The organism is Streptomyces sp. NPDC090021, from assembly GCF_044748225.1.
Taxonomy (GTDB): domain Bacteria; phylum Actinomycetota; class Actinomycetes; order Streptomycetales; family Streptomycetaceae; genus Streptomyces.
Genome location: NZ_JBIVFO010000035.1, coordinates 1 through 55,477 on the forward strand (window position 1 = coordinate 1; position 55,477 = coordinate 55,477).

A 55,477-nucleotide genomic window follows, 5' to 3' on the forward strand; every position below is an offset into this window, starting at 1 on the left:
TCCGCTTTTGTGTGCGGGTTTCCCTGTTGTTTTCTCTCCTTGTGGGGGCCGCCCGGCACCAATTATCGGGGGGGGGGGGGGGGCCCCCGGGGGGGGGGCCCCCCCCCCCCCCCGCGCCGTCGTGTTGGGGCGGCCGGGGGTTACGCGGAGCGGTCGCTGCCGGGGCCCTCGTAGTCCTCGCCGTAGGCGCCCTTGGCGGGGCGGCGGCGGCGCATGGGGGGCTCGACCCCGTCCGCGAGGCGGCGGGCGGTGACGAGGAAGCCGGTGTGGCCGATCATGCGGTGGTCCGGCCGGACGGCGAGGCCTTCGACGTGCCAGTTGCGGATCATCGATTCCCAGGGCTGCGGCTCGGCGAAGCAGCCGATCTCGCGGATGGACTCGACGGTCTTGGACAGCTGGGTGGTGGTGGCCACGTAGCAGCAGAGGATGCCGCCGGGGACGAGGGCCTTGGAGACGGCTTCGAGGCATTCCCAGGGGGCGAGCATGTCCAGGATGACGCGGTCGACGTCGGTGTCGGACAGGTTGTCCTGGAGGTCGCCCACGGTGAGCTGCCAGGCCGGGTGGGGGCCGCCGAAGTAGCGTTCCACGTTGGCGGTGGCGATCTCGGCGAAGTCCGCGCGGCGCTCGTAGCTGTGGAGCATGCCCTGGTCGCCGATGGCGCGCAGCAGGAAGCTGCTCAGGGAGCCGGAGCCCACGCCCGCTTCCACGACGCGGGCGCCGGGGAAGATGTCGGCGAAGGCCAGGATCTGGCCCGCGTCCTTGGGGTAGACCACGGCGGCGCCGCGGGGCATGGACAGGACGTAGTCGGGGAGCAGGGGGCGCAGCGCGAGGTACGCGACGTTCCCCGTGGTACGGACAACACTGCCTTCGGGAGCACCGATCAGCTCGTCGTGGGGGAAGGAACCCTTGTGGGTGTGGAAGTTCTTCCCGGCTTCGAGCGTGAACGTGTAGTGGCGGCCCTTGGGGTCGGTGAGCTGAACCTGGTCCCCGACCTTGAAGGGCCCGCGTCGGCGGGCGGCACCGGTCGGTTCGGACATGTGACCAGTGTATTGGCTTCAGGACCGGGGCCGTGCCATGGCCTAGGGCTGGGGCCGTGCCATGGCTTTCACGAAGGCCTTCTCGACGTCGAGGGTGGACAGGACGCCGTAGATGGCGCCGCCTGGTTCGAGGACGAGGTATTCGGTGGCGGGGGTGGCGCGGAGGTGGTCGAGGAGTTCTTCGCCGGTGAGTTCCGCGGAAACCTTCATGCCGTCGGTGAGGTCCTGGGCGAGGGTGCTGACGGCGACCCAGGGGCGGCGGTGTTCGGGGACGGAGGCGATGGCGCTCTCGCGGACGATGGCGGTGGGGTCGCCGTGGCCGTCGACGACGACGAGGGCGCGGGCTCCGGCTTCGTTGGCGCGGCGGAGGGCTTCGGAGAGGGGGGTGGCGTTCTCGACGGGGATGGCGCGGCGGGTGAGGCTGCGGGCGCGCAGTTCGGGGAGGTGTTCGCGCAGGCGGGCCATGCGGAGGCTGTTGCCGGCTCCGGTCCAGATGATGGCGGCCAGGATGGCAGCGAGGAGGGCGTCCATGACGGTGTCCATGCCGCCGATGTCCTCGGTGCGGTTGCCGATGAGTCCGGTGTGGGTGAGCAGGGGCAGGCCGAGGAGGACGGTGACGGCGAGGGCGCGGCCGACCCAGGCGGCGGCGACGGTGCCGGCCATGGGTTTGCCGGTGATGCCCCAGATGACGGCGCGGAGCATGCGGCCGCCGTCGAGGGGGAGGCCGGGGAGCAGGTTGAAGGCGGCGACGAGCAGGTTGGAGATCATGAGGCCGGCGAGGAGGACGCCGGGGACGGTCGCGGGGTCGACGGCCTTCATGCCGAGGTAGAAGCCGCCGGCGAGGAGGAGGGAGAGCAGGGGGCCGACGAAGGCGAGGACGAATTCGCGGCCGGGGGTCTCGGACTCCTTCTCGATTTCGGAGACGCCGCCGAAGAACTGGAGCTGGATGCGGCGGACGGGGAGTTTGAAGCGGAGGGCGGCGACGGTGTGGGCGAGTTCGTGGACGAGGACCGAGGCGTAGAAGGCGACGGCGAAGAAGAGGGAGACCAGGTAGCGGACGGGTCCGAGGTCGGGCAGGACGCGGTCGAGCTGGTCCCCGAAGACCCAGGTGATGAGGGCGGCGACGAGGAACCAGCTGGGCGAGACGTAGACGGGCACGCCGAAGGGGCGGCCCATGAGGAGTCCGCCGCCCGGTCCTGAGCGCCGTTTGTCGCGCTCGCCGGTCTGGTCGGTGTCTGCCACGTCTGTCCTTCGTTCGGTGCTGGGGGTTCTCGTGTGGTTCTGGGGGTGTCGTCGTGGGGTGGGGCGTGGTGTGCGGAGCGCCCGGTGATGCTCCGATCATGCAGTGCGAGGGGGCTCGGCGTCGATGGTATGCGCGTGCTGTCGGTCGCGGGTCGTAGGGTTTTGTCCATGACGACGAGCCCCGGTGCCGTGCCCGGTGCGGCCGAAGCCGCAAGCCCGGGCGCTGTGGCGCCCTCTTCGCTCTCTCCTTCCCGGGCGAGCGATTTCATGCAGTGCCCGCTGCTGTACCGGTTCCGGGTGATCGACAAGCTGCCGGAGAAGCCGAGTGCGGCGGCCACGCGGGGGACGCTGGTGCACGCGGTGCTGGAGCGGCTCTTCGACCATCCTGCGCAGGAGCGGACGGCGCTGCGGGCGAAGGAGCTGGTTCCGGGGCAGTGGGACAGGTTGCTGCGGTCGCGGCCGGAGCTGGCGGAGCTGTTTCCGGAGGGTGACGAGGGGGCGGGGCTGGCGCGCTGGCTGACGGAGGCCGAGGCGCTGGTCGAGCGGTGGTTCACGCTGGAGGACCCGACGCGGCTGGAGCCGGTGGAGCGGGAGTTCTTCGTGGAGACGGAGCTGGAGTCGGGGCTGCGGCTGCGCGGGATCATCGACCGGGTGGACGTGGCGCCGACGGGTGAGGTGCGGATCGTCGACTACAAGACGGGCAAGGCGCCGCGGGCGGAGTACGCCGAGGGTGCGCTGTTCCAGATGAAGTTCTACGCGCTGGTGGTGTGGCGGCTGAAGCGGGTCGTGCCGCGGCGGCTGCAGCTGGTGTACCTGGGCAGTGGGGACGTGCTGACGTACGACCCGGTGGTGGCGGACCTGGAGCGGGTGGAGCGCAAGCTCCTCGCGCTGTGGGAGGCGATCCGGGAGGCGACGCTGACGGGTGAGTGGCGGCCGCGGCCGACGAAGCTGTGCGGGTGGTGCGATCACCAGGCGTCGTGTCCGGAGTTCGGCGGTACTCCCCCGGTGTATCCGCTGCCGGTGGTGCCGCGGCCGGCGGGGAGCCCGGAGGTCGGCTAGGGCCTGTATTGAGTTGCCCCGTGGAGCAAGGAGCGGCGTTCGGTGCGTGCCCTCGGCGTGCGGGACGAATATCCTCGTAGCGGAGCTACTAGGACATTCGGCTCGTGCGCCGAGGGTGCGTGCCGGGCGTCGCGACGCCGCGGGGCAACTCAATACAGGCCCTAGGTGGGTCGTGCGCTCTGCCGAGTTGTTGCTCCGGCCGCGCACCGCGAGGTACAGCCGGATGATGTCCTTCCTGGCGGCGGAGTCACCGAGCTGTTCGGCAGGAGGAGACACTGCAACGCGCCCTGAGGCCGGTCGCACAGCTCGTACGTCTAGCCTCGGCGTGCAGTGAGGCCACAGCCTCGGCGCGCAGTGAGGCGGTGTTCGTCCGCGCCCCCGGCTTCGCCGCGGCGGTGCGTGGCGGTGTCCGCCCCGCCGCGCTCCCTCGCGGGCGAAGCGGCGGCGGAAGCCCTCAGGGCCCCGCCAGGTGCCCGGGGCTGATCGTCTCTGCCCCCCGGCACGGGGTACCGTTCGGCGTCGCCCACGCCGAGCGGTCCCCAAGGGTGCCCACCGTCGGTGAGGCGCACATGCCCCGCGCTACGCCCGAGATCCTCGTACGCCCTCCGCCGGGGCCTTCGGTGATCAAGGGCCTGGCGTCGCCGTTCCCGACCTTGATCCACTCGCACGGCGGCCGGGGCCCGACCACTCCGACCGCCGCCGCAGCCCGCCGCGCGCCGCCGCGGTCAGGCCGTCGCAGGCGCAACGTGAGCGGTGTGGGCCCGCATGCGTGCCGCGTCTGCGCGCGGCGGCGCACCGAACTGCCGTTTGTACTCGCGGCTGAACTGCGAGGGGCTGCCGTATCCCACTCGGGAGGCGACGCCGGTCACGTCGTTCGGGCGACGGGCGAGCAGCAGCCGTGCCGCCTGCAGACGGATCTGCTTCTGGAACTGGATCGGGCTCATCGCCGTGACCGACTGAAAGTTCCGGTGGAACGCGGAAACGCTCATCCCCGAGGACCGGGCCAGGTCTTCGACGCGGAAATCCTCGGCGTAGTTGTCGCGGATCCAGCCCACCGCCCGGGTGATGTGGGTCAGGCCGCTGTCCGCCAGGCCGAGCTGCCGGACGGCTTCGCCCTGCTCTCCCGTCATCAGCCGCCACAGGATCTCCCGCTTGGCCAAGGGGACCAGCACCCGGCGGTCGCGCGGCCGGTCCAGCAGGCGCAGCAGCCGCACGACGGCGCCGATCAACTCTGCCGGTGCGTCGCTGACCGTGATCCCGGGCCGGGCCGACCGGGTCGAAGGCGGAAGATCACCCGGCCCCGCCTGCAGCATCAGCTCCGCGATGACGGCGGGCTCCAGCGTCATGCCGAAACCGAGTTCGGGTCCCTGGGCGACGCGTCCGACCACGGGGAGGTCGGCCGAGGCGGCCAGGTACTGGCCGACGCCGTACTCGTACACCCTGTCTCCGAGCGCGAGCCGCTTGGCCCCTGGGCGATGACCGCGACCATCACGCCGGACATCGCGTACTCCGGCTCAGCGCCCGGTTCGGCCCGGCAGATCCGGACACCGTCGATGGCCGTGCTCAGATCGGGCCGCGCATGGCGGCCCAGCAGGTCGCGGAGCTCGTCGAGGGACATGTCCCCATCTCACCACGGGACCCGGCAGGATCCCCCCGCTGGGGCAGGATCGTGCAAGGACGCGCGGAGATCGGACGAGTCTCGGCGCGACGGGCCCGGAGAGCGGACGGGGCCGGGTTGCCGGGTTGCCGGGTACGACTACGCCCCGGCGCCCTTCTCCTCGTAGTGGGCTATCAGCCGGCCACGGGCGATCGCGTGGAACCGCAGGTGGAATCCCACCAGGGCCGGCGTCGCGTCCGCGTCCGGGCCCAGCTTCTCCCGGTCGACCGCGTACACCGTGAACACGTACCGGTGCGGGCCGTCCCCTTCCGGAGGCGCGGCCCCGCCGAAGTCCCTGCTGCCGTAGTCGTTCTGCACCTGCACGACACCGGGGGGAAATCCTTCGAAGTCCCCGGTTCCGGCTCCCGCCGGGAGCTCGACGACGTGTGCGGGGATGTCGAAGACGGTCCAGTGCCAGAACCCGCTGCCGGTCGGTGCGTCCGGGTCGTAGCACGTGACTGCGTAGCTGCCGGTGCCCTCCGGCCCGGCCGACCAGCCGATCTGCGGCGAGGAGTTGCCCTTGGCGTACACCTGGGCCTCCGGGAGGGTCCCACCGTCGGTCAGGTCCGTGCTGCTGTAGGCTCGCAATCGGAATGTCCCATTCCGTTTTGGTGGCCTGGCCATTCCCGGCCGTCTCATTCGAGGGACACCGCGTTTCTGTCCCATGATCTTGGCCCATTTCGTGGTCTACGCCGTGGGGCCGCCGAGCGGGTTCTCCGCCGGGTGTTCCCAGATGATGACCTTTGCTTCGCTCTTGGCCGACAGCGGGTCTGTCCAGCCAACGGTCGGGTGGCCCAGGGGAATCTCGCCCCTGGGCCACCCGACCGTTCACCACACAGACCTCACAGAAGCGGTGCGCTGCCCCACCGGGATCGGCCACACCGCGCTGCCGGAGCCATCGGCCTCTACTTGGTCGCTGATGTGATGGAACTGGTATCAGCCGAGACGCTCGGATACTGCTTCACTCGTGAGTTGCACTGCAGGCTGAAGTGTCCGTCCTGCGGATCTCCGCTATCAACTCGTCGTCGCTGAGGCGGGGTTCCGGGGCCGGAGTCTCGCCGAGGAGCGATCGCAGGACAAGGCCGAACGATTCGGGGGTGTCATGATCCCCCTCAGCGGAGGGGCCCGGCGGCGTCTCATTCATGGCTTGATCCTGTAGGGGGAGAAGGAGCGAGGCGTGGGCAATTGGTCCGTCAAGAGTATGTGAGAAGAATCGTCTGGTCCCCCGCCAAAGGGCTCCCGGCCCTTTGGCGGGGCCCCCTCAGCTCTTCCGCTCCGAGTTCCTCCCGAAACCCAGGCTACTGGCCAATCTCAGCTGATGGCAGCCCGGGCGCTTCACCCGCTGCGGCGCCGAGGAGGGTTGAGTCCGGCGCGGAACCGAGACTGCCCAGTCGCTGCCGCAGGATGCGCAATGTCCGGGAGGCGGAGCTGCGGACGGTGGCCGGTGAGCAGTCCATGATCTCAGCCGTTTCCTCGATGCTCAGATCTTCCCAGTAGCGGAGATATACCAGGCTGCGTTGCTTCGGCGTCAGGGTGGCCAGCACCTTGAGCAGCATGATGCGGTCGCCGACCCGGGCGGCTTCCTCCGGAGCCGGCTGGGAATCCGGCGGCGAGTCGTGAAGGAGTTCGCGGGTCCAGCGGTGCGCCCGCCGCTCGCTGATGAAGAGCCGCACCATGACCGTGCGGGCGTAGCCGGACAATGCATCGTGCTGCTCCAGGCGCTCCCAGCGCTGGTAGAGGACTATCAGGGTCTGCTGCACAAGATCATCTGCTGTGAACCAGTCTCCCACCAGGACGAAAGCGTTACGTCGCAGTGCTGGGCGAGCACCCCTGACGTACTGCGCGAAGCTCTCCTCTAACACCTCGTTCAAGCCGTTCATCCCCCGTTCGGAAATTTCCTGGTCCCCGTGAACAGCGTGCCAGCCGCTCCACCGCGTGTAGATGGTGGAACCGGTCGCGGCGACGCACATCCCCTCCGTGCGCTGTCGCGACGGGAGTCAAACACGTTAACGACCGCCACGCCAGCTCCACACGACCCATTACGGCCCCCAGAGATCCCAAGGGATCGCCGCGACGGGTCGGGATACACGGAAAGTCCCGTCTGCAACTAAGGGACTCGCGAGAAGACCGCAAAACGGGCAGCCACGGTACTTCCTGGCAGTACCTGCAGCTCTTCGACCACGCTCGATCACACTCGACCAAGGAGGCCGGACATGAGGACGCTTCAAGCGACGCCTCTCAGCGCATCCGTGCCCGCGTCACTGCGCGCGATGGGGAAGCTGGTGTCGCCGTACGGACTCGTGTCCCGGCTGACCTGGCTGCCCGTCACCGAGGGGGAGCCTGACTTCCAGGTCTACTCCGGCTCGCTGGGGAACCCCGGGGCCGTACTTACCAGCCAGCCGGCATGGGCTCACGACCCGACTTCTGGCAACTTCGACGGCGCCGGAGGAGCACTCGACCGGGAGACAGCCGCACATCTCGCGGCGGCCGAGTCGCTGGAGCGGTACTCCTCCATCGCATGGGATCCGCAGGGCATGTTCTGGGCCACCGCGGCAGAGTTGGGCAAGGACGCCATCCCGCCATGGGACTGGCCCACCTGCTCGTCGGCCGAGCTCGCCGATCCCCACTGCGGGCTGATCCCCGCCGACCCCACGGTGCCTCTGCGCTGGGTGGAGGGCTGGTCCTTCACCCGCGGCCGCAAAGTCTACGTCCCCGCTGTCCAGGTCTACCTCAAGTGCTCCCCGGAGTCTGCGGCGGAGCGCCACGTTCACCCCGCCTCCACCGGTTGTGCCACCCATGCTGATCCGCTCGCCGCTGTCGCCAACGGCCTCTTGGAGGTCGTCGAACGTGATTCCATCGCCCTGACCTGGCTGCAGCGGCTCCGGCTCCCGCGCCTGGAAGTCGATCTCGGCGAGTTGTCGGCCGAGCAGCAGGCGTTCGTGGAGCGGGGCACGTCCGAGAACATTCGCACGCTGCTCTTCGACGCCACCACCGACCTCGGCATCCCCGTCGTGTACGGGGTGCAACTTGCCGATCACGACCGCGATCTCGCCCAACTGGTCGTCGCCACCTGCGACAGTGACCCGGGCAGGGCAGTCGCCAAGCTCTACCGCGAGGCTGCTTCCCTCCGCATCGCGCTGCGCTCCATGGCCGGACGCAGCACCCGCCCAGGGCGGCCCGAGGACACCGTGAGCGTGATCGACGGAGCGCTGCTGGCGGGGCCGCGGGACCAGCGCCACAAGTTCGACTTCCTACTGGAGGGCGATCGTCCCGTACGCCGGTTGTCCGCGCTGCCCCGCCCCGGCGGGGGGGCCGAGCCCCTTCCGTGGCTGCTGGAGCGGATGGCGGCGGCCGGGTGCGAGGTGGTGGTCGTGGACCTCACCACGGACGAGGCCCGGCAGGTGGGCGCCACCGTCGTCCGCGTCATGGTGCCCCAGTTGATGCCGTTGTCCTTCGCCCACCGGGCCCGCTACCTCGCCCACCCCCGGCTCTACGACACTCCGCGCGCCATGGGCCACCCAGTGCACGACGAGGCCGGCATCAATCCCCATCCGCAGCCCTTCGCGTGAGGTGCGACATGAACCGTGAACTGCTCGTCCTCGCTTCGGATGCCTATGGCAAGGACATCGCGCGGCGCCTGGAGCGCGTGTATCCCGTAGCACTCCAGGAGATCGACGGCGGAACGCACCCGAGCCTGTGGCCACATGCCGACCTGATCGTGCTGGCGACCGCTCAGGAACGGCCTCGTATCGCCGAGGCCCTGGACCGTGCGGCGTTTGCGTGGCGCGTGCCGTGGTTCGGCGTCCACTCCACCGCGACCGAGGTCCAGTGCGGCCCCGTCGTAATCCCCGGCCGGACCGCTTGCTACCACTGTTTCGTGCGTCGCCGCGACCAGCACCGGCGCCCTGGGCACGGCGCTGCCGCGTCCGCCGATGACCGCCACCCCTCCGGATACCCAGTCCACCACGTGGGCATCGCCGCAGCATTCGCCCACCAGGCCGTGGACGAGGTGTTCCGCGCTCCGGCGGGTGAGGGGCTCGGCGGGACCGTACGCAGGTTTGACCAGATCAGCGGAGCCACGAGCAGATCGTCGGTGGTCGCAGTGGACCGCTGTACGCGCTGCCGCGAGCGAGCCACCAGCGACGAGCTGTGGCGCACGCTCGCCTCGGTCGAAGGAGGGCCGACCCAGTGACTGAACAGCCCATGCTCACTGCCGATTCGATCGGCGCCGCCGCCCGGTTCGATCCGCAGCTGCGGATTCCCCGCAGGCCCCGGCTCCGCCGCGGCCTGGTCATCAGCGCCGAGCCGGACCAGGTGGTGGTGACCGGTACGCCGAAGAAGCAGCTGTTCCGGGGCAGGTCCGCCGCCGACCTGTTGCCCGCCCTGCTCGACCTGCTCGACGGCGCCCACACCCATGGGGACCTCGCGGTGCGGCTCGGGCGCCCCGAGGAGATCGTGTTCAAGGCGCTGTCACTGCTGTGGGCCTCCGGCGTGATCGAGGAAGGCCCGCCCGAGGCAGGGACGGAGACCGCACCGGTGGCGGGGGAGGTCGACGACCGGCTCGCCGATTTCCTGTCCCGGGTGGGCAGCGCCACCGAGGCCAACGCCTCATGGGAGCAGGCAGCCGCGCGACTTCACCACGCGTCCGTCGAGATCTTCGGTGACCCTGGCCTGGCGGTGCTGTTGGAGGAGGAGCTCAGCGGCTCCCTGCCCGTACGCCGTGGCGAAGGTGGGCTGCCCTCGGAAGGGACGACCCTCGCGGTGTGGGCCGAAGCCGAAGCAGCGGACCGGACAGAGGATGAGCGTGACGGCGCCGCGCTCGCGGACCACTGCTGGGAGAAGGGCCTTCCGCTGCTCCGGCTGCGGGTCCACGGCCGCAAGGCCGCCCTCGGCCCGCTGGCCGACCCCAGCATCACGCCCTGCCTGGAGTGCCTCTCCGCCGAGGACGCCTCCGACGAAAGGACAGCTGCGCCCGGCGACCACCGGCTCGCGGCCGCTCTCTTCGCCCGCGACCTGTTCGCCATGGTGTCCCGTACGACGCCCTCGCCACTGCCCATGCGCTGGCGAGTCGTCGACCTCGAGACACTGGGCCACCAGGATGCCTCCTCCGCGACCCGGCCAGGCTGTCCCCGCTGCTCCGCCGCCGAAGCCCCGGCCGGCACACCTCTGGGGCGGGCCTCGCTGGCTACCCGGTTCGAGGCGTCGGTCGCGATGCCGCCCAAGGAGTTCGCGGACCTCAAGGCGCACCAGATGCACTACAAGCCGTCGAACCTGGCCCTGCAACGTATCTCACGTACCTGGCCGGTCGCCCAGGCCGTGGAGCTGCCCCTGCCCGCGCACCACCGCCTGGACACCGACCGGCCGGTCGGCCCGGCAGCCCTGGACGCGGGAGCGGTCTCCCTCATCCTGTCCGTCACCGCCGGCGTCAAGGCCGACGACAAGGACAAGGTGGCCCGGTGGACGGCAAGCGGCGGCAACATCGGTTCCGTCACGGCGTACGCGGTGGTACGGGACATCCTCGGGCTGTCCCCCGGTGTGTACGGCTACGTGGCCACTGAGCATCGCCTTGCCCGGCTGTCCTCCAGCGCGGGCGAGGTCACGGGAGACGCCCCGGTGACCCTCGTACTGACCGGCGACTTCCCCAAGGTGGCCCGCAAGTACTCGGCCTTCGCACTGCGCATCGTCCTACTGGACAGCGGCTGCGCCCAGGCAACCGCCCGGGCCGCGGCCCACACCCTCGGCATCAACCTGGCGCCGCGCCCCCACTGGGACGACGAGGCCGTCGCCACCGCGCTCGGGATCAATCCCGACGTCGAACCGATCACCGCGGTCATCGACCTGGGAGGCAGCAAGTGAGCAGCCCGCACGACCTGGCAGCCGAGCTGATCACTGCCCTGCGTGCCCCGGTACCGGCCCCCGTGGACGGGGACTCCACCCGACCGCAGTCGGCGAGCCCTGGTCCCGTACCGCTCGGACCGCCCGTCCGGTTCGAGCAGGCGGAGGGGCGGGACCCCAGGGCCTCCCTCCTCGCGACCCTTGAGCGCCGCACCTCGACCAGGATCTTCGATCCCAGTCCGGTCTCAGCGTCCCTCCTCGCCGAAGTCATCGCGAGCGGCATCGACGCGGACCGGGCGACCTGGCCGGACGAGCAGGAGCGGTGCCCGCTCCAGACCGACATCGTCGCATTCCGCCTCGATGGCCTGGAACCGGGCATGTTCTGCCTGGACTCCGGCGACCGCGCATACACCCCGGTGGCCCCGCTGCCCGCGCCGGAAGCGCTTCATGGCCTTACGCTCCAGAGGGAGTTCTGCGATGCGGCGGCCATCATCTCCATCGCTGCCGACCTCGACCGGGTAAGCCGCGTCCAAGGGGCGCACGGCTACCGCATGCTCATGGGCCGCGCCGCGGCCGCCGCGTACACGATGTGGCTGGACGCCGTCGCGGTCGGCCTCGTGGGCACGGTCTTCGCGGGCTTCATCCCCGCGTCGGTGCGGCAGCCGCTCCGCAGCGACGGCGCGGCCCGCCATCAGCTGTTCGCTCTCGCCCTGGGCGGCGCCGCCGAGCTGCCGCCGCCCCACACGCTCCCGGGGCCGACCGGCCACCGGTGACCGCCGAGAGAACAGAAGGGAGGTATATCGCATGAGCGACTTCGGCTCGACGGAGCTCGATCTGCACCTGGTGGATCCGGGTGACGAGGGGCTGTTCGTGGAGCAGGTCCCCGAGGGAGTGGCGCTGGGCACCTTCAGCACCGCCTCCACCGCCGGAACCGCGAGCTGCCCGGCCAGCACCGCGGGCAGCATCATGACCGCCCAATGCTCGGGCTAGTAGCCCCCGACTGCAGCAGAAGGGGGATTCCCCATGGCTGACCTGGAACTGTACGTCCTCGACGACATGCTCGAGGACTCCCTGGAGATGGAGACCCTGGCGGACGGAAACGCGCTGGCCTCGGTGTCGACGGCCGGAACCGTCGGCAGCGCCTCGTGCCCGGCCACGTCGGCGTCCTCGTTCACGTCCTTCTCCAGCTACACCTGAGCCGCCCCGGAGGCATCCGATGAGCGACATCACCATGACGGAGCTCGATCTGCACCTGGTGGATCCGGGTGACGAGGGGCTGTTCGTGGAGCAGGTCCCCGAGGGAGTGGCGCTGGGCACCTTCAGCACCGCCTCCACCGCCGGAACCGCGAGCTGCCCGGCCAGCACCGCGGGCAGCATCATGACCGCCAACTGCACGGGCTGACGAGGAGCACTGGCAAGTCGTCAGCAGCGCTTGGCGCATCGCAACACCACAACAAGAGAGGAGTAGATCAGTGAACGACATCATCGCCACCGAGGAGATGTTCGACCTGTACGCCCTCGACGGTGAGCTCGCCGTCGAGGAGCTGCCGGAGGGCAACGCCCTCGGCAGCTGGTTCTCCGCTTCCTCCGCGTCGACGGCGTCCTGCCCGGCCACCTCCGCCGCCAGCGTGGGCTCGGCCTCCACCTTCGGCTGATCGCGCCGCAGGTGCCATAGCGCACCACAGCACGGTCACCACTCTCACGAAAGGAGTGACAACCATGAACCACGACCTCACGACCGAGAACCTCTTCGACCTGTACGCGATGGACGAGGAGCTCACCGTCGAGGAGCTGCCGGAGGGCAGCGCCCTCGGGTCCTTCGCCAGCGCGACATCCGCGAGCTCGGCGTCCTGCCCGGCCTCCTCCGCGTCGAGCTTCACCACGGCCTCGACCTACGGGTGACCGGGCACGGCGGGCGGTGCCGTACCGGCTGACACCTTCGGCACCGTCCTGCCGGCGCCGGACCAGAAGGTCCTCGCAATTCCGCAGCATCCTGCCCTGCAGGGCCGGGGTCAAGCGGGTGGCTACCACCCGCTTGACCCCGGGTGCTGCCCGTACAGGAGGAACAGTGATCAGTTCACCGCCCAAGCTCCGGGAGGGACTGGAGGTCATCCGTGGAATGGACGACATTCCGCTGATCTTCGATCCGGTCTCCGGGCACTACCACCGCATCACGCGCTCCGCCGAGGCGCTGCTCGGGTACCTGGACGGCACCCGTACCCGTGACGATCTCGTGGCGTACTTCTCCGAGAACGCCCGTGTGGACCAGGCGCGTGCCGATGCGTTCTCGCGGCAGCTCGACACCTTCCTTGCGGGCCTGGAGCGCAGTGGGCTGCTGGAGGGATCCGAGCAAGCCGCACAGGGCACTGGTGCCAGTCCCAGTGCCGGCGGCAAGCGGTTCCGCACGTCCATGCTGATGCCGCGCGTCGTGCTCACTCGCTCGCTGCCCACCGTGCTGGAGCCGGTGGCCCGTGTCCTGCGCGCCTTGCCCGCTCGCCTCATCGTCGGGCTCGCCACGCTGGGTGCGGTCACCGGGTATGCGTTCGGCTTTCACACCCTCTTCACCGGCACCCCTGGTCTACGCGACCTGGCGGGCCCGGCGTTCCTCATCGCGACGGGCGTCATGCTGCTGATCGTCCTCGCGCACGAGAGTGCCCACGCGCTCGTGGCCCAGTACCTCAAGGTGCCCATCCGCGGTCTCGGGGTGGCGTTGCTCTTCTACTTCATGCCAGTCGCGTACGTGGACCGCACAGACGCCTACCGCCTCCGAGGGCGCGGCGGCCGGGTGCTTCTGGCCATGGCGGGCGTGCTGAGCGACGGCTGGTTCTGCGGCGTGGTGGGGCTCGTGGCGTTCAACTCCAGCGGCCTCGTCCAGCACACGGCAACGTTCCTGTTGGGTATGCAGATGTTCCTGCTGATCGTGAATCTCAACCCGCTGATGCCCAGCGACGGCTACACCGCCGTGGAAGCGGCAGCCGGGCTGACAAACATGCGGGGCAGGGCGTTCACACTGCTGCGCCACACCATCATGAGGCAGCCGCTGCCCGAGCACCTCGCACGCTTCGGTACCGGCGCCCGGCGCTGGCATTTGACGTACGCGCTGGCCTCGGTCGCATACGGCTGTTTCTTGGCGTACGCGATGTTCCACACGATCCCGCTCTCGGTGGATCTTGCCTTGTCGGCGGTGGGCCGGTGACGAAGAAGGCGATCGCATCCTCGATGTCTCGCGCTGTCTCGATCTCCCCTCTCCTTCTGACCCGAGTGGCGGGCCTTCCGGCGGACGCCCTGGACTTGGTCGCGTCCACCACACGCAAACTCCTGGACGAACTAGCCCGTACGACCGCCGAGTCGGGTGAACTGGCATCCGACATCACGGACATCTTCTTCGCCCTGGTCCCGCAGCTGGAGGACGACGTGCCGCTGCGGCGCAAGGTTCTCGCGGGCAAGCGGGCGGTTAACCGGCTCGACCCGCTCCCGTGGGACGACACCGTCCTGGAGGCCGTCCGCCAGAGCCTCTCCGGCCCGGAGGCTGTGGCAGGTCTCGACAACTGGGTACGGCTGGCACGGGAGCGTCACGACCTGCTGGACCAGCTCAGCGCACGGCTGGCCGAGGACCGGGCCGAAGCAGTCCGCCACCTCCACGCGGCCCTCGACGAGCCCGGCTTTGCCGAGTCCGTCGCGCTCGCGGCACCCGACTGGATCCGGCACTCCGACCGCAAGGAGCGCTCGGCCAGGAAGCTCAAGACCCTGTACTCGTACGTCATCCGCGCTGCCGTCAAGACCAGCCCTTTCTCCGGTCTGACCACGGTCGGTGAGGCCGGGACCACCGGTGAGGGCCGGGCCCGCAGCCGCGTCTCAGCCACCCCCGCCTACCTGGCCTTGAGCCGCCTCGCCCGCGACGAGCGGACGGCAGGGCTGCTGCGCTACCGGGTAGCACCGATCCGCCGGGGCACCCCCACCGAGCCGGACGGCCTGCTGCTGCACAGCGAGGTCGTCACCACCGAGGGCGTCGTCTGGCGCCACGACCGCGCGATCGAGGCAGACCACAGGGCGCGGGCGCTGGCGGGGTTCAAGGCAGTCGATGCCGAGGTCCAGGAAGCTGTCGCTCTCGAGGAGCTACTTGTTCACCTCGGCGGGGCCCGGCCCTTCGCGCGGTTCCGACGCCTCCTGGACGCGGGGTTCATCCATCCGGTGCCGCCCTGGCGGCGCGGCGAGGACCCGTTACCTGTCCTGGCTGCGCTCGTGGCCGGCAAGGACGCCCCGATCACGGAGACCGACCTGGTCCGCGCACACGACCTGGGCGCCCATGCCCACCGCAAGACCGTACGGAACCGGATCGCGGCCGCCGGCGACCTGCAGACCCTGACCGGCGGCTGGAGCGAGCACCGCGACCCGGGCGAGAGGAAGCCCAGTGGCCTCATCTACGAGGACCGGGAGACCGACCTTGCCCTCTCCGACCCGCTGGCCGCGCCCGCCGTACGCGCCGACCTCACCACGCTGGGCGAGCGCATGCGTCCGTACATCTTCCGCTCGCACTTGTACGACTTCCTGCTGGACGGCTTCGTCGCTGAGTACGGGCCCGGCGGCGTGTGCCGCGATCCGCTCGGCTTCCTCATGCGGCTCACCGTGGACCGCGACGCCAATCCTCCGCTCGAACGTGCCCTGTACGCCGACATAGCCAGCCGCGAGAACCCCGGGGACCGGGCCTGGCTGCCGGTCGGGCCGACGAGCGCACCACCGAACGCCGGGGTCTTCTTCCAACTGGAGGCCGACAGGGCGGACGACGCGGCGACCGGCCGCCACCAACTGGTGGTCAACCAGTTCGGGGCCGGCAGTGGCGCGCTGTTCACCCGTTTCGCCCGGCTCCTGGGCGACGGCTTCCGCGACCGCCTCACCGACCACGTCCAACACTCCCGAGCCGGGGTGCGCTGCCGTGAGCTGGTGGTGTGGACAGACTGCAACACCGTGCAGGCCGAGTGCGGCGGCCTCCTCCCGCCGCTCGTGCTGCCCGGTGAGGTCTGCGCGCCCGAGTCCCTCGCGCCCGGCGCTCTCACGCTCGACGACACCGTGCTTGTTCACGATCCCGCCACCCGCACCCTGTCACTCTTCGACCGCGACGGCGAACCTGTGGGCCTCGCCTACCTGGGGCTCATCCCGCAGCACCTCCTCCAATCGTACGTACGTCTGCTCGCGGTGCTGGCCGACCCCTGGGTCAACGGCTCCCCGCACTCCGACTACACGCTGACGCAGGCCAACCGGCTCCGCGCCCACTGCGGCGACGAGGTCGTGGCCCTGCCCCGGATCACGGACGGCCCCGAGGGACGCCTCGTCACCGCCCGCGCGTCCTGGATCGTGCCCGCCGACGCTCTGCCCGAAGGACGGGACGACCTGGAGCTGGCCGTCCGCTGGGATGAGTTCCGGCGCGAGCACGGCATGCCCGAAGAGGTCTTCGTCCACCAGCTCGGCAGCGGGGGATTCGGCCTCACCCAGGACCGCAAACCCATGTGGGTCTCGCTGGGCTCGCCCCTCTCCGTCGGCGTCCTGCGGCACTGGCTGAGCCCGTCGACCCGCCACGTCCGAATGGTGGAGGCCCTGCCCGCGCGTGGACGGCAACCGCAGCGCGACCGTCTCGGTCGCCCCCGGGTCACAGAGCACGCGGCGCTGCTGTCCTGGCCCAAGGAGTACGAGGAGCAGTGACGATGACGACCACCCTCCCGCAAGACTCCGCCCACCGAACGGACTGGTGGTACGTACGGGCCTACCCCGGTCACCCGGACCTCATGGACGAGGCGACCAGGGTCCTGGTCCCCTGGCTCGCCGCACATGCCGCACAGGAGACCGCCTCCGCGTGGTTCTTCACCCGCTACTGGGACATGAGCGGCCACCACCTGCGGCTCCGCCTGGCCTGTCCCCCGGACGGCGCGGACCACGTCCATGACCGGCTGCCCGAACTCGTCGAGCTACTGCACAACCTGTCCGGCCCAACCCCCGCCGAGCGCCTCGTGCCCGGCTCCGTGCCCCAGGGCCTGCCCCTTGTCAGACAGACCCGCTGCGCCCTGTACGCCCCGGAGCTGGCCAAGTACGGAGGCTCCGCCGGGGTGCGGCGGGCGGAGGTGCTGTTCACCGCATCCAGCCGCCTCTACATCGAGCAGCAGATCGGCACCCTGGAGCCGCTGTTCGCCCGGGCGGCCCTGGCGGTCGCACACATGAGCTCCCTCGTGCGTGCGGCGCTCCCCGATCAGGAGGCGCAGTCCGCTTTCTGGGCGGCCCACCGACGCCAGTGGGGCCGCCAGCTGGCCATGTGCGCACCGGACCAGGACCAGCGTCGCCACCTCCTCGCACGCGCGGCAGCCGGCGTGCACGCGGCGCCCCTGGAGGACCGGCACCGGGAGGCCGTGCGAAACCACGTCGCCGCGGCCGTTCGTACCCTCGACGGCGCGGCGCGGGACGGGAACCCCGTCCCGCGCCCCGTCCTCCTTCTGCACTACCTGCACATGGACATGAACCGCTGGGGCTTCGTACCCGCCGAGGAGAGCCTGCTGGGCGTCCTGGCGTCTGCGGGTAGTCGCTAGCCGGCCCGAGTGGCGCACGCTACGTCAACTCCTGGACAAGCCAACCGTGTTCCGCATCAGCACCTACTTGCAGACTCGGCAAGTGGATGCCATGGTAGGAACCATGCGCGACTCGGCGAGTTCTCAGCAGCACCCACGAGAGGCTGGCTCGGATATGCCCGAACTGGACACCGACATCACCGCACCCGTTCCCGAGGCCGACTTACCGCGGGAGGAGGCGATCCGGCTCACCGCCGTCACCAAGCACTACCCCGGTCCCCACGGCACCACGAAGACCGCGACGGACAGGATCGATCTGGCGGTTGGCCACGGTGAGATCTTCGGCCTCCTCGGCCCCAACGGTGCCGGCAAGACCACGAGCATCGAGATGCTGGCCGGTCTGCGCCGCCCCACCTCCGGCGCCGTGCGCATCCTGGGACTCGATCCCGCGGCCGAGCGCGACGAGGTGCGCCGCCAGGTCGCCATCCAGCCCCAGCAGGCCGCGCTCTTCGAGCAGCAGACGGTCGCCGAACTCCTGCGGGTCTGGGCCTCCTTCTACCCCGACCCCGAAACCCCCGACGCCATCATCGAGCGCACCGGCCTCACCGACACCCGCGACGTCCGTGTGGCCAAGCTCTCCGGCGGTCAGCGCCAGCGCCTCCTCGTCGGCACGGCTCTGATCTCCCGCCCTCGCGTCCTGATTCTTGACGAGCCGTCCACCGGTCTGGACCCCAACGCCCGCCAGGAACTCTGGGCCGCCATCCGCGGCCACCGCGACAGCGGCGGCACCGTCCTGCTCTCGACCCACTCCATGGAGGAGGCCGAGACTCTCTGCGACCGGGTGGCCATCCTCCACCAGGGCAAGGTAGCCGCCTGCGGAGCGCCCCAGGAGCTCATCTCCCACTACGCACCCGAACGCGAGGTCCACTTCACCGTCGCCGCCGGCACCGACCTGACCGCCCTGCGCGCCACGGAAGGCGTTACCCACGTGGAGTCCCACGACGCCGCCGACGGCACCCGCGTGACCGCACGCACCCGCGACTCCGACGCCGTGCTCACGCAGTTCACCGGCCCCCTCGCGGCCACCCGGATCCAGCTCAGGGAAGCGGGACTGGAGGCGGTTTTCCGTCACCTCACGGGCGTGCCGTTCCAGAACGCCGCCGAATCCGCGGATGCGGACACCGACTCGGAAGGGGCCGCGGCGTGATCACCACCGCCACCCGGGAACTGGCCATGCTCCATGCCCGCGAACTCCTCCGCGAGCCCCGGTATTTCTACTTCGCGCTCTTCTTCCCCTTCGGAATGCTGGCCATCTTCCTCGGCATCGGAGCGGTCGTCCCCCAGGAGACCGGCGCCCCTGACTTCCTCCAGCTGGTCATCCCGATGGCCATCTTCCTGGCCGTCACCAGCGCCGCACTCACCGTCACAGCCGGCCCGCTGGCCACCCTGCGCACCAAGGGCACCCTGCGTCTCCTGGGCACCACACCCGTGGGCCGTGCCCGCCTCGTCCTGACCCACATGTTCCCGAGGGTCCTCATGGTGACCGCCCAGACGGTCGCCCTGCTTGCGGTGGCCGTCGCCCTGGGCAAGTTGGACCCGGCCAGGCTGCCCGCACTGTTCGGCATCGCCTTCCTGGGCCTGGCCATGTTCGGCGGCATCGGCTACCTCATCGGCGGCCGCCTGGCCTCGCCGGACGCCGCCACCAACGTGGGCACGCTGGTCCAGCTCACCGCCCTCTTCCTGAGCGGCCTCGCCTTCCCCATGGAGCTCATGCCGGACGCCGTCCGCACCACGCTGGGCCTGCTCCCGAGTACCTTCTTCGCGGACCTCATGCTCACCCAGATGCCGAACGGCGCACCCCAGCACCCGGTGTGGCTTTCGATCCTGGTGGTGCTCGCCACCACGGCGGTGGCGGTATGGCTGGCGGTACGCACTTTCCGCTGGGACCAGGGCGAGACGGCGTAACGCGTGACGGGCAAGCGGAGACAGGGAAAACAGAGACGGGACGGCCGCCCATGGCCGCAGCGGTACAGGAAGGCACCATGATGGACAAAGACCAAGCGCGCGAGGCCCTCGCCTCCGCCGACGCGGCCGCCTCGCGCATGCGGAAAGCCGGCCGCCGCCCCCGTACGGCCCTGATCCTGCTCCTGGGCGTGGTCATGATGGTCCTCACTGCGGTGTACGGCCTGCTCGTCCAGCCCAGGGTGCCGTACGCCGTCCCCGTCCTACTCCTGCTCCCGCTGCTGGCCCTCGGCATCTACACGGCGACCCGCCCCGTCCTGCCCCGCCACTACCGCGCGCTCTACGCGGTGACCACGGCGGCCGGAGCAGGCGTCTACAGCCTGACGGTCACCATCGGCTCCGCCCGCTTCTCCGGGGAGCCCTCCTGGTGGCTGCCTGGGGCCGTTCTCTGCGGGGTCCCGTTCCTGGTGATCGGCGTCCTGGAGCGCAAGGTCGGCCGGTCCGCAGAGGGCCAGCGGTGACACACCCTCGCAAGTGGCTCGACAGCGTGATCCACGCGCCCGTGCGGTTCTCCATCGCGGCCGCACTCGCGTCGGTCGACGAAGCGGACTTCAGAACCCTCCGCGACGCCATCGAGATCACCGACTCGGCCCTCTCCAAGCAGATCGCCCTCCTGGAAGAGGCCGGATACGTCAAGGTCCGTAAAGGCTTCGTCGGCAAGCGTGCCCGCACCTGGCTCTCCCTCTCCCCCAAGGGCCGCACCGCCCTCACCCGCCACGTGACAGCCCTCCAGGAGATCGCCTCCGGCACCCCACCGGTGGGGGACGCGGACTGACGACGTCACGGCTCGATCACATCCTCACAGCCAGGAAAGGATTCCCACGCTTGAACCGATCGATCAAGCCCGCCGTGCACGGCACGGTTCTAGCCGCCATCCCCACTCTCGACGCCCCCGAGGCCCATACCCGTGAAACGTCCTTCATCGGGACAACCGCCTCCTGCGAGGCAAAGGGCTGCGGCAGAGACCGTGCGCCGCCGCCTCTCCTGACACAGTCCGGAAGACGAGCAGAGACGTCGTCAGATTACTCAGCTCACACCCGCCGCCTCCCGTAATGGTCCGAATATGCATGGTCGTTGCCGCAGCACGACCGGAGAACAGGAATCAGACATGAACCGATCGATCAAGCTTGCCGTGCACGGCACGGTCCTCGCCGCCACGCTCGCCCTGGGTGCCCCGCAAGCCTTAGCGGCGCCAGCCTCGGAAGGCGCCCGCACCGCGCAGCAGCCCGTGATCTCCTCGCCTGCGGCCTGGACGCCCCCCGAGGGCTACACCCGCGAGGACTCCTTCTACGGGACGGCAACAAAGTGCCAGTCCGTGGGCAGGAGCGGTGTAACGGAGGGCAAGTGGAGCGCCTACCTCTGCGTCCAGGAACTTCCCTTCACTCCCTTCCAGGGCCTCTACGTCAAGAAGTAGCGATTCCTCGCCCATGAGACTCCCCGCCCTCTCGTCGTCCAGGCACTGCACGGCACGGCCGACGGCGGGGGCTCGCGGAGCTCTATACGTTGCCCCAGGGCCCGGTGATCTTCACCGCGTGCTGAGCTGGTCGACGTACGGCCGGGCTATGGCCAGGACGTTCTCACCGAGGTCGGTGAGGCGCATCCGGTGTCCGTACTGGCCGCGGATCAGGACCTGGCCTTGGAGGTCTCGCTCCAGATGCTGGATCTGCACGGTCAGCGCGGAGGGGGACAGGCCTACGTCGCGGCAGTACGCCGCCAGGGAGGGGTAGTCCGCGACGTGGAGGAACCTGTGCAGCCGGCGGCGCCCGGCGAATGTTCGCACCGCTGGCTGCAGCAGCGCGGGGAAACGGTCCACGTCCGGCGCGTCAGGGCGTGCCCAGTTCTTGCGCCGCTTCGGCCCCGGTTGCGGACGTCGCTTTGCCGCTTGGGTCCAGGTCTCACGGGGCTGTTCCGCCAAGGTGTGGGCCCAGTCCTCGACAGCTTGGACGACTCGCCTGCCGAGGTCGGTGAGTTCAAGTCGGCGGCCTCGTCCCGCGCGGATCAGCAAGGGGCCCCCGAGGTCCGCCTCCAGGCGTTTGAGCTGCTGGGTGAGAGTCGACGGGTGGATGCCGTGGGTCTGGCACGCTTCGCCGAGGGTGGGGTACCGGACGACCTGGATGAAGACGCGAAGGCGACGGAGCGCGTAGGAGTTTCCCAGGGTGGGCCGGATCACCTCTGGTGCTGAGGTGAAGCCCTGCTGCGGGCACCGGGGCTACCGGTTGTACTGCGCCTGGATGCCGTACTCGCGAGCGCGAGCCGCCACGGTGGTGGTGCTCATGCCGGTCTCCCGGCCGAGATCCGCCATAGTGCGGCCCCGCACGACGTACTGCTCGTAGAGCCACTGCCTGTCCAGGCTTCCGCTCGGCTTGTGGGTGCGCCGGGCGATGCCGTACTCGTCGGCGAGTGCCGCCAGATCGAGACCGGCATCAGCACTACGACGAGTGAACGGTCAGACGGGCGTTCGTCTCACTGCGCTGTCCTTTGGGCCGGACAAAGGCCACGGTCAATAAGAAAGGGACACGCGAAAAGCGAACCTACAGCTGCTCACCGACAACTCGGGCACCGGCGGGTGGAAGTCGTGCGGCAGCGGACGCCTCTGCATCTGATCACTCAACTTCTTGGTCCTTCCGTCCTGTCACAAGGGGTGATGGTGCGGCCGACCGGGGCCCGGGACCCGGGGGCACGTCCACATCGGAGCACGGATCCGGCAGGGGGCGGCTGTCGCCGGGAGGATCGTGCAAGAACCCGCGACCTTTACCCGGAACCAGGCGCGGCAGGCGATCTCGCGGCCGGGTCGGTGATGAGGCAACCCTCCTCCGCCTCGCGGCCCGGCTCGAACGCGCCCTCCCCCGGGCGGACCGCCACCCAGCCCGGGCCACCACCCTGACGTGGCACGATCCGGCGGCCGGGTTCAACCTGGAGAAAGGGCACTTCCCGCAGCCCCCAGCGAACGGAGACGGCGATGACGGCGACGAAACGGGATGACACACCGGTCGTGATCGAAGGTGGAGGCGTCGAGCTCCGCACGCAAGCGATCGGCGAAGACCTGTCCGTGGCCTTCGTCCGGTTCCCGAAAGGCACCGACATGAGGCCGGCCCTGACCGGCCTGCCCGACGGCCTCTGCGCATGCCCCCACTGGGGGTACATGCTCAAAGGGCGGCTGAAGATGGTGACGAAGAACGGGGAGGAGATCTACGAAGCGGGCCAGGCCTTCTACTGGCCGCCCGGGCACGCCCCCGTGGCACTGGAGGACTGCGAATACGTGGACTTCTCCCCCACGGAGGCCTTCACCAGCGTCATCGACCACATCAAGGCCCAGGGCTGACCTACCCGAAGAGCTACAGCCACCTCACCCGGCAGGCAGCCCGCGAAGCCGTCGACACCATCGACCGCACCCTCACCGGAGCCCAGAGCAGCGGCCGCGAAACGCGCCGCCCCGCATGACGGCGACCACCACCGGGCCCTCTCAGGCGTAGTGGCGGTAGACCGCGTGGGCCACACAGGCCGGCTTGGCGCTGCCCTCGACCTCGATGGTGAAAGTGAGGGGCATGTGCACGCCGTTGCCCTTGATCTCCTCCACGGTACCGACGGCGCCGTGGAGCCTGAGCTTCGCGCCGACGGGGACGGGACTGGGGAAGCGGACCTTGTCCAGGCCGTAGTTGACGCTCATGGAGATGCCGGTGATCTCCAAGAGCTCGCCGAACATCGGGATGACGAGGGAGAGGGTGAGGTAGCCGTGTGCGATCGGGCCGCCGAACGGGCCGGTCCTGGCCTTCTCCGGGTCGGTGTGGATCCACTGGTGGTCGTCGGTGGCGTCGGCGAAGGTGTTCACCCGCTGCTGGGTGATCTCCCGCCATGCAGTGTGGCCGAGGTCTGCTCCGCTGAGGGCGGTGAGGGCGTCGAGACCATGGGCGGTGACAGGCATGATGAATCGGTCCGTTCGGTAGACGTGGAGGGCGAAGCGGTGGGAGCGGGCCCGGGGCAGGACCTGCCCCGGCGGGAGTGGGGTGACGTACCGGGAGGTCGGCCGGTCAGTCGGCGTAGAGGTCGCGCACGGTGGGTTTGACGATCTTCCCGGAGGCCGTGCGGGGCAGGACGTCCGTGAGGACCACCGACTTGGGGATCTTGTACTTGGCGAGTCGGCCCTGGAGGTGGCCGAGCAGGTCGTGCTCGTCCGCGCGGCTGCCGTCCCTGAGGACGACGACAGCGCGGCCGACCTCGCCCCAGACCGGGTCCGGCACGCCTACGACGGCGCATTCGTCGACGTCGGGGTGGGCGAGGAGGATGTCTTCGACCTCGGCCGGGTAGACGTTCTCACCTCCGGAGACGAACATGTCCTTCACCCGGTCGACGACGTAGGCGTAGCCGTCGGCGTCGAGCCGGGCGACATCGCCCGTACGCAGCCAGCCGCCGTCGGTGAAGGCGGCCTCGGTGTCGTCGGGCCGGTTCCAGTAGCCGCTCATCACGTTGGGGCCCTGGACGAGCACCTCGCCCCGCTCCCCGGGAGCGGCGTCCCTCCCTTCGGGCAGGACGACGCGCGTGTCGGTGAAGAAGTGGGGCACTCCGGCGGAACCGGGCTTGGCTGCGACCTGCTCCCGGTCCAGGATGAGGACGCCCGGAGACGCCTCGGTCATCCCGTAGCCCTGGCTGAAGGCCAGCCCGCGGTCCAGGTACGCGGTGATGGTACGGGCCGGGACCGGCGCGCCGCCGCAGTTGAGGGTGCGCAGGCTGGACAGGTCGGTGGTGGCCCAGCGGGGCCGGGCGGCCATCGCGTCGTACATCGTGGGGACGCCGAACATGTAGGTGACCCTGCGCCGTTCGACGGTTTCCAGGACCCGCTCGGGGTCGAATGCCTCGTGGAGTACCACCTGACCGCCCTTCAGGAGGGTCGGCAGGCAAGTCATGTTGAGGCCGGCGGTGTGGAACAGCGGTGCCACGACCAGGGTCACCTCGTCGCCGGCGAGGTCGGTGTCGACGATCACATTGACGCTGTTCCAGATGATGTTGGCGTGGGTAAGCACTGCGCCCTTGGGGCGGCCCGTGGTCCCGGAGGTGTACATGATCATGCACGGGTCGTCGGGGGCGACGGCCTCGTCCAGGGGCACCGGTCCGTTCGCGGCGAGCAGTTCGTCGTAGGCGAGCAGTTCGTCGTAGACGACGCCCGCGCGGCCGGGATCCGCAAGCGTGATCCGGTGCCGCACCACGCCCGCCTCGTCGGCCGCGGCACGGGCGGCCTCCGACAGCTCCGGGGCGTGGACGAGGACGGTACTGCCGGAGTCGGCCAGGTTGTACGCCAGCTCCGGGACCGCGAGCCGCGTGTTGAGCGGGACGAACACCGCCCCGAGCACACCGGCGGCGAACAGGGTCTCCAGGAATGCCGGATGATTGGGGCCCAGGTAGGCGATCCGGTCGCCGCGCAGGACACCCAGCGTGCGCAGGGCGCCGGCGAGGCTGAGGACCCGCTCGTGCAGTTCCCGGTAGGTCCGGGTGCGGTCCTGGTGGACGAGGGCGATGCGGTCGGGGGTCCTGCGGGCCCTGCGTGCCGGCCAGGAGCCGATGCCTTGGTTCAACACGGCTGTTCCTTCAGTCGGTGAGCAGGCCGAGCAGTCGGGCGGCGTTCTCCTTGAGGATCTTCGGCCGGACCTCGGGCTTGATGTCGAGCGTGTCGAAGTCGGCGAGCCAGCGGTCGGGGGTGATGACCGGGTAGTCGGAGCCGAACAGGACCTTGTCCTTGAGGAGGGTGTTGGCGTACCGCACGAGCTGGGGCGGGAAGTACTTCGGGGACCAGCCGGACAGATCGATGTGGACGTGCGGCTTGTGGGTGGCCACCGCCAGGGCCTCGTCCTGCCAGGGGAACGAGGGGTGGGCGAGGATGATCCGCAGGTGCGGGAAGTCGACGGCGACGTCGTCGACCAGCATCGGATTGGAGTACTTCAGCCGGATGCCGCCGCCTCCCGGGACTCCGGCGCCGATGCCGGTCTGGCCGGTGTGGAACAGGGCGGGGACGCCGAGTTCCTCGATGGTCTCGTACAGCGGGTAGGCGAGGCGGTCGTCCGGGGCGAAGGCTTGGAGGCTGGGGTGGAACTTGAATCCCCGCACGCCGTACTGCTCCACCAGGCGCCGCGCTTCCCGCACTCCGGCGCGGCCCTTGTGCGGGTCGATGCTCGCGAACGGGATCAGCACGTCGGCGTGGGCGGCGCAGTTCTCCGCGATCTCTTCGTTGTGGATCCGGGGGTGTCCGGTGGCGTGTTCGGCGTCGACGGTGAACACGACGGCCGCCATGTGCCGTTCGCGGTAGTGGGCGGCCATCTCCTCGATGGTCGGCTGCCGGTGTCCATGGGCCTTGAAGTACTTCTCGGAGGCGCCGAGCAGTTCGGGGCTGAGCGCCGTGCGGCCCTCTTCGGTGACCTCGGCGTGCGTGTGCATGTCGATGGCGGTCAGCCGGTCGAGGTCGAGCGCGGGCTGGTAGGCGCGGTCGCTCATGTCATGCCTCCGGGGCCTGGGGCGCGGGGATGCCGTACGTCTCGGGTTCGGCTCCGATGCCGTCGGGCCACTCCGCCGCGATCGCCTCGGCGCTCCAGCCTCCGTCGGCGAAGGCGGTCGCCCTTTCCTTCGGGTGCGCCCACAGGGCGAGCCGGTCGCCGCCTATGCCGATGGCCTGTCCGGTCACGTCCTTCGCCGCGTCGGAGGCGAGGAAGGTGATGAGCCCGGCGACGTCCTCGACGGTGCCGAGGCCCTCGCCCTTGCGCAGCCAGTCCGGCAGCGGACCGCCGGTGCGCTCGGATTCCTCGATGACGGGGGCGAAGGCCGGGATGGTCCTGGTCATCTCGGTGGCGGCGACCGGAACGACCGCGTTGACGGTGATGCCGGAGCGGCTCAGCTCCATGGCCCAGGTGCGGGCCATGGCCACAATGCCGGCCTTGGCGGCGGCGTAGTTGGTCTGGCCGAAGTTGCCACGCTGTCCGGCGGGCGAGGAGATCAGGACGAGACTGCCGCCGGTACCCTGCTCGCGCATCCGGACGGCGGCCGCCCGGGCGCAGGTGAAGGTGCCGCGCAGGTGGACGCGGACGACGTCGTCGAACTCGCCGTCGGTCATCTTCCACAGCACGCGGTCGCGCAGGATGCCGGCGTTCGTGACGAGCACGTCCAGGCGGCCGAACTCCCGTACCGCGGCGTCCACGAGTTCCTGGGCCGCCGCGCTGTCTCCGACGGCCGCGACGACTCCGGCCGCCGCGCCGCCCTCGGAGCGGATCGTGGCGACGGCGGCCTCGACCGCGCCCCGGTCGACGTCGTTGACGATGACCGCGGCACCGGCGGCGGCGAGGGCCCGGGCGTATCCGAGGCCGAGGCCGCGTCCGCTGCCGGTCACGACGGCGACCTTTCCGTGCAGATCCATGAGGGTGCCTCTCGTGAGGGGTGGGGTGGGGTGGGGTGGGGTGGGGTGCCGGAGCACCGGCGGACAGCCGGACTCGATCAACAGGAATCCTGTCGATTGACAGTCTTGCCGATCAACAGGATTCCTGTCAATGCTTTAGGGTGTACCCGCCATTCCCCCGAGCACCACCACAGGAGGTCGAACGTGAGCACTTCGCTGCTCTACCTGGTCAAGCGGACGGAACTCGCGGTGCGGGCCCGCCTCGAAGAGCTGGTCAGGCCCGCGGGCATCACCGCCCTGCAGTACACCGCCCTCACCGTCCTGGACCGGCACGACGGGATCTCCGCCGCCCAGCTCGCCCGCGACTCGTTCGTCACCGCCCAGACCATGGCCGACATGGTCCGCGCCCTGGAGGGCCGCGGCCTGATCCGCCGCGAGCCGAACCCCGACAACCGCCGGGAACGCCTCGTCCTGCTGACCGGGGCGGGCAAGGGGCTTCTGGACGAGTACGCCGGACCGGCCCGCGCATTGGAGGAGCGCATGGTCGCCGACCTGACCCCGCAAGAAGTCGACGGGTTCCGGCAGGCACTGCAACGCACCTGGCGCTCCCTGGCCTGAGCGCCCGGGGCGCCGCCCCACGGGTTCGTGCCCCACATGCGGCCCTCAGCCGCCTCCGCCCAGCCGAGTGCCGCGCCGCGGCACCGAGCTGAGCAGGAGTCGGGTGTACGGGTGCTCCGGCGCGTCGAGCACCCGGCCCACGGGGCCCGACTCCATCACCCTGCCCGACTTGAGAACGAGCACCTCGTCCGCGATGTGGCGGACGACGGCCAGGTCGTGGGTCACGAACAGGAAGCCGATCCCCGCCTCCCGGCGGATCTCACGCAGCAGTTCGAGGATCTGAGCCTGGATGGACACGTCCAGCGCGGCGACCGCCTCGTCCAGGACCAGCACCCGGGGCTCCACGGCGAGGGCGCGTGCGATCGCCACGCGCTGGCGCTGCCCGCCGGACAGGTCGCGCGGCAGGGCCGCCGCCTCGCGGGTCCCGAGGCCGACCTGATCCAGGTGTCCGACGACACGGACCCGGCGTGCGGCGGCGTCCAGGTCGGTGTGCAGCCGCAGTACCTCGTCCAGGCAGCCACTCACCGTCACCCGCGGATCGAGCGACAGGTAGGGATCCTGGAAGACCATCTGGATCTCCCGCGCCCGGGAGATCCGTTCCGCGCGACCGCGGGCGCGGGCCGAACGGTCCCGGCCGTCGAGGCGGACCACACCGCCGTCCGCGCGCTCCAGGCCCACGAGCATCCGGACCGTCGTCGTCTTGCCGCTGCCGGACTCGCCGACGATGGCGAGCGAACCGCCGGGCGGCAGCGAGAACGACACCCCGTCGACCGCCGTGTGCTCCCCGTATCGCTTGTGCAGCCCCTCGACCACCAGTCCCTTCGTCACAGCGTGATTCCTTCCTCGGCGCGCAGGCACGCGGCGAGAGCGTCGCCGTGCGGTGCGAGTACGGGCGTCTCCTGCGCGCAGCGCGGCACCGCGTGCGGGCAGCGGGCTGCGAACGCGCAGCCGGGCGGGGCCTCGGACAGCGATACCGGCCGGCCCTGGATGGGCCGGGGCGGGGGCGCGCCCGCTTCGATGCGCGGAGTGGAGGCGAGGAGCCCCGCCGTGTACGGGTGGCGGGGCCGGTCGAAGAGCTCGTCGGTGGAGCCGGTCTCGACGATCCGGCCGGCGTACATCACGTACACCCGGTCGCAGATCGCCGAGGCCAGCTCCAGGTCGTGCGTGACGAAGAGCATCCCGGTGCCGCGTTCGGCCCGCAGCCGGGCCAGGATCGCGATCACCTCCGCCTGGGTGGTGACGTCCAGCGCGGTGGTCGGTTCGTCGGCGAGGAGCAGGGCCGGCTCGGCGGCGAGGGCCGCGGCTATGACGACCCGCTGGAGCATGCCGCCGGAGAACTGGTGCGGGAAGCGGCGCAGGGCGCCGCGCGGATCGCGGATGCCGACGGCGTCGAGGAGTTCCTCGGCCCGCGCGGTGGTCCGCTCGGCGGGGGTACCGCAGGCGCGCAGCCCTTCGGTGAGGAAGTCGCCCACTCTGCGCAGCGGGTTGACGGAGGCACGCGGGTCCTGGAAGACCATGGCGACCTCGCGGGCCCGCAGCCCGGCCAGCTCCCGGGGGCGCATGCTCAGCACGTCCCGCCCGGAGACCCGGACCTGACCCTCGGCCCGGGCGCCCGGGGGCAGGAGTCCCAGGACGCTGCGGCAGGCGACCGACTTGCCCGAGCCGGACTCGCCGACCAGGCCGACGGTCTCCCCGGGCCGCACGGTCAGGCTCACCCCGTCCAGGATGGGCCGGGCGGACCGGTCGTCCGGCAGCCGTACTCCGAGCCCGTCGATCTCCAGGACGGGCGTGGTCGATGGTGTGGTCATGGCGTTCACCTCTCCCGCCTCGCGATCCGGTCGGCGAGCCCCTCGCCGACGATGCCGAACGCCACGACCGCGAGCACGACGCAGGCGGACGGCGCGAGCGCCGGGAGCATCGCCCCTTGCAGGACTGCCCCCTGCCCCTCGTTGATCATGGCGCCCCAGTCGGCGGCCGGCGGCTGGACGCCGAAGCCGAGGAAGGACAGGGCCGCGAGGTCCATCAGCGCGTACCCGAAGTTCATCGCGGACTGGGCGAGAACGGTCGGCGCGATGTTCGGCAGGAGGTGACGGACACAGACCGTCCAGCCGGACCACCCCTGCACCACGTACGCCTCGATGTACGGCCGTTGTTTCTCCTGCCGGGCGACGCCGCGCACGAGCCGGCCCACGTAGGGCGTGTAGGCGACGGACATGGCGATGACGGGTGCGGTCATGCCGGAACCGAGGACGGAGACGAGCAGGATCGCGAGCAGCAGTCCCGGGATCGCGAAGGCGAGGTCCATCGAGCGGGACAGGAAGGTGTCCGCCCAGCCGCCCCGCCAGGCCGCCACCACACCGAGCAGCAGACCGAGCAGGGTGGAGACGCCGACGACGAGCAGCGGCCCCAGGAGCCCGGTGCGGGCGCCGTGGATCAGCCGGGACAGGATGTCCCGCCCCGACTGGTCGGTGCCGAGCAGGTGGTCGCCGCTGGTGCCGGCGAGGCTCGCGGCGAGGTCGAGCGCCTCGGGGTCGTACGGGGCGAGGACGGGTGCGAGCACGGCGACGAGGACGAGCGCTGCGAGCACCGCGACCGAGACCGCGAACAGTGGCCCCTGGCCGAACAGGCGCAGCCCGCGCAAGCCCGGCCTGCGGTAGGGCGCCGTGGTGAGGGTGGAGGTCATGGAGAGCCTTCCCCGGGGGAGAGACGGGGGTCGATGAGCGGCGCGAGCAGGTCGACCGCCAGGTTGACGAGGACGAAGGTCGCCACGCTGAGCAGGGTGACGGCTTGGACCACGGCGAAGTCCTGCGCGGTGACGGACTGCACGAGCAGTGAGCCCAGCCCCGGCACGTCGAAGGCGGTCTCCACGATCGAGGTGCTGATGAGCAGGCCGGCGAACATGGTGCCGCCGACGGTGACGACGGGTCCCAGCGCGTTGCGCAGCACGTGCCGGCGCACCACGGTCCACCCCGGGACGCCCCGGGCGCGCGCCACCTCGACGTGCTCGCGGCCGAGTTCGTCGAGCATCGCGGAGCGTGTGACCCGGGCCAGCAGGCCCGCGAACGTCAGGGCGAGGGCGGCGGCCGGCAGGGTGAGCTGGTGGAGCCGGGCACCGAAGCCCTCCGCGGCGCCGCCGCCCGGGCCGGGGAACCAGCCGAGCCGGACCGAGAACACCGAGACGAGCACGATCGCGGTGACGAAGGACGGTGTGGCGGTGGCCACGCCGGTGCCGATGAGCACCGCCCGGTCGAGGAGGCCGGGGCGCAGCGCCGCGAGGATGCCGGCGCTCACCCCCAGGACGGCGACGAGCAGCGCCGCATAGCCGACAAGGAGAGCGGTGCCGGGCAGCCGGGAACCGAGGAGCGCGGTGACGTCCTGGTGGTACTGGGCCGAGCGGCCGAGGTCGCCGCTCAGAACCCCGCCGAGCCACTTGCCGTACTGCACCACGAGAGGGTCGTCGAAGTGGTGCTCCGCGCGCAGGGCGGCCACGGCCTCGGGGGTGGCCGGGCGGCCGTGCAGCAGGAAGGTCACCGGGTCACCGGGGGCCAGGTGGACCGCGCCGAAGACCACGACGGAGGTCGCGAACAGCACGGCCACCAGGCCCAGGAGCCGTCCGACGAGGAAGCGGGTCATTTCTGCGTGGCCCCGATCTTCGCGGCCCACGGGTAGTAGAGCTGGCTGATGCCGGTGGGGGCGCCGGTGATCCGCTTGCCGAGGAAGACCGAGTACGGCGCCTCGTACACGGGGATGACGGGCATCTCGCGCAGGGCGATCTCCTGGAGCTTCGCGGTGAGGTCGGCGCGCTCGGCCGGGTCCGGCTCGGAGTTGGCCTTGTCGAAGGCGACGTCGAATTCGGCGTCGGACCAGTAGCCGTAGTTCCCGAAGTCGCCGGTGCGCAGGTACTGGTAGAACTCCAGCGGGTCCGGGGTGTTGTCGTAGCCGTTGGTGATGACGAGGTCGAGCCCGTCACGGGCCTTCGGGTCGACGAAGATGCTGCTGTACGCGTCGGGGGAGACGGTCTTCAGCCTGACGTCGAGGCCGATCTCGCGTCCGGCCGCCTGCACCGCGTTGGCGACGACGGTGATCTCGGGGGCGAGTGGGCTGGTCACGACGGTGATCGAACGACCGGTGGCACCGGCCTCCTGGACCAGCTTCCTGGCGGCTGCGACGTCATGGGGCAGGTCGGGCAGCGTGTCGTAGTGCGCGGCGGCCTTCTCCGGGAGGAGCGCCCAGGCACCGCGCGGCGCGGGGGCCTTGGCGGGGACCCCGACGCCGCCGGCCGCCGCGTTGATGATGTTCTTCCGATCGAGCGCCATGGACAGGGCCTTGCGGACCTTGAGGTTGCCGAGCGTGCCCTCGAAGTTGAGGACGGCGAGGTTCGCGGCGGCGGTGTTGGGGCCGAAGAGGACCGCTCCGTTGCCGCCCGCCCGGAGCTTGGCGAGGGAGGAGGACGGCACCAGGTAGCCACCGTCGGCGGTGCCGGACAGGAAGGCGTTGGAGCGGGCGGCCGCGTCCTCGTTGAAGGTGAACTTCACGGACCGGGACTTCGGAGCGAGCGCCTTGTCCCAGTACGCCGGGTTCTCACGCAGGGTGATGCTGTCGCCCTGCACCCACGTGTCCAGGGCGAAGGGTCCGGTGCAGTTCAGCTCGCCCGTCGGGGTGCCGTAGGCCGGACCTTCCTCGGCGAGGGAGGCCGCGCTCACGACGGTGCCCGGAGAAGCCGCCATGAGTTCGTGGAAGAGGACGTCGGGCTTGACGAGCCGGACCGTCACCTCCAGCGGGCCGGTCGTCTCGATGGTGTGGACGTTCTTGAAGGACGAGGCCCACGGGGAGCCGGTGGCGGGGTCCATCTGGCGCTTGAGGGAGGCCACGACGTCGTTCGCGGTCATCGTGGTGCCGTCGTGGAACGTCACGCCCGGCCGCAGGGTGTACACGAGCGTGAGCGGGTCGGGCTGCTCCCACTCGGCGGCGAGACCGGGCTCGATCTTCAGGTCGGGGGTGACGCGGAGCAGCTGCTCGCAGACGTTGGCGAGCACGGTGTTCGGCGGGTAGTCGTACGCGAGGGCGTAGTCGAGGGTGTACGGCTCCGCGTACAGCGACCACGTGAAGGAGTCCAGAGGGCCCTGGGCGGGCGGTGAGGTGGGAGTGACCTGGAAGGCGGCACCGCCGGTGGTGCCGTTCTGGGGCCGGGTGGCGCCGGAGCAGGCGGTGAGGGAGGCCGCGAGCACGGCGGTACAGGCGAATGCGATGAATCTGGGTATACGCATGCAGTACACCCCTTTACGGGTGTTGTGACGGGCACGGGGGGGATGGAGCGAGTATTGATGCGGGAACGTTCCCGCACAAGACTTCGACCAGGTTTGCGGGAACGGTTTTGCAGAGGTCGGGAGGATGGCAGCATCGCTCCCATGACCGAAGATTCCGGGCACGGTGGGAAGCCCTCACGGCAGGACGGACAGCCGTCATCGCAACGAGGGCAGGCCTCGCCGCCCACCCCGCGCGTCCGCCTCGTCGACGTGGCCCGCGAGGCGGGCCTGTCCAAGACGACCGTCTCGGCCGCGCTCAACGGCACCGGCCGGCTCTCCTCCGAGGTACGGGAGCGGGCCCGCGAGACCGCGCGCCTCATGGGGTACCGGCCCAACGCCAGCGCACGCCAGCTGCGCGCGGGACGGGCCAGGCTGATCGGTTACGTGGTCGGGGAGCTCGCCGACGCCCCCTGGGCTTTCCTGGAGTCGCCGTACTTCGCCCGGCTCACCGGGGCCACCGCCGCCTCCGCGCTCGCACACGGCTACGCGGTGGTGCTGCTGCCCGCCGGCTCCCTGCAGAGCGAGTGGTCCGCGCTGCCCCTCGACGCCGTGATCGTCGCCGACCCGGTCGCGGACGACCGGATCGTCGAGGACCTGCTCGCCGCCCGCATCCCGGTCTTCAGCGACCGGTCCGTGGAAGGCCGAGCGGAGGCCCACTGGGTGGACGTCGACGCGGTCGCCGCCGTCCGACGGACCCTGGACCACTTCCTGGCCCAGGGTGCCCGGCGGCCCGCGCTGGTCGTCCCGGACAGCACCACCCACTTCCACCGCGAGGTGTTCGCCGCGCACCACGCCTGGTGTACGGCGCACGGACTGCCGGAGCTGGCCGTACGGGCCACGGAGCCCGGCAACGGGCCGGTGGTCCGGGCCGTGGAGACCGCGCTGACGGCCGGGCCGGAGCGCCCGGACGCCCTCTTCGTGGTCGCCGAGGCCAGCCCGCCGCTCGTCCTGGACGCAGCCCGACGGCACGGCTACGACGTGCCGGACGACCTGCTCCTCGCCTGCATCAGCGAGGACGAGAGCGCCGTACACACCGAGCCGCCGGTGACCACGCTCAGCCTGTGCCCCGACGACGTCGCCGAGGCCGGGATCGAACTGCTGGTGGCTGTCCTGGAGCACGGGCGCCGGGAAACCAGCGGGGTGCTCGTGCCGGTCCGCCTCGACGTCCGCGCCTCCTCGGTCAGGCATCCTCAGCCTCCGAACACGAGCTCGCCGCCCACATAGGTCCGCTCCACCCGCGCCTCGGCGATCTCCTCCGGGGGCGCGGCCAGGATGTCCCGGTCGAGCACCACGAGGTCGGCCAGCTGACCGACGACGAGGCTGCCGGTGTCGTCGTGCCGGCTCACGTGCGCGGAACCGGCGGTGTAGGCGGCGATCGCGGAGAGGAGATCGATGCGCTGCTCGGGCAGGAAAACCCGCTCGTCGTCGGTCCCCGGCTCCCGCCGGTTCACGGCGACGTGGATGCCCGCGAGCGGGTCCGGGCTGGACACCGGCCAGTCGCTGCCCGCCGCCAGGGTGGCCCCCGACCGCAGCAGACTGCCGAACGGATACTGCCAGCCGGCCCGCTCCGGGCCCAGGAACGGGATGGTCAGCGCGTCCATCTGCGGCTCGTGCGCCGCCCACAGCGGCTGGATGTTCGCGATGGCTCCGAGCGCCGCGAACCGGGGCAGGTCGTCGGGGTGGACGACCTGGAGGTGGGCCAGGTGGTGGCGGTTGCCGCGCCGCCCGTTGGCGGTGACGGCGGCTTCGACCGCGTCGAGCGCCTCGCGCACCGCCCGGTCGCCGAGAGCGTGGAAGTGGACCTGGAAGTCCAGCGCGTCGAGCGCGGTCACATGGCCGCGCAGGGCCTGAGGTTCGACGAAGCTCAGCCCGCTGTTGGCCGTGGCGCAGCCGCAGCCGTCCAGGTACGGGGCGGTCAGCGCGGCCGTGAAGTTCTCCGCGATCCCGTCCTGCATGATCTTCACGGATCCGGCTCGGAACCGGCCGTACGCCAACTCCTTCCGGCGCTCGACCAGTTCGGGGATCTGCTCGGCACCGCGCTCACGGTCCCACCACAGCGCGCCCGACACGCGGGCGGTCAGGCTGCCGTCCCGCGCCGCGGCCAGATAGGCCCCCGAGGGGTCCTCCATCCCGTTGAAGCCGCCGAGCAGCGCGTCCTGCCAACCGGTGATGCCGAGCGAGTGCAGCAGTTCCTGCGCCCGCAGCAGCCCTGCCAGCCGCTCTTCCGGCGTACTCGGCGGCACCAGCCGCGAGACCAGGGCCGTCGCGCCCTCCTGGAGCATCCCACTCGGAAACCCGTCCGCCTCCCGCTCGATCCGCCCGTCGGCCGGATCCGGGGTGGCGGCGGTCAACCCCGCCCGTTCGAGGGCCCGGGTGTTGGCCCAGGCCCCATGGTGGTCGCGGTTCGACAGCAGCACCGGCCGGTCCGGCACCACCGAGTCCAGCAGCTGACGGGTCGGGAGTCCGCCGGAGAAGCTCTCCAGCGACCAGCCGCCGCCGGTGATCCACTCCCGGTCCGGGTGTGCCTGCGCGTACTCCCGGATCCGCTCCAGGTACGCGCCGACGTCGAGGATCTCGCTCAGATCGCACTCCGCCAGCTCACTGCCCCCGCCCACCGCGTGGACGTGCGAGTCCTGGAAGCCGGGCATCAGGAGCCTGCCCGCGAGGTCGACCACCTCCGTACGAGGCCCGATCAGCTCCCGCACCGCGTCATGGCCGACGGCGGTGATCCGCTCGCCCGTGACCGCGAGCGAACTCGCCCGGGTGCGGGCCGGATCCATGGTGAGGACGGGACCTCCGGTGAAGACCAGATCGGCGTGCGGCATGCGGCGGCTCCCTTGCCTGCGGATGCGCTGGACGGACTGCGCACGCAGGCTCTGGAGAGCTTGCGTACGCATGCGCGGGACGGGTGATGGGCATCATCGAAACCTGCGGGCTGTTTACACGTCAATGGTGTTGTCGTAAGGTCCCGGCCATGTCCGAACGCGTGGTACCCGAGGGCCGGCGGCAGCGCAGCCGCCCCACCAAACACGGCGCCGTCCTCTCCGAACGCCTCATCGTCGACACCGCACTGCGCCTTGTCGAACAGCACGGCGCGAAAGCACTCTCGGTACGCAGGCTCGGGTCCGCGCTCGGCGCCGACCCCACCGCCCTCTACCGGTACTTCCGCAACACCGACGCCCTGCTCCTCGCCCTCGCCGACGAGCTCATCGGCCGCGCCCAGGAGGGCTGGACGGCCACCGGCAACTGGCGGGACGACCTGCGCTCGATGGGCCGACGCATCCACGCCTCGTACCTCGCCCAGCCCCAGGCCGCGCTCCTCGCCGCCCACCGCACCACCGGCCGCCCGCACGAGACCCGGGCCGTCGAGACCATCCTCGGCATCCTCCGCGACGGCGGCTTCCCCGACGGCCTGGCGGTACGGATCTATCACTCCTTCGTCGACCAGTCGCTCGCCTTCGCCGCCCAGGACGCCGCGGCGGCGGCCCTGCCGCCCTCGGCAGCGGCGACCGACGCCGAGGTCTGGCATGCCTCATACAGCCGCCTCCCCGCCGACACCCACCCGCACATCGCGGCGACGTACCCGCTCCTGGCCGTCGACATGCGCGACAGCGGCTACCCCTTCGCCCTGGAGCTGATGCTCACCGCCGTCGCGGCGCTGCACCCGGACGCGGGGCGGTAGCGGCCCCGGGCCGCTCGGCGAGCAACAGCTCGCCCCGGTCGGCCGGCGCAACCGGCGGGCCTGGAACGGCACATCCGGTCAGGTGGCCACTCGTGCGGCGTCCGCGGCGTCCGCGGCGTCCGCGCCGTCCGCGCCGCCCGCACGGTCACCGTTGCCCAGGGCCTCGGCCGACACGCCCTCAGTCCCGGTCCCCAGGAGCCCGCATGCCCCTGGCGCGGGCGGTCTTCGACGCCGCGTCGGAGGCGAGGAGATCGAGGACTTCGCAGGCCCGGCCCGGCCGGGTGGAGGAGGCCAGGACGCCCCCGCTGAACGTCGAGGTGATGTCGGTGTCGCCCGGCAGCGGGCCGACGATGACGACGCCCGGCACGTCCATCAGTTCGCTGTGCTGCTGGAAGGCCAGGTCGGCTTCGCCGGACCCCAGCAGGCTGCCGGCGGGCACCCCCGGTGGTGCCTGGACAAGCCGGTCCCGGAGCGTGTCGGCAAGGTCCAGCCGGGTGATGAGATCGAGGAGGGCCGTGCCGCTGGGGCCCGTCGAGTAGGCGATCTTCATCGCGGACCGGAGGGCAGCCCGCAGGTCGGACTCCGAGCGGAGTACCGGCACCGGTGTTCCTTCCGGTACGGCGGCGACGACCTGGGAGACCCACAGCGGACGCACCGTGTCCCGGACGAGGTGTCCTTCGGCCGCCAGCTCTGCCAGAGGTCCGTCGGCCAGCACGAGCACGTCGGCCTCGGCTCCCTGACGCACCCACTGGGCGATCTCGACCCCGCCGGCGGACTCGAACCGCACCGGAATCCCGTGCGCGAGTCGGATCTGTTCGGACAGCTCGGCCAGTACCAGCCGCGTCGCCATCGAGGACAGCCCGGAGGTGTCTCGTTCCATGTCGCCTCCTTGTGTCCGGCAGATGGTACGGCGCACGACCAGGTGCTTCAACGGCCGTCTGCGAGACTGACCGTGTGAGCAGAACCCGGAGCACGGCGGCTGGGAAGGTCCTCGAAGTCCTCTCGGCCTTCGATCGCGACCACCCGTCGCGAACACTGTCGGAGATCGCCCAGTGCACGGGCCTGGCCTTGAGCACCACGCACCGCGTGGTCGCGGAGCTGGCGGAATGGGGCGCGCTGGAGCGCGCGGAGGACGGGTCGTGGCACGTCGGACTGAGGCTCTGGGAGGTCGTCTCGGGATGCCCCCGCACCCAGATTCTGCGTGATGCGGCCCTGCCGTTCATGCAGGACCTCTACGAGGCGACCCACGAGAACGTCCAGCTCGCGGTGCGCGAGGGAACCGACCTGGTGTTCGTCGAACGGATCGCCGGACATCGCTCGGTGGAGCTGCTGACGATGGTCGGGTCCCGGTTCCCCATCGGCTCCACCGGGATGGGCCGGGTGCTGCTGGCACACGCACCGCCGGACATCCAGGAAGAAGTACTCGACTCGCCGCTGCGCGCCTGGACCCCGCACACCGTCACCGACCGGCGAACGCTGCGCTCGCAGTTGGACCTCATCCGCCGCGAGCAGGTCTTCGTCAGCGACCGGCAGCTCTCCGAGAGCACCGTCGCGGTGGCCGCACCGGTACGGATCGGCCCGACCGGACCGGTCAGCGCCGCGCTCGGGATCGTCATCGCGGCGAGCAGCGCGAGCCGTGCACGCGGGCTGCGCGAGCCGCTCCTGCGGGCTGCCCACGGGATCTCCGGCGAGCTCGGCCGACGGACCCGTACGACGGTCTGAATTCCGGTCAAGGCTTCCGCCTGGCGGAAACAGCGGTGACTGGTCACGGTCGTGAGTGTCAGCGTTCGGGGTGTTCGAGACCCTCGCAGTCGCTCAGGAGGTGCCATGACCGACGCCATCACCGACACCGTCGCCTCGGTTCCGGTCGCTGTCATCGGTGCCGGTCCGGCCGGCTTGATGCTGGCCCACCTGCTCGGACGCGCGGGGGTCGGGACGATCGTGGTGGACACCCGCACCCGGCAGGCCATCGAAACCACGCAGCGGGCCGGCATCCTGGAGGCCGACACGGCCCGGGACCTGGTCGAGACCGGCGTCTGCGACCGGGTGATGCGCGACGGCCACGAGCACGAGGGCGTCGAGCTGCGATTCGGCGGCCGGCCTCACCGCCTCGACTTCAAGGAGCTGGTCGGCGAGTCGGTGTGGCTCTACCCGCAGACCGATGTGTTCACCGACCTGGCCGACGCCCGGGAGCGCGACGGCGGCACGGTCCACTTCGGCGTCAGTGACACCGAAGTCCTCGACATCGCCACCGACGCCCCCCGGGTCCGCTACACGGCGCCCGACGGGTCCCGCCACGAGATCCGGGCCCGGTACGTGGTCGGCGCGGACGGCTCACGCAGCATGTGCCGCAATCTGGTGCCTCAGGAACAGCGGGTGCGCTACGGCAAGGCGTATCCCTTCGCCTGGTTCGGCATCATGGCCGAGGCGCCGATGAGCGCGCCCGAGCTGGTCTACGCCCACTCCGAGCACGGCTTCGCGCTGATCAGCCAACGCACCGAGACGGTGCAGCGGATGTACTTCCAGTGCAGCCCCGACGAGTCCGTCGACGCCTGGCCGGACCACCGCATCTGGGAGACGCTCCAGGCCCGGGTCGCGGGAGAGGACGGCTTCCGGCTCAAGGAGGGGCCGATCTCCGAGAAGACGGTGCTGCGGTTCCGCTCGTTCGTACAGGAGCCGATGCGGTGGGGTTCGATGCTCCTCGCGGGCGACGCCGCGCACACCGTGCCGCCGACCGGCGCCCGCGGGCTGAACCTGGCGCTGCACGACGTGAAGGTGCTCTCCGACGTCCTGCTGCGAGCACTCGGCAGCGCAGGCGAGACCGCGCTGGACGACTACCAGCCGCGCGCCCTGCAGCGGGTCTGGCGGGCCCAGAACTTCTCCTACTGGATGACCCAACTGCTGCACACCGCGCCCGGCGGCACACCGTTCGACCTGAGGCGTCAGCTCGGCGAGCTCGACAACGTGGTCGGCACGCGCGCCGGCCGCAGCTACCTCGCCGAGCAGTACACCGGCTGGCCCGTCCGCAGCCGGGGCTGACGCCACACGACCACCAGGAGAGAACACGTGATCATCGACTGCCACGGGCACTTCACCACCGCACCGCCCCAGCTGGCCCGGTGGCGGGACCGGCAGACCGCGGCGGTCGGCGCCCCCGGGCAGGCACCCGACCCCGACGAGCTGGTCATCACCGACGACGACCTGCGCCGGGCGATCGAAGGCAACCAGCTGCGGCTCATGGACGAACGCGGAACCGACCTCACGGTCTTCTCACCGCGGGCCAGCTTCATGGCCCACCACATCGGCGACTTCGAGGTCTCCTCGGTCTGGGCCCGGATCTGCAACGACCTGGTCCACCGCGTCAGCACGCTCTACCCGGGCCGCTTCGCGATGGGCGCGATGCTGCCCCAGTCACCGGGCGTCGATCCCGCGACCTGCCTGCCCGAGCTGCGGCGCGCGGTCGAGGAACTCGGCGCGGTGGCGGTCAACCTCAACCCCGATCCCTCGGGCGGCCGGTGGACGGCGCCGCCGCTGACCGACCGTAGCTGGTACCCGCTCTACGAGGCGATGGCCGAGTACGACGTCCCCGCCATGATTCACGTCAGCACGTCCTGCAACCCGGCCTTCCACACCACCGGTGCCCACTACCTCAACGCCGACACCACGGCGTTCATGCAGCTGATCCAGGGCGACCTGTTCGCGGACTTCCCGACGCTGCGGTTCGTGATCCCGCACGGCGGCGGCGCGGTGCCCTACCACTGGGGCCGGTTCCGCGGCCTGGCGATGGCGCTGGGCAAGCCGGACCCCGAGACGCTCCTGGACAACGTCCTGTTCGACACCTGTGTCTACCACCAGCCCGGCATCGACCTGCTCACCCGGGTGATCCCCAGCCGGTCCGTCCTGTTCGCCAGCGAGATGATCGGCGCGGTCCGCGACCTCGATCCGCGCACCGGCCACCACTTCGACGACACGAAGCGGTACGTCGAGGACACCACACACCTCTCCGACGAGGAGCGGGCCGCCGTCTACTGCGGCAACGCCCTGCGCGTCTACCCCCGACTCGCCGCCCGACTCGCCGCCCGACCCGCCGCGGCCGGCCACTGACCCCAGGAGAAGAACCCATGGAGCACACCGAGATCGGTGTAGTCCACACGTCGATCGACCGCGCCGATCCCGAAGCCGTCGCCGCGCTGTCGGCGTTCGGCGTGGCGACCATCCACGAGGCCATGGGCCGAGTAGGCCTGATGCGCCCCTACGTGCGCCCGGTCTACCCGAAGGCCCGCCTGTGCGGCACCGCCGTGACCGTGCTGCTGCAGCCCGGTGACAACTGGATGCTCCACGTCGCCGCCGAGCAGATCCGGGAGGGCGACGTCGTGGTCGCGGCCTGCACGGCCGAGACCGAGGACGGCTTCTTCGGCGACCTGCTCGCCACCTCGTTCCGCTCCCGGGGAGGCCAGGGCCTGGTCATCGACGGCGGTGTGCGCGACGTGGCCGACCTGGCGGACATGGACTTTCCGGTGTTCGCACGGGCGATCAACGCCAAGGGCACGGTCAAGGCCACGCTCGGCTCGGTCAACGTGCCGGTGGTCTGCGCCAACGCCCTCGTGCGGCCCGGCGACGTCGTGGTGGCCGACGGTGACGGCGTGGTCGTGGTGCCGCGTGAACGGGCCGCCGAGGTCGCGGTGGCGGCCGCCGCCCGCGAGGCCGGCGAGGCGGACAAGCGCGCGCGGTTCCGCGCGGGCGCGCTCGGACTGGACCTGTACGGCATGCGCGGCCCGCTGGCCGCGCGCGGGCTGCGCTACGAGGACTGAGGATGACGACCGTGTTCGAGAAGGACCCCGACTGGCTCGACTGGTACACCGGTCCGAGCCGGCCCCGGTTCCGGCTGCCCGAAGGCGCCGTCGACGCGCACTGCCACGTCTTCGGCCCGGGAGCGCAGTTCCCGTTCGCACCCGAGCGGAAGTACACCCCCTGCGACGCTTCCAAGGACCAGCTCTTCGAGCTGCGCGACCACCTGGGCTTCGCCCGCAACGTCGTGGTCCAGGCGACCTGCCACGGTGCCGACAACAGCGCCTTGCTCGACGCCCTGCGGGCCTCGGGAGGCCTGGCCCGCGGCGTCGCGACGCTTCGGTCCGGGGTTCCGGACGCGCAGTTGCGGGAACTGCACGAGGCCGGAGTTCGCGGCGTACGGTTCAACTTCGTCAAGCGGCTCGTCGACGCGGCACCGCGGCAGGAGCTGTGGGACGTCGTCGAACGGATCACGCCGTACGGCTGGCACGTCGTCGTCTACTTCGAGGCAGCCGACCTCGCCGAGCTGCGCGACTTCCTGCTCTCGGTCCCGGTGCCGTTGGTCGTCGACCACATGGGCCGGCCCGATGTCGCCAAGGACCCGTACGGTGCGGAGTTCGAGGAGTTCCTGGACTTCATGCGGGCGAGGCCGGACATCTGGTGCAAGGTGACCTGCCCGGAGCGGCTGTCGGCGGCCGGCCCGCCGGCCCTCGACGGGCAGCGACACGCCTATCGCGATGTCGTCCCGTTCGCCCGGCGGGTGGTCGAGGAGTTCGCGGAGCGGGTGCTGTGGGGCACGGACTGGCCGCATCCGAATCTCGCCGACCACATGCCCGACGACGGCCTGCTCGTCGACTTCATCCCGCACATCGCGCCGACGCCACGGCTCCAGCACAAGCTCCTCGTGGACAACCCGATGCGCCTGTACTGGCCGGACGCCGGCTGACCACCGCACGATCGGAGCTCCCGCAGTGTCACTGGACAAGACCTACAAGCTGGTGCCGGGGACGACCCTCTTCGACGCCGAGCAGTCCGCCAAGGGATACCACCTCAACCAGTTCTGCATGTCGCTGATGACGGCGGACAACCGTGAGAGCTACCTCGCCGACGAGCGCGCCTACCTCGACGCGTGGCCGCTGCGCGAGGAGCAGAAGCAGGCGCTTCTCGACCGCGACCTCAACGCCGCGATGCGCGAGGGCGGCAACATCTACTTCCTCGCCAAGTGGGGTGCGGCGCTGGGCCTGTCGTTCCAGCAGATGGCGGGCTCGATGACCGGTATGACCGAGCAGGAGTACCGGGACATGATGGTCGGCGGGGGCCGCTCCGTCGAGGGCCACCGGATAGACCGCGCTGTCCTGGAGGCAGCCCACGCCGCCCCGCCGCCGTCGGCCGAACACGCCACGATCACCGGTGCGGTGTTCACCTCGCACGTGCCGGCGATCGGCGCGGCGATGGACCACGGCAAGACCGACGAGCCCTACTGGAGACCGGTGTTCGAGGGCTACGAGTACTCCAGGCAGTGGGAGCGCGAGAACGTCCCCGACGTGGTCTTCCTGGTCTACAACGACCACGCCACCGCGTTCGACCTGTCGGTGATCCCGACCTTCGTGCTCGGCACCGGCGCGGCCTACGACACCGCCGACGAGGGCTACGGGCCCCGGCCCGTCCCCGGTATCGAGGGCGACCCGGAGCTGGCCGCACACATCGCGCACGCGCTCATCGGAGACGACTTCGATCTCACCCTCGTCAACGAGATGGTCGTGGACCACGGTCTGACCGTACCGCTGTCGCTGATGTTCGGGGACGTCGAGAAGTGGCCGTGCAAGGTGATCCCGTTCCACGTCAACGTGGTGCAGTACCCCGTGCCCTCGGGCGCCAGGTGTTTCAAGCTCGGCCAGGCACTGCGCCGGGCGATCGAGTCCTACGACAAGCCGTTGAAGGTCCAGGTGTGGGGCACCGGCGGTATGAGCCACCAGTTGCAGGGCCCTCGCGCCGGCCTCATCAACCGGGACTGGGACAACGCCTTCCTGGACCGGCTGGTCGAGGATCCTGTCGCCCTGTCGCGGGTGCCGCACCTGGAGTACGTCGAGGAGGCGGGCTCGGAGGGCATCGAGCTGGTCATGTGGCTGATCGCCCGCGGGGCGATGAGCGACCTCGACGAGTCCGGGCAGGTCGAGGTCAAGCACCGCTTCTACCATGTGCCCGCGTCCAACACGGCCGTCGGCCACCTGATCCTCGAGAACCATCCGCGGGCCGAGGCGCCCGCCGTAAAGGAGTGACATGACTGCCGAGCAGACCGTCCGGATCGCCCTGGCCGGGGGCGGTGCCTTCGGCGCCAAGCACGCGGACGCACTGAAGCGCATCGAAGGCGTCGAGGTCGCCGCCGTGGTGAGCAGCACCCTTGAGAGCGCCCGGAGGTTCGCGGAGGAGCAGGGCGTCGGCCGTGGCGTCGCGACCCTGGAGGAGGCGCTGGCGATGGACGACATCGACGCCGTCATCCTCGCCACGCCCACGCAGCTGCACGCCGCGCAGACGCTGGCCTGTCTGGAGGCGGGCAAGCACGTCCAGGTCGAGATCCCGCTGGCCTCCTCGCTCGGCGACGCCGAGGCGTGCCTGGCGGCACAGCAGCGCACCGGCCTCGTCGCGATGGTGGGGCACACCCGGCGCTTCAACCCCAGCCACCAGTGGGTGCGTCAGCAGATCCAGGCCGGGGAGTACCGCATCCAGCAGATGGATGTGCAGACCTACTTCTTCCGCCGCACCAACCTCAACGCCCTCGGCCGGCCGCGCTCTTGGACCGACCACCTGCTGTGGCACCACGCCGCGCACACCGTCGATCTCTTCGCCCACCAGACCGGCTCGCCGATCGTGCAGGCCAACGCGATCCAGGGCCCGATCCACCCCGACCTCGGCATAGCCATGGACATGTCCATCCAGCTGCGTGCGGAGAACGGCGCCCTCTGCACCCTGTCGTTGTCGTTCAACAACGACGGGCCGCTCGGCACGGTCTTCCGCTACATCGGCGACACCGGCACCTACATAGCGCGATATGACGACCTGGCCACCGGCAAGGACGAGCCGATCGACGTGAGCGGGATCGACGTGTCGATGGACGGCATCGAACTGCAGGACCGCGAGTTCGTCGCCGCCATCCGCGAGGGTCGGGAACCGAACTCCTCCATCGCCCAGGTGATGGCCTGCTACCGGACGCTGGCCGCCCTCGAAGAACAGCTCGACGCCGCCCCGGCCTCGTGACCGAGGCACCGGGGGCCGGCCCTGGCTGCGCCCACTCGGGCCACCTTCGAGGACCTGGCCGGTCCCCGGTCGCCTCGCCGGCCTGTGCACGGGGCAGGCGCGGTCAGTAGACGCCGGTGGGAACCGGGGTGCCGACGCCGGTCCGCAGCGACCAACGGTCAGGGGCCGTTCTGGATCACTCCAGAACGGCCCCTGACCTGCGACTCTCTCGAGTCGGGACGACAGGATTTGAACCTGCGACCCCTTGACCCCCAGTCAAGTGCGCTACCAAGCTGCGCCACGTCCCGATGTACCTTCGACCTGCGGGTTTCCCCGTGCTCGGCGGCACATGCAGAACATTACCCCACGCCGGGGGGTGTGCATGCACGGGTGATCGGCGAGGGGGAGGATGGGGTGGTGAACACACGGGACCGGAACGGGCAGGGGCGGGCGAGGAACGCCCGGCCGAGGGACGGGCTGGGGCGGCCGCTGCCCTACGGTGCACCCGGTGTGGAGCGGCAGCCCGAGGGGGTCGTGCGCTCGCCCGCCGAGACGGTGCGGGAGGCTCAGAGGCTGCTGGACGCGGGCATGCCCTTCCACGCGCACGAGGTGTTCGAGGACGCCTGGAAGTCCGGCCCGGTGGCCTCGGCCCCGTTGTGGCGGGGGCTGGCGCAGCTCGCCGTCGGGCTGACGCACGCCGCCCGCGGGAACGCGGTGGGCGGGGCGCGGCTGCTGCGGCGCGGGGCCGACGGGATCGAGGGGCTGCACGGAGCCCCGTACGGGATCGACGTGCCGGGCCTGGTCCGCTGGGCCAGGGAGCTGGCGGGCCGGGTGGAGGGGGCCGGCCCGGCCGTCGACGCCGCGCGCGAGGCGCCGCGGCTAGCCGGCGGGCTGGAGTAGGTCCCAGCGGTTGCCGTACAGGTCCTCGAAGACGGCGACGGAGCCGTACGGTTCGTGGCGCGGGGCCTCCAGGAAGCGGACGCCCTCGGCGGTCATCCGGGCGTGGTCGCGGGCGAAGTCGTCGGTGTGGAGGAAGAAGCCGACGCGGCCGCCGGTCTGGTCGCCCACACGGGAGCGCTGGGCTTCGTCCTTGGCGCGGGCGAGCAGGAGGGCGGATTCGGTGGCGCCGGGCGGGCGGACGACCACCCAACGGGAGCCGTCCGGGCGGGGCGTGTCCTCGGCCAGGCCGAAGCCGAGGGCGCGCGTGTAGAAGTCGATGGCCTCGTCGTAGTCGTGGACCACGAGGGCGGTCAGGGCGATGTGGGATGACATGCCCTCATTGTGCTGCGAGGAGCACGACCTCCAGGGTGCGGGGCCCGTGCACGCCTTCCACCCGGTCCAGTTCGATGTCGCTGGTGGCGGAGGGTCCGGAGATCCAGGTCAGGGTCCGGGCGGGGTCGAGCCGGTCTAGTGCCTGCGGTACGGAGTCCACCGCCTGCTCCGGTACCCGGATCACGCAGACGTGGTGGTCCGGGATCAGGGTGATGCGGCGCCGGCCCTGGTCGGGGGCGCCGTCGAGGACGATCGTTCCGGTCTCGGCGACGGCCAGGGCGCAGCCGGTGACCACGCTGTCGACCCGGTCCAGGTCCTGCGCGCGGCGGCGGGGAACTCGGTGAGCTCGTACACCCGCGGCGCGAGATCCGCGGCCGCGTCCGTGAGCTCCGTGCCGCGCCCTTCCCGCTCCGCCTTCCGGCCGATGCGCGGGTAGTGCTCGCGCAGCATCGCGGCGCAGGAGCCGGAGGGGGTGACGACGTACTCGTGGCCGGCGAAGGCCGCCGCGGTGCGGCGCAGCAGCGGTTCGGTCTCGCGCCGGTAGCCCGTGTTGTACTGCGGCTGCCCGCAGCAGCTCTGGCCCGCCGGGAAGTCCACGGCGACGCCGGTACGCGGGTACAACGCGTCGTTGACGCAGGTGACGAACAGGGCGGCAGGCATGGTGGGCACAATAGCCCGGTGAAGAAGTTCTCAGTGATCGGCATAGGCGCGGGCGACCCGGACCATCTGACCCTCCAGGCGGTCAGGGCGATCGGCGCGGCGGACGCGTTCCTCATCCTGGAGAAGGGCGAGGAGAAGGCGGACCTGACCGGGCTGCGGCGCGCGATGCTCGACGCGCACGCCCGCCCCGGCCACCGGCTGGTGGAGGGCCGCGACCCGGACCGGGACCGGACGCCCGCCGACTACGCCCCGACGGTGGACGGCTGGCGCAGTGCGCGGGCGGAGCTCTTCGAGCGGTTCATCGCGGAGGACCTGGCGGACGGGGAGACCGGCGCGTTCCTGGTGTGGGGCGACCCGTCGCTCTACGACTCCACCCTCGCGATCCTCGACGAGGTGCTGGAGCGCGGCCGGGTGGCCTTCGAGCACGAGGTCGTGCCCGGCATCAGCAGCGTCTCCGCGCTGCTGGCACGGCACCGGACCAATCTGAACCGGGTCGGACGGCCGGTCCAGATCACCACCGGGCGACGGCTGGCCGAGGGCTGGCCGGCCGACGTGGACGACGTGGTGGTGATGCTGGACGCACGGCACGCCTTCACCGCCCATCTGGACCAGGACCTGTACATCTACTGGGGGGCCTACGTGGGCACCCCGGACGAGATCCTGGTGCAGGGCAGGCTGGCGGAGGTCGCGGGCCGGATCGAGGAGCTGCGGACCGAGGCCCGTGCCCGCAAGGGCTGGATCATGGACACCTACCTGCTCCGGCGTCCGTAGGACGTGTCCGCGAGGCCTGCAGGCCTCGCGGGTACGCCGCCCCGTTGCCCTTCTCGTGGCCCCGGCCCGCCCGGCATCTGAGCAGCGGTGGTGCCGTCAGGCCAGGTGGGCCGGCAGGGCGGCCGCGAGGCGCGCGTACTCCTCGGGCCGGTTGTAGATCTGCCCGCAGATCCGGATGCCGCCGCCGCCCGGCCAGGGCCAGATCAGCACCCTGGTGCGCAGCCGCGCCGCGATCTCCTCGCGCAGCTCGCGGGCGCCGTCCGGGGTCTCGGCGACGCCGGGAGGCAGCCGCAGGGAGCGCATGGCCAGGCCTTCGGTGTGCGGGAGGGGCGTGAGCCCCGGGATCTCGGCGAGCAGCGCCGCGCCGTGGGCGGCGAGGGCGCTGTTGTGGGCCCGGACCTTGGCCGCGTCGAGGGCTTCGATCAGGTCGAGCCCTTCGGGTGCGGCGAGCCAGCCGGTGTAGTCGGCGGTGGCGCGGTTCTCGACGGAGCGCGGGAAGCCGTGCCCGTCCTCCCAGGACGGTACGAGGGCCCGGACGCGGTGGCGGTGCTGCGGGGCGACGGCGAGCAGGGCGGTGCCGGACGGGGCGTAGCCCCACTTGTGGAGGTTGCCGAACCAGAAGTCGGCGCCGCCGGCGAGCGGGGCGGCGAGCATCCCGGGGGCGTGGGCGCCGTCGACGACGGTGGTGACGCCGCGCTCGCGCAGTTCGGCGAGGAGCCTGGGCGAGGCGATGAGCCGCGCGGTGGGCGAGCTGACGTGGTCGAGTACCGCGACCCGGGTACGGGGGGTCAGCGCGGCCAGGACGGTCTCGCGGACGGCTTCCTCGTCGGGCAGGCCGGGGTCCAGGGCGACCGTGGTGACCGGGGCGCGGCGGGCGGCGGCCGCGGTGACGGTGCCGTAGCCGTGGTCCGTCACGAGGATCTCGTCCCCGTCGGCGAGCGGAACGGCGTCGAGGGCGAGGTTGGCGCCTTCGGTGGCGTTGGCGATGAAGGCGAGGCCGTCGGGGTCGGCGGCGAGGTGTGCGGCGATCCGGGTGCGGGCCTGTTCGAGGCGGTCCGGCAGGGCGATGAAGAAGGCGTCGGGGTCGGCGTGCGCCTCGGCCCGGAGCGCGGCCTGGGCCTCCTGGACGGGTACCGGGACCGCGCCGAAGGAACCGTGGTTGAGGTGGGCGACGCGCGGGTCGAGGCGGAAGAGGGCGGGCCCGCCGGGGAACGCGCCCGGCCCGCCCCCTGCGGGGGGCTCGGCGGTGCGGTCGGCGGGGCGGGTCGTCTCGGTCACGGGACCTCCGGGGTGCGGCGCGGCTGTCGCCGGGATCATCCCCCGCCACCGCACCCCCCGGAAAGCCCGCCCCCGGCCACCCGTCCGGAACTCGCCCCGCCTACGGTTCGCGGCCGCTTGTGGCCGCGTGGTACTGGAGGTCCTGGACCTCCACCTCGTGGTCGACGCGGAACGGCAGGTCGACCTTGGCCGTTGCCTTCCCGTCCCGGACGACGTGGGCCGCGCTGGTGCCCGTCTTCAGCGGCAGCAGCTTGGAGTGGATCCCGGCCGGGGCGTCGTGGCCGCCCCGGGTCGTGCCGACGGTCGTGCGCACGGACGCGGGTTCGGTCAGGAAGCTGAGCACCTCCACCGTGTCGCGGGCGGGAGCGCTCCCCTTGCGCAGCGACATGACCAGCGACTGGTCGCCCGTGGGGTCCGCGTCCGCGAACTGCGTGCGCGCCGAGAGGTACAGGGTGTCCCGGACGATCTTCGGCCAGCCGCCCGTCTTGAACCGGGTCAGGTAGTACGAGGTCAGGTCGAGGTAGGCGTGGCCGTTGTGCAGCGACGGTGCGAACTGGCTGCCCTCGGAGTAGTCGTTCCAGGTGGTGAGCTGGACCCAGTCGGCGCCGTCCTCGATGGCGCGCGTCCATGTGGCGCGCAGGGTCGCGGTGTTGCCGGCCTCGTCGTAGATGCCCTGGTTGGGTCGTGCGTCCTGCACGGACACGGGCTGCATCCAGATCTTGCCCATGCCGTGGGCCCGCCGGACGTCGCGTGTGGAGCTCTCCTGGCCGACGTAGCTGCGGCTGCCCCACTCGGAGAACCCGTGGCTGATCGGGGCGAAGTCGCCGCTGTGGGCGCCGAAGTCGAGGAAGAGCGGGACGAAGGCGGTGCGGATGCCGTGGTCCGCCTCAAGGACCCGGATGACCTCCTTCCACCAGGTCACGCTCTTCGCCTCCGCCTTGAAGGGGGAGACGACGAGCCGGCCGTCGGGGAGCCGGTGTGCGGCGGAGGCGTCGGCGAGCGTGGCGACGGCCCCGGCGAGCACGCGCGGGTCGTCGGTCTTCAGCGAGGTCATGTCCGGCATCAGCATGATCTTGAAGGAGGGGTCCACGGAACGGGCCGCCGCCATGAGGAGGTTGCAACGGTCCCAGTTCCTGCCCGAGAGGGAGAGCAGGTCGAGGGTGAAGCCGTCGATACCGGCGGCACGTGCCGTGCGTACCTCCTGCTGGAGGTTGGCGTACTCCCAGTCGCCGCTCTTGGGCGTGACCGGCAGCGGGCGGTCGCGCAGCAGGCCGCCGTACCTGCCGTGTTTGCCACTCTCGCCGTCGGGGTTGAGGTAGTTGCGCGTGTAGTAGTCGCTGTCCGCGCCCGCGTTGTCGAGGGAGAGCGGGTACGGGGTGAAGTAGTGGGCGAACACCAGCTTCTTGCCCGCTTCGCCGGAGCGCAGGGCGGCCGGCTGGGGCATGTCGAAGGGCAGGGCGCCGGCCGGGCGCCCGGTACCGGAGTCCACCGCTCCGTCGGGATTGCCCTTGGCCGCCGCGCCCTTGGTGGGCGCCGGGCTCTGCTCCGGCTGCGGCTCGGCCGTGCCGGTGTCCGGGCCGGAGCCGGGCCCGGTCGCCTGCGGGGCGGCGGCGCCCTGGGCCGTGGCGTTCTGCTCGGGGGTCCCGCTGAGCGGGTCCCAGGCGATGCCGGCGGCCGCGCAGACGCCGACGAGGAGGAAGGCGGAGAGCACCATGGCCAGGAGCGGCCGACCGCCCCGCACGGCGGGCCGGCGCCGGTGCGAGACGGGCCGTTCCGCCCGGTCCCCGCCGCGCGTTCTTCGTCCTGCTCGCCGGTCCGTACGCCGGTCCGCTGTCATGCTGGCCCCTCCCGCGATGGCACCCCGGTGGGGGCTGGACAGCAGTAGAGCCCATTACCGGCTCCCGGACAACCGTTCCCAGGAGCGGGGCCCTGGCACGTACGTCACACGCACGACGGGAACTACGCAGACCGCGGGGTCAGTCGGAGACGGGCCCGGGGCGCCCCGGCCGGCCCCGTCCCGCGGGTGGCGCAGCCCTGCGGAGCCCGGCGTTCCACGCGTCGTCGGATCGTGCGCGCGGGCACCCGGATCCGCTGACCCGTGACCCGGCGCCCGGCCGAGGGCGGCGGCGGTCACAGCACCGGGTCGGCGCCGCCGTGGCGTACCAGGTGCCGACGGCCTCGACCGGGCAGGCGGGGCCGGTGTCCACGACGGCCTGCCGGCAGGTCCCCACGGCGCTCCCCCTCCCCTGCGCACGGGGGCGGCCCTACCGCCGCGTGTCGCGCGGAAGGCCCTGACCTGGGCGGGAGCGGACCCCCTGACCGGAATGCGACATTCCCCTAGCGATACGGCGCAAGTGGCGCATAATCGTCGTCACGCGGCCGGAAGATCCCTGTGGGCGCGGCCGTACTTGGTCACGCATGCGATGGGGGGCATCGTGCCGATGGGGGAATCAGGGTCGACCGAAAGGCTCCCGGCGACCTCCGCCGAGATGTCCCGGCTGCTCACCGCCGTCCGACGGGGGCGGGTGCTCACCGTCGCGGGCGGGTTCCGCGAGCCGCGGAGCCTGCTGGTGCGGGAGATCGCGCGGCGGCTCGCGTCCAACTTCTACGACGGGGTGGCCGTCGTGGACCTCGATCCGCTGGAGGGCCGCTACGGCGTCCGCGAACTGACGGCCGAGCTGGGCTCCGTACCGGGCGTGTCCGCGCCACCCTGCGCAACGACGACGTACGCGGCGTCGTGGCTGGCCGAGCGGGACATGCTGCTCGTCCTGGACGGCACCGAGCAGCTGGGCCAGGACGCCCTGGCCTGGCTGCGCAGACTGCTGGCCGTGGCCCCGGGGCTGCGGATCCTGGCCGCCGGACGGTCCCCGCTGGCCTTCGAGCAGGAGCGCATCCACCGCCTGTGACCCCGCGTATCCGCCCACCGCCCCGTGCCCGGCCGGGCACGGGTCCGCCCCGGCCGGGCCCGGGGCCGACCGGGGCGGAACGCGTCGACGGGTGTCAGCCGAGCAGGCCGAGCGCCTCGTTCAGAGTCGCGGAGGGGCGCATGATCGCCGCGGCCTTGGCCGGGTCGGGCTGGTAGTAGCCGCCGATCTCGGCCGGGGAGCCCTGCACCGCGACGAGCTCACCGACGATGGCCTCCTCGCGCTCGGCGAGGGTCTTGGCGAGCGGCTCGAAGGCCGCGGCCAGCTTCGGGTCGTCGATCTGGCGGGACAGCTCCTGCGCCCAGTACAGGGCGAGGTAGAAGTGGCTGCCGCGGTTGTCGATGCCGCCCAGCTTGCGGCTCGGCGACTTGTCCTCGCCCAGGAAGGTGCCGGTCGCGCGGTCCAGGGTGTCGGCCAGCACCTGGGCGCGGGCGTTGCCGGTGGTGGTGGCGAGGTGCTCGAAGCTGGCCGCCAGCGCGAAGAACTCACCCAGGCTGTCCCAGCGCAGGTAGTTCTCCTTGACCAGCTGCTGCACGTGCTTCGGGGCGGAGCCGCCGGCGCCCGTCTCGAAGAGACCGCCGCCGTTCATGAGCGGGACGACCGACAGCATCTTGGCGCTGGTGCCCAGCTCCAGGATCGGGAAGAGGTCGGTCAGGTAGTCACGCAGCACGTTGCCGGTCACCGAGATGGTGTCCTCGCCGCGGCGGATGCGCTCCAGGGAGTACTTCGTGGCCTCGACCGGGGAGAGGATCTCGATGGTGAGGCCCTCGGTGTCGTGCTCCGCGAGGTACGCCTTGACCTTGGCGATCAGCTGCGCGTCGTGGGCGCGGTTCTCGTCGAGCCAGAAGACGGCCGGGGCGCCGGTGGCGCGGGCGCGGGTGACGGCGAGCTTGACCCAGTCCTGGATGGGCAGGTCCTTGGTCTGGCAGGCGCGGAAGATGTCGCCTGCGGCGACCTCCTGCTCCAGGACCGTGTTGCCCGCGGCGTCGACGACGCGGACGGTGCCCGCGGCGGCGATCTCGAAGGTCTTGTCGTGGCTGCCGTACTCCTCGGCCTTCTGCGCCATGAGGCCGACGTTCGGCACGGAGCCCATGGTGGCGGGGTCGAAGGCGCCGTGGGCGCGGCAGTCGTCGACGACGGCCTGGTAGACACCGGCGTAGCTGCTGTCCGGGAGGACGGCGAGGGTGTCGGCCTCGTTGCCGTCGGGGCCCCACATGTGGCCCGAGGTGCGGATCATGGCCGGCATGGAGGCGTCGACGATCACGTCGGACGGCACGTGCAGGTTGGTGATGCCCTTGTCCGAGTCGACCATGGCGAGGGCCGGGCCCTCGGCGATCTCGGCGTCGATGGAGGCCTTGATCGCGTCGCCCTCGGGCAGGGAGCCCAGGCCGTTCAGGATGGCGCCGAGGCCGTCGTTGGGCGACAGGCCGGCGGCGGCGAGGGTCTCGCCGTAGCGGGCGAAGGTCTTCGGCAGGAAGGCGCGGACCACGTGACCGAAGACGATCGGGTCGGAGACCTTCATCATCGTGGCCTTGAGGTGCACGGAGAACAGGACGTTCTCGGCCTTGGCACGCTCGATCTGGTCGTTGAGGAAGGTGCGCAGCGCGTCGACGTGCATGACGGACGCGTCGACGACCTCGCCGGCGAGGACCGGTACGGACTCGCGCAGCACGGTGACGGCGCCGTCGGCGGCGACGTGCTCGATACGCAGGGTGCCGGCCTCGGCGATGACGGCGGACTTCTCGGTGGAGCGGAAGTCGTTCGCGCCCATGGTGGCGACGTTCGTCTTCGACTCGGGGGTCCAGGCGCCCATGCGGTGCGGGTGGGTCTTGGCGTAGTTCTTGACCGAGCCGGGGGCGCGTCGGTCGGAGTTGCCCTCGCGCAGGACCGGGTTGACGGCGCTGCCCTTGACCTTGTCGTAGCGGGCGCGGATGTCGCGCTCCTCGTCGGTCTTCGGGTCGTCCGGGTAGTCCGGGAGGGCGTAGCCCTGGGCCTGGAGCTCGGCGACCGCGGCCTTCAGCTGCGGGATCGAAGCCGAGATGTTCGGAAGCTTGATGATGTTGGCTTCCGGGGTCTTCGCCAGCTCGCCGAGCTCGGCGAGGGCGTCGGCGATCCGCTGGCCCTCCTCAAGGTACTCGGGGAACACGGCGATGATCCGACCGGCCAGGGAGATGTCACGGGTCTCGACATTCACACCGGCCGTCGACGCGTACGCCTGGACCACAGGCAGGAAGGAATACGTCGCGAGGGCCGGGGCCTCGTCAGTGTGCGTGTAGATGATGGTCGAGTCAGTCACCGGATGCTCCGCTCCACAGTCTGCGTCTCTCGTCTGCAACATTGCTCGACATCAAGATATCTCGTGATCGGGCCGGTCAGCACAGCCCCCGGCCGCCAGTCCGCGAGACGCATGTCACGCGGGCTCCGGCGGGCCCCGGAAAAGGCGAGAGCGCCGCCCCCGGCTGTTCCCGGCCGGGGGCGGCGCTCAGGCGTTCAGGCCCGCGGGCCAGGTCAGGCCGCGAGGACCTTCGGGTTCGAGCCGTACTTGTTCGGCTGCTCGTTGCCCGGGAGGGCCCACATGACGATCAGGGCGATCCAGCCGAGGAACGGGATGAAGTAGAGCAGCAGCCACCAGGCGGACTTGTCCGTGTCGTGCAGACGACGGACCGCGAGACCGAGGGACGGCAGCAGGATCGCCAGGCTGTACAGGCCGGAGAGGATGCCGCTCGCACCGATGACGGTGTCGATGATCCAGAGGACGGTCGAGACGGCCAGGTTGCACAGGAAGAACATCCAGAATTCCTGGCGGCGGGCGCGGCCCGAGAAGACGACGTACTTCTTCAGAACGTCTACGTAGTAGTTCATGGGTCCCCCCAGAGGACGGTGTGTTCGGCCCGTCCTGCTGGAGCAAGCCGGGGCAGAACTTATGCCCCCCTTACGTCGGGGTCAAGCCACTTACGGGACCGGCAAATCAGCCGGACTGCCCGATTTCCGGCACCGGAGTTACGCGTTACGGGACACAACCACGACGCCATGTCCCGGGACGTCCGAATCGTCCTCGCGAGAGGCCTACTTGACACCCCGGGAGCCACCCGGATCGTTATGCACATCGTTACCGCGCCGCGACACCACGGCCGCCCGCCGGCCGGTGCCTTCAACCGATGCGGAAGGAGTCGCCGTAGACCTTCCAGTCGCTCCCCTCTCCCCCGGCGGGCCGCTTCGCCACGAGGTGGATCGGGACCGCTCCGGCGCCGTCCGGCTCCGGGACGGCGACGATTGCGCACGAGTCTCCCCGGACGTAGGCCGTCAGGCGACCGTGACCGTAGTGGAGTTCGGCCAGGACGGAGGACGGCGCCCCCGACGTCGGCCGGGAGGCCGCCGGCCACCTGGACCGCTTCCAGACGGTCGAGCGGGGTGAAGCGGGCACCGCCTGCGGCGGGTTCGTCCCCCGGGGCGGCTCCGCCGCTCGCGCATCCCGCGAGCGACAGGGCCACGACGGCGGCGGCGCGGGCCACGGTGCCTAAGCCGCGGGCCATGTCAGAGCCAGCCGTTGCGACGGAAGCCGCGGTGGATGACGAAGCAGGCGAGCGCCATCACGGCGAGGACGAGCGGGTAGCCGTACGTCCAGTGCAGCTCCGGCATGTGGTCGAAGTTCATGCCGTAGACACCGCAGACCATGGTGGGGACGGCCACGATCGCCGCCCATGCCGTGATCTTGCGCATGTCCTCGTTCTGGGCGACCGTCACCTGCGCGAGGTGGGCCTGGAGGATGGAGTCCAGGAGGTTGTCGTAGGCGCCGATCTGGTCGGTGGCCCGGGTCACGTGGTCGGCCACGTCCCGGAAGTACGCGCGGATCTCCGGCGGGATGACCGGTATCGGCTGCGTGGCCAGCTGTTCGAGCGGGCGGCCCAGTGGTGCCACCGCCCTGCGCAGCGCCAGGAGTTCGCGCTTGAGCTGGTAGATCCGGCCGGCGTCGCCGCGCCCGCCGTCCTCGCTGAACACCGCGGTCTCCACGGCGTCGATGTCGTTCTGCACGGCGTCCGTGACGGCCATGTAGTCGTCGACCACGTGGTCGGCGATGGCGTGCAGGACCGCCGCCGGCCCCTTGAGCAACTGCTCCGGGTCGCTCTCCAGTTCCTCGCGCACCGGGCCCAGGGTGCTGCGGCCGCCGT

56 protein-coding genes, 1 tRNA gene and 2 pseudogenes (1 of these 59 cut by a window edge) are annotated in these 55,477 nt (G+C 71.1%); 32 read left to right on the top strand and 27 right to left on the bottom strand.

Going from position 1 to position 55,477, the window contains the following annotated elements; all coding sequences use genetic code 11:
• Window positions 1–140: 140 nt before the first annotated feature.
• Together ACIPXC_RS25675 and ACIPXC_RS25680 are read right to left on the bottom strand one after the other, a co-directional pair.
• Window positions 141–1,037, bottom strand: coding sequence for a tRNA (adenine-N1)-methyltransferase (locus tag ACIPXC_RS25675; RefSeq protein WP_030833375.1), 897 nt, complete (start codon window positions 1,035–1,037; stop codon window positions 141–143).
• Window positions 1,038–1,079: 42 nt separating this feature from the next.
• Window positions 1,080–2,213: a site-2 protease family protein gene (locus tag ACIPXC_RS25680; protein WP_401622874.1), complete on the bottom strand. Its 1,134-nt coding sequence runs from the start codon at window positions 2,211–2,213 to the stop codon at window positions 1,080–1,082.
• Between the two features lie 234 nt (window positions 2,214–2,447).
• Here ACIPXC_RS25680 and ACIPXC_RS25685 point away from each other — a divergent pair, with 234 nt between their 5' ends.
• Complete coding sequence (locus tag ACIPXC_RS25685) at window positions 2,448–3,338, top strand: RecB family exonuclease (RefSeq protein WP_401622652.1); 891 nt, start codon at window positions 2,448–2,450, stop codon at window positions 3,336–3,338.
• A 725-nt stretch (window positions 3,339–4,063) separates the two neighbouring features.
• Here ACIPXC_RS25685 and ACIPXC_RS25690 read toward each other — a convergent pair.
• From ACIPXC_RS25690 to ACIPXC_RS25700, 3 genes and pseudogenes are all read right to left on the bottom strand, one after another.
• A pseudogene (locus ACIPXC_RS25690) lies at window positions 4,064–4,956 on the bottom strand (AraC family transcriptional regulator N-terminal domain-containing protein).
• A 138-nt stretch (window positions 4,957–5,094) separates the two neighbouring features.
• Window positions 5,095–5,619, bottom strand: a complete 525-nt coding sequence (locus ACIPXC_RS25695; RefSeq protein ID WP_401622655.1) for a YbhB/YbcL family Raf kinase inhibitor-like protein — start codon at window positions 5,617–5,619, stop codon at window positions 5,095–5,097.
• Window positions 5,620–6,293: 674 nt separating this feature from the next.
• Window positions 6,294–6,965, bottom strand: coding sequence for a SigE family RNA polymerase sigma factor (locus ACIPXC_RS25700; protein ID WP_401622658.1), 672 nt, complete (start codon window positions 6,963–6,965; stop codon window positions 6,294–6,296).
• Window positions 6,966–7,208: 243 nt separating this feature from the next.
• Here ACIPXC_RS25700 and ACIPXC_RS25705 point away from each other — a divergent pair, with 243 nt between their 5' ends.
• The 17 genes from ACIPXC_RS25705 (at window position 7,209) to ACIPXC_RS25785 (ending at window position 20,817) form a co-directional block, all read left to right on the top strand.
• Window positions 7,209–8,564 (top strand): YcaO-like family protein, encoded by a 1,356-nt coding sequence (locus tag ACIPXC_RS25705; protein ID WP_401622661.1) that lies wholly within the window; start codon window positions 7,209–7,211, stop codon window positions 8,562–8,564.
• An 8-nt stretch (window positions 8,565–8,572) separates the two neighbouring features.
• Window positions 8,573–9,187, top strand: a complete 615-nt coding sequence (locus ACIPXC_RS25710; protein WP_401622665.1) for a TOMM precursor leader peptide-binding protein — start codon at window positions 8,573–8,575, stop codon at window positions 9,185–9,187.
• Window positions 9,184–10,851: a nitroreductase family protein gene (locus ACIPXC_RS25715; protein ID WP_401622668.1), complete on the top strand. Its 1,668-nt coding sequence runs from the start codon at window positions 9,184–9,186 to the stop codon at window positions 10,849–10,851. The genes ACIPXC_RS25710 and ACIPXC_RS25715 overlap by 4 nt, the downstream gene beginning before the upstream one ends.
• A complete protein-coding gene (locus ACIPXC_RS25720; protein ID WP_401622671.1) occupies window positions 10,848–11,603 on the top strand; it encodes a nitroreductase family protein in 756 nt (251 codons plus the stop codon). Before ACIPXC_RS25715 ends, ACIPXC_RS25720 begins: the two co-directional genes overlap by 4 nt.
• 31 nt (window positions 11,604–11,634) lie before the next feature.
• Window positions 11,635–11,820: a thiocillin family RiPP gene (locus tag ACIPXC_RS25725; RefSeq protein WP_257851214.1), complete on the top strand. Its 186-nt coding sequence runs from the start codon at window positions 11,635–11,637 to the stop codon at window positions 11,818–11,820.
• A 33-nt stretch (window positions 11,821–11,853) separates the two neighbouring features.
• Window positions 11,854–12,027: a thiocillin family RiPP gene (locus ACIPXC_RS25730; protein ID WP_257851215.1), complete on the top strand. Its 174-nt coding sequence runs from the start codon at window positions 11,854–11,856 to the stop codon at window positions 12,025–12,027.
• Between the two features lie 19 nt (window positions 12,028–12,046).
• The gene (locus ACIPXC_RS25735) at window positions 12,047–12,232 is read left to right on the top strand and encodes a thiocillin family RiPP (protein ID WP_257851217.1); all 186 of its coding nucleotides are present in this window, start codon (window positions 12,047–12,049) and stop codon (window positions 12,230–12,232) included.
• Window positions 12,233–12,302: 70 nt separating this feature from the next.
• A complete protein-coding gene (locus ACIPXC_RS25740; protein ID WP_331461984.1) occupies window positions 12,303–12,485 on the top strand; it encodes a thiocillin family RiPP in 183 nt (60 codons plus the stop codon).
• A gap of 64 nt (window positions 12,486–12,549) precedes the next feature.
• Complete coding sequence (locus ACIPXC_RS25745; RefSeq protein ID WP_401622676.1) at window positions 12,550–12,732, top strand: thiocillin family RiPP; 183 nt, start codon at window positions 12,550–12,552, stop codon at window positions 12,730–12,732.
• A 166-nt stretch (window positions 12,733–12,898) separates the two neighbouring features.
• Window positions 12,899–14,026 carry a hypothetical protein gene (locus tag ACIPXC_RS25750; protein WP_401622679.1) on the top strand — a complete coding sequence of 376 codons (1,128 nt, stop codon included), beginning with the start codon at window positions 12,899–12,901 and terminating at the stop codon, window positions 14,024–14,026.
• Between the two features lie 65 nt (window positions 14,027–14,091).
• Window positions 14,092–16,527: a hypothetical protein gene (locus tag ACIPXC_RS25755; protein WP_401622682.1), complete on the top strand. Its 2,436-nt coding sequence runs from the start codon at window positions 14,092–14,094 to the stop codon at window positions 16,525–16,527.
• Window positions 16,528–16,529: 2 nt separating this feature from the next.
• Window positions 16,530–17,402: a thiopeptide-type bacteriocin biosynthesis protein gene (locus ACIPXC_RS25760; RefSeq protein WP_401622685.1), complete on the top strand. Its 873-nt coding sequence runs from the start codon at window positions 16,530–16,532 to the stop codon at window positions 17,400–17,402.
• A 154-nt stretch (window positions 17,403–17,556) separates the two neighbouring features.
• Window positions 17,557–18,588: an ABC transporter ATP-binding protein gene (locus tag ACIPXC_RS25765; RefSeq protein WP_401622688.1), complete on the top strand. Its 1,032-nt coding sequence runs from the start codon at window positions 17,557–17,559 to the stop codon at window positions 18,586–18,588.
• Complete coding sequence (locus ACIPXC_RS25770) at window positions 18,585–19,346, top strand: ABC transporter permease (RefSeq protein WP_401622691.1); 762 nt, start codon at window positions 18,585–18,587, stop codon at window positions 19,344–19,346. Before ACIPXC_RS25765 ends, ACIPXC_RS25770 begins: the two co-directional genes overlap by 4 nt.
• Before the next feature lie 77 nt (window positions 19,347–19,423).
• Window positions 19,424–19,864: a hypothetical protein gene (locus ACIPXC_RS25775; RefSeq protein ID WP_401622694.1), complete on the top strand. Its 441-nt coding sequence runs from the start codon at window positions 19,424–19,426 to the stop codon at window positions 19,862–19,864.
• Entirely contained in the window at window positions 19,861–20,178 is a 318-nt protein-coding gene (locus tag ACIPXC_RS25780) for a winged helix-turn-helix domain-containing protein (RefSeq protein WP_401622697.1), read from the top strand. Before ACIPXC_RS25775 ends, ACIPXC_RS25780 begins: the two co-directional genes overlap by 4 nt.
• A gap of 333 nt (window positions 20,179–20,511) precedes the next feature.
• Entirely contained in the window at window positions 20,512–20,817 is a 306-nt protein-coding gene (locus ACIPXC_RS25785) for a hypothetical protein (protein WP_401622699.1), read from the top strand.
• Window positions 20,818–20,928: 111 nt separating this feature from the next.
• Here ACIPXC_RS25785 and ACIPXC_RS25790 read toward each other — a convergent pair whose 3' ends face one another.
• Complete coding sequence (locus ACIPXC_RS25790) at window positions 20,929–21,573, bottom strand: LysR family transcriptional regulator (protein WP_401622702.1); 645 nt, start codon at window positions 21,571–21,573, stop codon at window positions 20,929–20,931.
• A gap of 822 nt (window positions 21,574–22,395) precedes the next feature.
• Between ACIPXC_RS25790 and ACIPXC_RS25795 the strand changes: the two genes are divergently transcribed.
• Window positions 22,396–22,725, top strand: a complete 330-nt coding sequence (locus ACIPXC_RS25795; protein ID WP_401622704.1) for a hypothetical protein — start codon at window positions 22,396–22,398, stop codon at window positions 22,723–22,725.
• Window positions 22,726–22,866: 141 nt separating this feature from the next.
• Here the strand turns inward: ACIPXC_RS25795 and ACIPXC_RS25800 are convergent, their stop codons facing one another.
• From ACIPXC_RS25800 to ACIPXC_RS25815, 4 genes are all read right to left on the bottom strand, one after another.
• Entirely contained in the window at window positions 22,867–23,325 is a 459-nt protein-coding gene (locus tag ACIPXC_RS25800; protein WP_401622706.1) for a MaoC family dehydratase, read from the bottom strand.
• Window positions 23,326–23,431: 106 nt separating this feature from the next.
• Complete coding sequence (locus ACIPXC_RS25805; RefSeq protein ID WP_401622709.1) at window positions 23,432–24,973, bottom strand: long-chain fatty acid--CoA ligase; 1,542 nt, start codon at window positions 24,971–24,973, stop codon at window positions 23,432–23,434.
• A gap of 10 nt (window positions 24,974–24,983) precedes the next feature.
• Window positions 24,984–25,883 carry an amidohydrolase family protein gene (locus ACIPXC_RS25810; protein ID WP_401622711.1) on the bottom strand — a complete coding sequence of 300 codons (900 nt, stop codon included), beginning with the start codon at window positions 25,881–25,883 and terminating at the stop codon, window positions 24,984–24,986.
• Between the two features lies 1 nt (window position 25,884).
• Entirely contained in the window at window positions 25,885–26,796 is a 912-nt protein-coding gene (locus ACIPXC_RS25815; protein ID WP_401622714.1) for an SDR family oxidoreductase, read from the bottom strand.
• Window positions 26,797–26,979: 183 nt separating this feature from the next.
• Here ACIPXC_RS25815 and ACIPXC_RS25820 point away from each other — a divergent pair, with 183 nt between their 5' ends.
• A complete protein-coding gene (locus ACIPXC_RS25820; protein WP_401622717.1) occupies window positions 26,980–27,393 on the top strand; it encodes a MarR family winged helix-turn-helix transcriptional regulator in 414 nt (137 codons plus the stop codon).
• Between the two features lie 45 nt (window positions 27,394–27,438).
• Here ACIPXC_RS25820 and ACIPXC_RS25825 read toward each other — a convergent pair whose 3' ends face one another.
• From ACIPXC_RS25825 to ACIPXC_RS25845, 5 genes are read right to left on the bottom strand one after another with little or no spacing between them, the layout of a single operon-like run.
• Window positions 27,439–28,221, bottom strand: coding sequence for an ABC transporter ATP-binding protein (locus ACIPXC_RS25825; protein WP_401622720.1), 783 nt, complete (start codon window positions 28,219–28,221; stop codon window positions 27,439–27,441).
• Entirely contained in the window at window positions 28,218–29,201 is a 984-nt protein-coding gene (locus ACIPXC_RS25830) for an ABC transporter ATP-binding protein (protein ID WP_401622723.1), read from the bottom strand. The genes ACIPXC_RS25825 and ACIPXC_RS25830 overlap by 4 nt, the downstream gene beginning before the upstream one ends.
• Before the next feature lie 5 nt (window positions 29,202–29,206).
• Window positions 29,207–30,076, bottom strand: a complete 870-nt coding sequence (locus ACIPXC_RS25835; protein ID WP_401622726.1) for an ABC transporter permease — start codon at window positions 30,074–30,076, stop codon at window positions 29,207–29,209.
• Complete coding sequence (locus ACIPXC_RS25840; protein ID WP_401622729.1) at window positions 30,073–31,026, bottom strand: ABC transporter permease; 954 nt, start codon at window positions 31,024–31,026, stop codon at window positions 30,073–30,075. The genes ACIPXC_RS25835 and ACIPXC_RS25840 overlap by 4 nt, the downstream gene beginning before the upstream one ends.
• The gene (locus ACIPXC_RS25845; RefSeq protein WP_401622732.1) at window positions 31,023–32,660 is read right to left on the bottom strand and encodes an ABC transporter substrate-binding protein; all 1,638 of its coding nucleotides are present in this window, start codon (window positions 32,658–32,660) and stop codon (window positions 31,023–31,025) included. Before ACIPXC_RS25845 ends, ACIPXC_RS25840 begins: the two co-directional genes overlap by 4 nt.
• Before the next feature lie 141 nt (window positions 32,661–32,801).
• On the opposite strand from ACIPXC_RS25845, the gene ACIPXC_RS25850 reads away from it, so the two are divergent.
• The gene (locus ACIPXC_RS25850) at window positions 32,802–33,923 is read left to right on the top strand and encodes a LacI family DNA-binding transcriptional regulator (protein WP_401622735.1); all 1,122 of its coding nucleotides are present in this window, start codon (window positions 32,802–32,804) and stop codon (window positions 33,921–33,923) included.
• Here ACIPXC_RS25850 and ACIPXC_RS25855 read toward each other — a convergent pair.
• Complete coding sequence (locus ACIPXC_RS25855) at window positions 33,890–35,524, bottom strand: amidohydrolase (protein ID WP_401622738.1); 1,635 nt, start codon at window positions 35,522–35,524, stop codon at window positions 33,890–33,892. The two genes, ACIPXC_RS25850 and ACIPXC_RS25855, sit on opposite strands and share 34 nt — an antisense overlap.
• 149 nt (window positions 35,525–35,673) lie before the next feature.
• Here ACIPXC_RS25855 and ACIPXC_RS25860 point away from each other — a divergent pair, with 149 nt between their 5' ends.
• On the top strand, window positions 35,674–36,381 hold the full coding sequence (locus ACIPXC_RS25860; RefSeq protein WP_401622741.1) for a helix-turn-helix domain-containing protein: 708 nt from the start codon (window positions 35,674–35,676) through the stop codon (window positions 36,379–36,381).
• Between the two features lie 178 nt (window positions 36,382–36,559).
• Here ACIPXC_RS25860 and ACIPXC_RS25865 read toward each other — a convergent pair whose 3' ends face one another.
• On the bottom strand, window positions 36,560–37,261 hold the full coding sequence (locus tag ACIPXC_RS25865) for a substrate-binding domain-containing protein (protein WP_401622744.1): 702 nt from the start codon (window positions 37,259–37,261) through the stop codon (window positions 36,560–36,562).
• Window positions 37,262–37,335: 74 nt separating this feature from the next.
• On the opposite strand from ACIPXC_RS25865, the gene ACIPXC_RS25870 reads away from it, so the two are divergent.
• From ACIPXC_RS25870 to ACIPXC_RS25900, 7 genes are all read left to right on the top strand, one after another.
• Window positions 37,336–38,103 carry an IclR family transcriptional regulator gene (locus tag ACIPXC_RS25870; protein ID WP_401622747.1) on the top strand — a complete coding sequence of 256 codons (768 nt, stop codon included), beginning with the start codon at window positions 37,336–37,338 and terminating at the stop codon, window positions 38,101–38,103.
• Between the two features lie 105 nt (window positions 38,104–38,208).
• Window positions 38,209–39,420, top strand: coding sequence for a 4-hydroxybenzoate 3-monooxygenase (locus ACIPXC_RS25875; RefSeq protein ID WP_401622750.1), 1,212 nt, complete (start codon window positions 38,209–38,211; stop codon window positions 39,418–39,420).
• A gap of 27 nt (window positions 39,421–39,447) precedes the next feature.
• Complete coding sequence (locus ACIPXC_RS25880) at window positions 39,448–40,485, top strand: amidohydrolase family protein (protein ID WP_401622753.1); 1,038 nt, start codon at window positions 39,448–39,450, stop codon at window positions 40,483–40,485.
• Window positions 40,486–40,502: 17 nt separating this feature from the next.
• Window positions 40,503–41,192, top strand: a complete 690-nt coding sequence (gene ligK, locus ACIPXC_RS25885) for a 4-carboxy-4-hydroxy-2-oxoadipate aldolase/oxaloacetate decarboxylase (protein WP_401622756.1) — start codon at window positions 40,503–40,505, stop codon at window positions 41,190–41,192.
• A 2-nt stretch (window positions 41,193–41,194) separates the two neighbouring features.
• Window positions 41,195–42,115, top strand: a complete 921-nt coding sequence (locus ACIPXC_RS25890) for an amidohydrolase family protein (protein ID WP_401622759.1) — start codon at window positions 41,195–41,197, stop codon at window positions 42,113–42,115.
• A gap of 25 nt (window positions 42,116–42,140) precedes the next feature.
• Window positions 42,141–43,448 (top strand): protocatechuate 4,5-dioxygenase subunit alpha, encoded by a 1,308-nt coding sequence (ligA, locus tag ACIPXC_RS25895; protein ID WP_401622762.1) that lies wholly within the window; start codon window positions 42,141–42,143, stop codon window positions 43,446–43,448.
• Window position 43,449: 1 nt separating this feature from the next.
• Window positions 43,450–44,424, top strand: a complete 975-nt coding sequence (locus tag ACIPXC_RS25900) for a Gfo/Idh/MocA family oxidoreductase (protein WP_401622764.1) — start codon at window positions 43,450–43,452, stop codon at window positions 44,422–44,424.
• Window positions 44,425–44,637: 213 nt separating this feature from the next.
• Here ACIPXC_RS25900 and ACIPXC_RS25905 read toward each other — a convergent pair.
• Window positions 44,638–44,711 (bottom strand) — tRNA-Pro (locus tag ACIPXC_RS25905).
• A 109-nt stretch (window positions 44,712–44,820) separates the two neighbouring features.
• Between ACIPXC_RS25905 and ACIPXC_RS25910 the strand changes: the two genes are divergently transcribed.
• Window positions 44,821–45,303 carry a DUF309 domain-containing protein gene (locus ACIPXC_RS25910; protein WP_401622767.1) on the top strand — a complete coding sequence of 161 codons (483 nt, stop codon included), beginning with the start codon at window positions 44,821–44,823 and terminating at the stop codon, window positions 45,301–45,303.
• Here ACIPXC_RS25910 and ACIPXC_RS25915 read toward each other — a convergent pair.
• The 3 genes and pseudogenes from ACIPXC_RS25915 to ACIPXC_RS25925 all read right to left on the bottom strand — a co-directional run.
• Window positions 45,283–45,675 carry a VOC family protein gene (locus tag ACIPXC_RS25915; RefSeq protein ID WP_401622770.1) on the bottom strand — a complete coding sequence of 131 codons (393 nt, stop codon included), beginning with the start codon at window positions 45,673–45,675 and terminating at the stop codon, window positions 45,283–45,285. The two genes, ACIPXC_RS25910 and ACIPXC_RS25915, sit on opposite strands and share 21 nt — an antisense overlap.
• 4 nt (window positions 45,676–45,679) lie before the next feature.
• The gene (locus ACIPXC_RS25920) at window positions 45,680–46,249 is read right to left on the bottom strand and encodes a lactate utilization protein C (RefSeq protein ID WP_401622877.1); all 570 of its coding nucleotides are present in this window, start codon (window positions 46,247–46,249) and stop codon (window positions 45,680–45,682) included.
• Window positions 46,177–46,335, bottom strand: a pseudogene (locus tag ACIPXC_RS25925) (heterodisulfide reductase-related iron-sulfur binding cluster); the annotation flags it as partial. The gene ACIPXC_RS25920 and the pseudogene ACIPXC_RS25925, both read right to left, overlap by 73 nt.
• 18 nt (window positions 46,336–46,353) lie before the next feature.
• On the opposite strand from ACIPXC_RS25925, the gene cobF reads away from it, so the two are divergent.
• Window positions 46,354–47,106, top strand: coding sequence for a precorrin-6A synthase (deacetylating) (cobF, locus tag ACIPXC_RS25930; RefSeq protein ID WP_401622772.1), 753 nt, complete (start codon window positions 46,354–46,356; stop codon window positions 47,104–47,106).
• A 96-nt stretch (window positions 47,107–47,202) separates the two neighbouring features.
• On the opposite strand, the gene ACIPXC_RS25935 is transcribed toward cobF, so the two are convergent.
• Window positions 47,203–48,384 (bottom strand): aminotransferase class V-fold PLP-dependent enzyme, encoded by a 1,182-nt coding sequence (locus ACIPXC_RS25935; RefSeq protein ID WP_401622775.1) that lies wholly within the window; start codon window positions 48,382–48,384, stop codon window positions 47,203–47,205.
• A 100-nt stretch (window positions 48,385–48,484) separates the two neighbouring features.
• The gene (locus ACIPXC_RS25940) at window positions 48,485–50,221 is read right to left on the bottom strand and encodes a glycoside hydrolase family 71 protein (protein WP_401622777.1); all 1,737 of its coding nucleotides are present in this window, start codon (window positions 50,219–50,221) and stop codon (window positions 48,485–48,487) included.
• A 604-nt stretch (window positions 50,222–50,825) separates the two neighbouring features.
• Here ACIPXC_RS25940 and ACIPXC_RS25945 point away from each other — a divergent pair.
• Entirely contained in the window at window positions 50,826–51,290 is a 465-nt protein-coding gene (locus tag ACIPXC_RS25945; protein ID WP_401622781.1) for a hypothetical protein, read from the top strand.
• A 94-nt stretch (window positions 51,291–51,384) separates the two neighbouring features.
• On the opposite strand, the gene ACIPXC_RS25950 is transcribed toward ACIPXC_RS25945, so the two are convergent.
• From ACIPXC_RS25950 to corA, 4 genes are all read right to left on the bottom strand, one after another.
• On the bottom strand, window positions 51,385–53,604 hold the full coding sequence (locus tag ACIPXC_RS25950; RefSeq protein ID WP_401622784.1) for an NADP-dependent isocitrate dehydrogenase: 2,220 nt from the start codon (window positions 53,602–53,604) through the stop codon (window positions 51,385–51,387).
• A gap of 212 nt (window positions 53,605–53,816) precedes the next feature.
• On the bottom strand, window positions 53,817–54,170 hold the full coding sequence (locus ACIPXC_RS25955; protein ID WP_401622787.1) for a DUF805 domain-containing protein: 354 nt from the start codon (window positions 54,168–54,170) through the stop codon (window positions 53,817–53,819).
• A 289-nt stretch (window positions 54,171–54,459) separates the two neighbouring features.
• Window positions 54,460–54,732 (bottom strand): hypothetical protein, encoded by a 273-nt coding sequence (locus ACIPXC_RS25960; protein ID WP_401622789.1) that lies wholly within the window; start codon window positions 54,730–54,732, stop codon window positions 54,460–54,462.
• Between the two features lie 110 nt (window positions 54,733–54,842).
• On the bottom strand, window positions 54,843–55,477 hold the 3' portion of the coding sequence (gene corA / locus ACIPXC_RS25965) for a magnesium/cobalt transporter CorA (protein WP_401622792.1). Its footprint extends 448 nt past the window's final position; 635 of the gene's 1,083 nt are visible here — the last part of the coding sequence; the start codon falls outside the window, past its right edge — the gene reads right to left on this strand; its stop codon occupies window positions 54,843–54,845.

Bases quoted from the DNA above. Each gene is read 5' to 3' on its own strand.
- ACIPXC_RS25675 (WP_030833375.1), bottom strand. From the start codon at position 1,037: ATGTCCGAACCGACCGGTGCCGCCCGCCGACGCGGGCCCTTCAAGGTC.
- ACIPXC_RS25680 (WP_401622874.1), bottom strand. From the start codon at position 2,213: ATGGGCCGCCCCTTCGGCGTGCCCGTCTACGTCTCGCCCAGCTGGTTC.
- ACIPXC_RS25685 (WP_401622652.1), top strand. From the start codon at position 2,448: ATGACGACGAGCCCCGGTGCCGTGCCCGGTGCGGCCGAAGCCGCAAGC.
- ACIPXC_RS25695 (WP_401622655.1), bottom strand. From the start codon at position 5,619: ATGGCCAGGCCACCAAAACGGAATGGGACATTCCGATTGCGAGCCTAC.
- ACIPXC_RS25700 (WP_401622658.1), bottom strand. From the start codon at position 6,965: ATGTGCGTCGCCGCGACCGGTTCCACCATCTACACGCGGTGGAGCGGC.
- ACIPXC_RS25705 (WP_401622661.1), top strand. From the start codon at position 7,209: ATGAGGACGCTTCAAGCGACGCCTCTCAGCGCATCCGTGCCCGCGTCA.
- ACIPXC_RS25710 (WP_401622665.1), top strand. From the start codon at position 8,573: ATGAACCGTGAACTGCTCGTCCTCGCTTCGGATGCCTATGGCAAGGAC.
- ACIPXC_RS25725 (WP_257851214.1), top strand. From the start codon at position 11,635: ATGAGCGACTTCGGCTCGACGGAGCTCGATCTGCACCTGGTGGATCCG.
- ACIPXC_RS25730 (WP_257851215.1), top strand. From the start codon at position 11,854: ATGGCTGACCTGGAACTGTACGTCCTCGACGACATGCTCGAGGACTCC.
- ACIPXC_RS25735 (WP_257851217.1), top strand. From the start codon at position 12,047: ATGAGCGACATCACCATGACGGAGCTCGATCTGCACCTGGTGGATCCG.
- ACIPXC_RS25745 (WP_401622676.1), top strand. From the start codon at position 12,550: ATGAACCACGACCTCACGACCGAGAACCTCTTCGACCTGTACGCGATG.
- ACIPXC_RS25760 (WP_401622685.1), top strand. From the start codon at position 16,530: ATGACGACCACCCTCCCGCAAGACTCCGCCCACCGAACGGACTGGTGG.
- ACIPXC_RS25765 (WP_401622688.1), top strand. From the start codon at position 17,557: ATGCCCGAACTGGACACCGACATCACCGCACCCGTTCCCGAGGCCGAC.
- ACIPXC_RS25775 (WP_401622694.1), top strand. From the start codon at position 19,424: ATGATGGACAAAGACCAAGCGCGCGAGGCCCTCGCCTCCGCCGACGCG.
- ACIPXC_RS25785 (WP_401622699.1), top strand. From the start codon at position 20,512: ATGAACCGATCGATCAAGCTTGCCGTGCACGGCACGGTCCTCGCCGCC.
- ACIPXC_RS25800 (WP_401622706.1), bottom strand. From the start codon at position 23,325: ATGCCTGTCACCGCCCATGGTCTCGACGCCCTCACCGCCCTCAGCGGA.
- ACIPXC_RS25810 (WP_401622711.1), bottom strand. From the start codon at position 25,883: ATGAGCGACCGCGCCTACCAGCCCGCGCTCGACCTCGACCGGCTGACC.
- ACIPXC_RS25815 (WP_401622714.1), bottom strand. From the start codon at position 26,796: ATGGATCTGCACGGAAAGGTCGCCGTCGTGACCGGCAGCGGACGCGGC.
- ACIPXC_RS25830 (WP_401622723.1), bottom strand. From the start codon at position 29,201: ATGACCACACCATCGACCACGCCCGTCCTGGAGATCGACGGGCTCGGA.
- ACIPXC_RS25835 (WP_401622726.1), bottom strand. From the start codon at position 30,076: ATGACCTCCACCCTCACCACGGCGCCCTACCGCAGGCCGGGCTTGCGC.
- ACIPXC_RS25840 (WP_401622729.1), bottom strand. From the start codon at position 31,026: ATGACCCGCTTCCTCGTCGGACGGCTCCTGGGCCTGGTGGCCGTGCTG.
- ACIPXC_RS25845 (WP_401622732.1), bottom strand. From the start codon at position 32,660: ATGCGTATACCCAGATTCATCGCATTCGCCTGTACCGCCGTGCTCGCG.
- ACIPXC_RS25850 (WP_401622735.1), top strand. From the start codon at position 32,802: ATGACCGAAGATTCCGGGCACGGTGGGAAGCCCTCACGGCAGGACGGA.
- ACIPXC_RS25855 (WP_401622738.1), bottom strand. From the start codon at position 35,524: ATGCCGCACGCCGATCTGGTCTTCACCGGAGGTCCCGTCCTCACCATG.
- ACIPXC_RS25860 (WP_401622741.1), top strand. From the start codon at position 35,674: ATGTCCGAACGCGTGGTACCCGAGGGCCGGCGGCAGCGCAGCCGCCCC.
- ACIPXC_RS25865 (WP_401622744.1), bottom strand. From the start codon at position 37,261: ATGGAACGAGACACCTCCGGGCTGTCCTCGATGGCGACGCGGCTGGTA.
- ACIPXC_RS25875 (WP_401622750.1), top strand. From the start codon at position 38,209: ATGACCGACGCCATCACCGACACCGTCGCCTCGGTTCCGGTCGCTGTC.
- ligK (WP_401622756.1), top strand. From the start codon at position 40,503: ATGGAGCACACCGAGATCGGTGTAGTCCACACGTCGATCGACCGCGCC.
- ACIPXC_RS25890 (WP_401622759.1), top strand. From the start codon at position 41,195: ATGACGACCGTGTTCGAGAAGGACCCCGACTGGCTCGACTGGTACACC.
- ACIPXC_RS25900 (WP_401622764.1), top strand. From the start codon at position 43,450: ATGACTGCCGAGCAGACCGTCCGGATCGCCCTGGCCGGGGGCGGTGCC.
- ACIPXC_RS25915 (WP_401622770.1), bottom strand. From the start codon at position 45,675: ATGTCATCCCACATCGCCCTGACCGCCCTCGTGGTCCACGACTACGAC.
- ACIPXC_RS25940 (WP_401622777.1), bottom strand. From the start codon at position 50,221: ATGACAGCGGACCGGCGTACGGACCGGCGAGCAGGACGAAGAACGCGC.
- ACIPXC_RS25945 (WP_401622781.1), top strand. From the start codon at position 50,826: ATGGGGGAATCAGGGTCGACCGAAAGGCTCCCGGCGACCTCCGCCGAG.
- ACIPXC_RS25955 (WP_401622787.1), bottom strand. From the start codon at position 54,170: ATGAACTACTACGTAGACGTTCTGAAGAAGTACGTCGTCTTCTCGGGC.